General features: G+C 50.7%; 62 protein-coding genes and 1 riboswitch (1 of these 63 running past the window's edge). Of the genes, 41 read left to right on the forward strand and 21 right to left on the reverse strand.

Annotated elements, in window-relative coordinates:
- Positions 1-590 precede the first annotated feature (590 nt).
- The gene (locus EXW96_RS01205; RefSeq protein ID WP_174349658.1) at positions 591-1,391 is read right to left on the reverse strand and encodes a Cof-type HAD-IIB family hydrolase; all 801 of its coding nucleotides are present in this window, start codon (positions 1,389-1,391) and stop codon (positions 591-593) included.
- Positions 1,392-1,626: 235 nt separating this feature from the next.
- Between EXW96_RS01205 and EXW96_RS01210 the strand changes: the two genes are divergently transcribed.
- From EXW96_RS01210 to EXW96_RS01240, 7 genes are all read left to right on the forward strand, one after another.
- Positions 1,627-2,091, forward strand: coding sequence for a MarR family winged helix-turn-helix transcriptional regulator (locus EXW96_RS01210; RefSeq protein ID WP_062409730.1), 465 nt, complete (start codon positions 1,627-1,629; stop codon positions 2,089-2,091).
- A 51-nt stretch (positions 2,092-2,142) separates the two neighbouring features.
- Entirely contained in the window at positions 2,143-3,093 is a 951-nt protein-coding gene (locus EXW96_RS01215) for a ring-cleaving dioxygenase (protein ID WP_174349659.1), read from the forward strand.
- Complete coding sequence (locus tag EXW96_RS01220) at positions 3,090-3,704, forward strand: alpha/beta hydrolase (RefSeq protein ID WP_062409728.1); 615 nt, start codon at positions 3,090-3,092, stop codon at positions 3,702-3,704. Before EXW96_RS01215 ends, EXW96_RS01220 begins: the two co-directional genes overlap by 4 nt.
- A gap of 34 nt (positions 3,705-3,738) precedes the next feature.
- Entirely contained in the window at positions 3,739-4,350 is a 612-nt protein-coding gene (locus EXW96_RS01225; protein WP_062409727.1) for a flavin reductase family protein, read from the forward strand.
- Positions 4,351-4,670: 320 nt separating this feature from the next.
- Positions 4,671-5,261 (forward strand): BsuPI-related putative proteinase inhibitor, encoded by a 591-nt coding sequence (locus EXW96_RS01230; RefSeq protein ID WP_074728738.1) that lies wholly within the window; start codon positions 4,671-4,673, stop codon positions 5,259-5,261.
- Positions 5,262-5,360: 99 nt separating this feature from the next.
- On the forward strand, positions 5,361-5,792 hold the full coding sequence (locus EXW96_RS01235) for an Rrf2 family transcriptional regulator (RefSeq protein ID WP_054818476.1): 432 nt from the start codon (positions 5,361-5,363) through the stop codon (positions 5,790-5,792).
- Positions 5,793-5,960: 168 nt separating this feature from the next.
- Positions 5,961-6,824, forward strand: coding sequence for an SDR family oxidoreductase (locus tag EXW96_RS01240; protein WP_174349660.1), 864 nt, complete (start codon positions 5,961-5,963; stop codon positions 6,822-6,824).
- A gap of 75 nt (positions 6,825-6,899) precedes the next feature.
- Here the strand turns inward: EXW96_RS01240 and EXW96_RS01245 are convergent, their stop codons facing one another.
- Positions 6,900-7,112, reverse strand: coding sequence for a hypothetical protein (locus EXW96_RS01245; protein ID WP_062409724.1), 213 nt, complete (start codon positions 7,110-7,112; stop codon positions 6,900-6,902).
- Positions 7,113-7,349: 237 nt separating this feature from the next.
- On the opposite strand from EXW96_RS01245, the gene EXW96_RS01250 reads away from it, so the two are divergent.
- Positions 7,350-8,543, forward strand: a complete 1,194-nt coding sequence (locus EXW96_RS01250) for an MFS transporter (RefSeq protein ID WP_174349661.1) — start codon at positions 7,350-7,352, stop codon at positions 8,541-8,543.
- Between the two features lie 343 nt (positions 8,544-8,886).
- Positions 8,887-9,825 carry a glutarate dioxygenase GlaH gene (gene glaH / locus EXW96_RS01255; RefSeq protein ID WP_062409722.1) on the forward strand — a complete coding sequence of 313 codons (939 nt, stop codon included), beginning with the start codon at positions 8,887-8,889 and terminating at the stop codon, positions 9,823-9,825.
- A gap of 82 nt (positions 9,826-9,907) precedes the next feature.
- Here the strand turns inward: glaH and EXW96_RS01260 are convergent, their stop codons facing one another.
- From EXW96_RS01260 to EXW96_RS01280, 5 genes are all read right to left on the reverse strand, one after another.
- Positions 9,908-10,231 carry a DUF3870 domain-containing protein gene (locus EXW96_RS01260; RefSeq protein WP_171005908.1) on the reverse strand — a complete coding sequence of 108 codons (324 nt, stop codon included), beginning with the start codon at positions 10,229-10,231 and terminating at the stop codon, positions 9,908-9,910.
- A gap of 18 nt (positions 10,232-10,249) precedes the next feature.
- Complete coding sequence (locus tag EXW96_RS01265) at positions 10,250-11,047, reverse strand: ABC transporter permease (RefSeq protein ID WP_062409721.1); 798 nt, start codon at positions 11,045-11,047, stop codon at positions 10,250-10,252.
- Positions 11,047-11,874, reverse strand: coding sequence for an ABC transporter permease (locus tag EXW96_RS01270; protein WP_235594361.1), 828 nt, complete (start codon positions 11,872-11,874; stop codon positions 11,047-11,049). The genes EXW96_RS01265 and EXW96_RS01270 overlap by 1 nt, the downstream gene beginning before the upstream one ends.
- 80 nt (positions 11,875-11,954) lie before the next feature.
- The gene (locus EXW96_RS01275; protein ID WP_054818479.1) at positions 11,955-13,049 is read right to left on the reverse strand and encodes an ABC transporter ATP-binding protein; all 1,095 of its coding nucleotides are present in this window, start codon (positions 13,047-13,049) and stop codon (positions 11,955-11,957) included.
- A 19-nt stretch (positions 13,050-13,068) separates the two neighbouring features.
- Positions 13,069-14,187 carry an ABC transporter substrate-binding protein gene (locus EXW96_RS01280; protein WP_174349662.1) on the reverse strand — a complete coding sequence of 373 codons (1,119 nt, stop codon included), beginning with the start codon at positions 14,185-14,187 and terminating at the stop codon, positions 13,069-13,071.
- Positions 14,188-14,540: 353 nt separating this feature from the next.
- Between EXW96_RS01280 and EXW96_RS01285 the strand changes: the two genes are divergently transcribed.
- The 11 genes from EXW96_RS01285 (at position 14,541) to EXW96_RS01335 (ending at position 25,947) form a co-directional block, all read left to right on the forward strand.
- Positions 14,541-16,154 (forward strand): transporter substrate-binding domain-containing protein, encoded by a 1,614-nt coding sequence (locus tag EXW96_RS01285; RefSeq protein WP_174349663.1) that lies wholly within the window; start codon positions 14,541-14,543, stop codon positions 16,152-16,154.
- Positions 16,151-16,468, forward strand: a complete 318-nt coding sequence (locus tag EXW96_RS01290; protein WP_174349664.1) for a sensor histidine kinase — start codon at positions 16,151-16,153, stop codon at positions 16,466-16,468. The genes EXW96_RS01285 and EXW96_RS01290 overlap by 4 nt, the downstream gene beginning before the upstream one ends.
- Positions 16,468-17,841, forward strand: coding sequence for a sigma-54-dependent transcriptional regulator (locus tag EXW96_RS01295; protein WP_137670345.1), 1,374 nt, complete (start codon positions 16,468-16,470; stop codon positions 17,839-17,841). The genes EXW96_RS01290 and EXW96_RS01295 overlap by 1 nt, the downstream gene beginning before the upstream one ends.
- Before the next feature lie 23 nt (positions 17,842-17,864).
- Positions 17,865-18,866, forward strand: a complete 1,002-nt coding sequence (locus EXW96_RS01300; protein ID WP_137670344.1) for a TAXI family TRAP transporter solute-binding subunit — start codon at positions 17,865-17,867, stop codon at positions 18,864-18,866.
- A 74-nt stretch (positions 18,867-18,940) separates the two neighbouring features.
- Positions 18,941-19,729 (forward strand): SDR family oxidoreductase, encoded by a 789-nt coding sequence (locus EXW96_RS01305; RefSeq protein ID WP_174349665.1) that lies wholly within the window; start codon positions 18,941-18,943, stop codon positions 19,727-19,729.
- 416 nt (positions 19,730-20,145) lie between these two features.
- Positions 20,146-20,892 carry an NtaA/DmoA family FMN-dependent monooxygenase gene (locus tag EXW96_RS01310; protein WP_309224980.1) on the forward strand — a complete coding sequence of 249 codons (747 nt, stop codon included), beginning with the start codon at positions 20,146-20,148 and terminating at the stop codon, positions 20,890-20,892.
- A gap of 189 nt (positions 20,893-21,081) precedes the next feature.
- Positions 21,082-22,107 (forward strand): tripartite tricarboxylate transporter substrate binding protein, encoded by a 1,026-nt coding sequence (locus EXW96_RS01315; RefSeq protein ID WP_062409713.1) that lies wholly within the window; start codon positions 21,082-21,084, stop codon positions 22,105-22,107.
- 24 nt (positions 22,108-22,131) lie between these two features.
- Complete coding sequence (locus EXW96_RS01320) at positions 22,132-22,947, forward strand: MmgE/PrpD family protein (RefSeq protein WP_174349667.1); 816 nt, start codon at positions 22,132-22,134, stop codon at positions 22,945-22,947.
- Positions 22,948-23,001: 54 nt separating this feature from the next.
- Positions 23,002-23,316: a hypothetical protein gene (locus tag EXW96_RS01325; RefSeq protein ID WP_309224981.1), complete on the forward strand. Its 315-nt coding sequence runs from the start codon at positions 23,002-23,004 to the stop codon at positions 23,314-23,316.
- Between the two features lie 44 nt (positions 23,317-23,360).
- Positions 23,361-24,470 (forward strand): AbrB family transcriptional regulator, encoded by a 1,110-nt coding sequence (locus tag EXW96_RS01330; protein WP_174349669.1) that lies wholly within the window; start codon positions 23,361-23,363, stop codon positions 24,468-24,470.
- Positions 24,471-24,678: 208 nt separating this feature from the next.
- Positions 24,679-25,947, forward strand: coding sequence for an MFS transporter (locus tag EXW96_RS01335; protein WP_174349670.1), 1,269 nt, complete (start codon positions 24,679-24,681; stop codon positions 25,945-25,947).
- Here EXW96_RS01335 and EXW96_RS01340 read toward each other — a convergent pair.
- Complete coding sequence (locus EXW96_RS01340; RefSeq protein ID WP_174349671.1) at positions 25,919-26,806, reverse strand: LysR family transcriptional regulator; 888 nt, start codon at positions 26,804-26,806, stop codon at positions 25,919-25,921. The two genes, EXW96_RS01335 and EXW96_RS01340, sit on opposite strands and share 29 nt — an antisense overlap.
- Before the next feature lie 575 nt (positions 26,807-27,381).
- On the opposite strand from EXW96_RS01340, the gene thyA reads away from it, so the two are divergent.
- The 4 genes from thyA (at position 27,382) to EXW96_RS01360 (ending at position 30,497) form a co-directional block, all read left to right on the forward strand.
- Positions 27,382-28,176, forward strand: a complete 795-nt coding sequence (thyA, locus tag EXW96_RS01345; protein WP_174349672.1) for a thymidylate synthase — start codon at positions 27,382-27,384, stop codon at positions 28,174-28,176.
- A 59-nt stretch (positions 28,177-28,235) separates the two neighbouring features.
- The gene (locus tag EXW96_RS01350) at positions 28,236-28,772 is read left to right on the forward strand and encodes a dihydrofolate reductase (RefSeq protein WP_174349673.1); all 537 of its coding nucleotides are present in this window, start codon (positions 28,236-28,238) and stop codon (positions 28,770-28,772) included.
- A 74-nt stretch (positions 28,773-28,846) separates the two neighbouring features.
- Positions 28,847-29,164, forward strand: a complete 318-nt coding sequence (locus tag EXW96_RS01355) for a hypothetical protein (protein WP_054818494.1) — start codon at positions 28,847-28,849, stop codon at positions 29,162-29,164.
- Positions 29,165-29,270: 106 nt separating this feature from the next.
- Entirely contained in the window at positions 29,271-30,497 is a 1,227-nt protein-coding gene (locus tag EXW96_RS01360) for an MFS transporter (RefSeq protein ID WP_254611172.1), read from the forward strand.
- A gap of 76 nt (positions 30,498-30,573) precedes the next feature.
- Here EXW96_RS01360 and EXW96_RS01365 read toward each other — a convergent pair whose 3' ends face one another.
- The gene (locus EXW96_RS01365; protein WP_171005907.1) at positions 30,574-30,717 is read right to left on the reverse strand and encodes a hypothetical protein; all 144 of its coding nucleotides are present in this window, start codon (positions 30,715-30,717) and stop codon (positions 30,574-30,576) included.
- Positions 30,718-30,742: 25 nt separating this feature from the next.
- Positions 30,743-32,011 (reverse strand): glycosyltransferase family 2 protein, encoded by a 1,269-nt coding sequence (locus EXW96_RS01370; protein WP_174349674.1) that lies wholly within the window; start codon positions 32,009-32,011, stop codon positions 30,743-30,745.
- A 316-nt stretch (positions 32,012-32,327) separates the two neighbouring features.
- On the opposite strand from EXW96_RS01370, the gene yyaC reads away from it, so the two are divergent.
- Positions 32,328-32,783, forward strand: a complete 456-nt coding sequence (yyaC, locus tag EXW96_RS01375) for a spore protease YyaC (RefSeq protein WP_254611173.1) — start codon at positions 32,328-32,330, stop codon at positions 32,781-32,783.
- 110 nt (positions 32,784-32,893) lie between these two features.
- Here yyaC and sugE read toward each other — a convergent pair whose 3' ends face one another.
- Both sugE and EXW96_RS01385 read right to left on the reverse strand, forming a co-directional pair.
- Positions 32,894-33,208, reverse strand: coding sequence for a quaternary ammonium compound efflux SMR transporter SugE (gene sugE / locus EXW96_RS01380; RefSeq protein WP_054818497.1), 315 nt, complete (start codon positions 33,206-33,208; stop codon positions 32,894-32,896).
- A 32-nt stretch (positions 33,209-33,240) separates the two neighbouring features.
- A complete protein-coding gene (locus tag EXW96_RS01385) occupies positions 33,241-33,822 on the reverse strand; it encodes a TetR/AcrR family transcriptional regulator (protein WP_054818498.1) in 582 nt (193 codons plus the stop codon).
- Between the two features lie 205 nt (positions 33,823-34,027).
- Here EXW96_RS01385 and EXW96_RS01390 point away from each other — a divergent pair, with 205 nt between their 5' ends.
- Entirely contained in the window at positions 34,028-34,318 is a 291-nt protein-coding gene (locus EXW96_RS01390; RefSeq protein WP_054818499.1) for a hypothetical protein, read from the forward strand.
- A 168-nt stretch (positions 34,319-34,486) separates the two neighbouring features.
- Positions 34,487-35,137, forward strand: coding sequence for a DUF3298 and DUF4163 domain-containing protein (locus EXW96_RS01395; RefSeq protein ID WP_174349675.1), 651 nt, complete (start codon positions 34,487-34,489; stop codon positions 35,135-35,137).
- A 297-nt stretch (positions 35,138-35,434) separates the two neighbouring features.
- Here EXW96_RS01395 and EXW96_RS01400 read toward each other — a convergent pair whose 3' ends face one another.
- Positions 35,435-36,772: an IS1380 family transposase gene (locus EXW96_RS01400; RefSeq protein ID WP_027093557.1), complete on the reverse strand. Its 1,338-nt coding sequence runs from the start codon at positions 36,770-36,772 to the stop codon at positions 35,435-35,437.
- Positions 36,773-37,196: 424 nt separating this feature from the next.
- Here EXW96_RS01400 and EXW96_RS01405 point away from each other — a divergent pair, with 424 nt between their 5' ends.
- Both EXW96_RS01405 and EXW96_RS01410 read left to right on the forward strand, forming a co-directional pair.
- Positions 37,197-37,502, forward strand: coding sequence for a hypothetical protein (locus EXW96_RS01405; RefSeq protein ID WP_174349676.1), 306 nt, complete (start codon positions 37,197-37,199; stop codon positions 37,500-37,502).
- A gap of 191 nt (positions 37,503-37,693) precedes the next feature.
- A complete protein-coding gene (locus EXW96_RS01410; RefSeq protein WP_174349677.1) occupies positions 37,694-38,341 on the forward strand; it encodes an NAD(P)H-binding protein in 648 nt (215 codons plus the stop codon).
- Positions 38,342-38,465: 124 nt separating this feature from the next.
- Here the strand turns inward: EXW96_RS01410 and EXW96_RS01415 are convergent, their stop codons facing one another.
- Positions 38,466-39,719 carry an ISL3 family transposase gene (locus EXW96_RS01415; protein WP_309224977.1) on the reverse strand — a complete coding sequence of 418 codons (1,254 nt, stop codon included), beginning with the start codon at positions 39,717-39,719 and terminating at the stop codon, positions 38,466-38,468.
- A gap of 270 nt (positions 39,720-39,989) precedes the next feature.
- Here EXW96_RS01415 and EXW96_RS01420 point away from each other — a divergent pair, with 270 nt between their 5' ends.
- Positions 39,990-40,580: a DedA family protein gene (locus EXW96_RS01420; protein WP_174349678.1), complete on the forward strand. Its 591-nt coding sequence runs from the start codon at positions 39,990-39,992 to the stop codon at positions 40,578-40,580.
- Positions 40,581-40,722: 142 nt separating this feature from the next.
- Here the strand turns inward: EXW96_RS01420 and EXW96_RS01425 are convergent, their stop codons facing one another.
- On the reverse strand, positions 40,723-42,039 hold the full coding sequence (locus EXW96_RS01425; protein WP_174349679.1) for a hemolysin family protein: 1,317 nt from the start codon (positions 42,037-42,039) through the stop codon (positions 40,723-40,725).
- 220 nt (positions 42,040-42,259) lie between these two features.
- The gene (locus tag EXW96_RS27990) at positions 42,260-42,391 is read right to left on the reverse strand and encodes a hypothetical protein (RefSeq protein ID WP_302621089.1); all 132 of its coding nucleotides are present in this window, start codon (positions 42,389-42,391) and stop codon (positions 42,260-42,262) included.
- Between the two features lie 146 nt (positions 42,392-42,537).
- Between EXW96_RS27990 and EXW96_RS01430 the strand changes: the two genes are divergently transcribed.
- The 3 genes from EXW96_RS01430 to EXW96_RS01440 all read left to right on the forward strand — a co-directional run bounded on the left by EXW96_RS01430 (position 42,538) and on the right by EXW96_RS01440 (position 44,993).
- Positions 42,538-43,335: a TerC family protein gene (locus EXW96_RS01430; RefSeq protein WP_174349680.1), complete on the forward strand. Its 798-nt coding sequence runs from the start codon at positions 42,538-42,540 to the stop codon at positions 43,333-43,335.
- Between the two features lie 123 nt (positions 43,336-43,458).
- Positions 43,459-43,830: a Na-translocating system protein MpsC family protein gene (locus tag EXW96_RS01435; protein WP_174349681.1), complete on the forward strand. Its 372-nt coding sequence runs from the start codon at positions 43,459-43,461 to the stop codon at positions 43,828-43,830.
- Positions 43,831-43,976: 146 nt separating this feature from the next.
- Positions 43,977-44,993 carry a sodium-dependent bicarbonate transport family permease gene (locus EXW96_RS01440; RefSeq protein WP_174349682.1) on the forward strand — a complete coding sequence of 339 codons (1,017 nt, stop codon included), beginning with the start codon at positions 43,977-43,979 and terminating at the stop codon, positions 44,991-44,993.
- Between the two features lie 67 nt (positions 44,994-45,060).
- Here EXW96_RS01440 and EXW96_RS01445 read toward each other — a convergent pair whose 3' ends face one another.
- Both EXW96_RS01445 and EXW96_RS01450 read right to left on the reverse strand, forming a co-directional pair.
- Complete coding sequence (locus EXW96_RS01445; protein ID WP_174349683.1) at positions 45,061-45,375, reverse strand: dehydrogenase; 315 nt, start codon at positions 45,373-45,375, stop codon at positions 45,061-45,063.
- Positions 45,376-45,463: 88 nt separating this feature from the next.
- Complete coding sequence (locus EXW96_RS01450) at positions 45,464-45,922, reverse strand: cupredoxin domain-containing protein (protein ID WP_174349684.1); 459 nt, start codon at positions 45,920-45,922, stop codon at positions 45,464-45,466.
- A gap of 202 nt (positions 45,923-46,124) precedes the next feature.
- Between EXW96_RS01450 and uptA the strand changes: the two genes are divergently transcribed.
- From uptA to EXW96_RS01490, 8 genes are all read left to right on the forward strand, one after another.
- Positions 46,125-46,742, forward strand: coding sequence for an undecaprenyl phosphate transporter UptA (gene uptA, locus EXW96_RS01455; RefSeq protein ID WP_174349706.1), 618 nt, complete (start codon positions 46,125-46,127; stop codon positions 46,740-46,742).
- 101 nt (positions 46,743-46,843) lie between these two features.
- A complete protein-coding gene (locus EXW96_RS01460; RefSeq protein WP_054818517.1) occupies positions 46,844-47,410 on the forward strand; it encodes a thioredoxin family protein in 567 nt (188 codons plus the stop codon).
- 10 nt (positions 47,411-47,420) lie between these two features.
- Complete coding sequence (locus EXW96_RS01465; protein ID WP_174349685.1) at positions 47,421-48,056, forward strand: MBL fold metallo-hydrolase; 636 nt, start codon at positions 47,421-47,423, stop codon at positions 48,054-48,056.
- Positions 48,057-48,311: 255 nt separating this feature from the next.
- On the forward strand, positions 48,312-48,623 hold the full coding sequence (locus tag EXW96_RS01470; RefSeq protein ID WP_174349686.1) for a YjcZ family sporulation protein: 312 nt from the start codon (positions 48,312-48,314) through the stop codon (positions 48,621-48,623).
- A 299-nt stretch (positions 48,624-48,922) separates the two neighbouring features.
- On the forward strand, positions 48,923-50,104 hold the full coding sequence (locus EXW96_RS01475) for a YhgE/Pip domain-containing protein (RefSeq protein WP_174349687.1): 1,182 nt from the start codon (positions 48,923-48,925) through the stop codon (positions 50,102-50,104).
- Positions 50,105-50,208: 104 nt separating this feature from the next.
- Positions 50,209-50,808, forward strand: a complete 600-nt coding sequence (locus EXW96_RS01480) for a TetR family transcriptional regulator (RefSeq protein WP_054818519.1) — start codon at positions 50,209-50,211, stop codon at positions 50,806-50,808.
- A gap of 67 nt (positions 50,809-50,875) precedes the next feature.
- The gene (locus EXW96_RS01485; RefSeq protein WP_054818520.1) at positions 50,876-51,148 is read left to right on the forward strand and encodes a hypothetical protein; all 273 of its coding nucleotides are present in this window, start codon (positions 50,876-50,878) and stop codon (positions 51,146-51,148) included.
- A 187-nt stretch (positions 51,149-51,335) separates the two neighbouring features.
- A riboswitch (purine riboswitch) is annotated at positions 51,336-51,436 on the forward strand.
- Positions 51,437-51,497: 61 nt separating this feature from the next.
- Positions 51,498-52,931, forward strand: coding sequence for an NAD(P)/FAD-dependent oxidoreductase (locus EXW96_RS01490; RefSeq protein WP_174349688.1), 1,434 nt, complete (start codon positions 51,498-51,500; stop codon positions 52,929-52,931).
- A gap of 57 nt (positions 52,932-52,988) precedes the next feature.
- Here the strand turns inward: EXW96_RS01490 and EXW96_RS01495 are convergent, their stop codons facing one another.
- The 3 genes from EXW96_RS01495 to EXW96_RS01505 form a co-directional block, all read right to left on the reverse strand.
- A complete protein-coding gene (locus tag EXW96_RS01495; RefSeq protein ID WP_174349707.1) occupies positions 52,989-54,323 on the reverse strand; it encodes an ABC transporter substrate-binding protein in 1,335 nt (444 codons plus the stop codon).
- Between the two features lie 130 nt (positions 54,324-54,453).
- Positions 54,454-55,275, reverse strand: a complete 822-nt coding sequence (locus EXW96_RS01500; RefSeq protein ID WP_062409680.1) for a carbohydrate ABC transporter permease — start codon at positions 55,273-55,275, stop codon at positions 54,454-54,456.
- Positions 55,272-55,841 carry the 3' portion of a carbohydrate ABC transporter permease gene (locus EXW96_RS01505; protein WP_174349689.1) on the reverse strand. Its footprint extends 399 nt past the window's final position, so the window shows 570 of its 969 coding nt (coding positions 400-969); the start codon falls outside the window, past its right edge; the stop codon is at positions 55,272-55,274. The genes EXW96_RS01500 and EXW96_RS01505 overlap by 4 nt, the downstream gene beginning before the upstream one ends.

Here is a 55,841-nt window from a genome sequence, read left to right on the forward strand (position 1 = left end):
AAAAGGGAGATGCTTGCACCTTTTTATCCGCTCGGGCCTATACCGGGAGGCTCCCGTGTTGTAGGAGGCGCAGGATGGACTTAGCTGCGGCCGTCATAACGGCAGTTCCGGTACAACCGGCTTCAGGCTGCGCCTGGATTACTTGAACGGACGGATACCGCGAATTTCGGCGTACGGGATCAGAGTCCGCGGGATCAGCGTGTCACCGCCAACTTGGATCGCTGCAATTTGCCCGAGCGCGTCCAGCGTGACAGTACCGCTGCCGGACGCGGGAGAGCAGGGTAGAGATGGCTCTGGCCATTACATGAAATGGTTCGGTTCGGTTTCAAACAACCCTAAATACAAAAAAAGCAGATTGCCGCAATGACAACTGCTTCTTGTTTTTAAATACGGGCCTTCCTTGTTTATGCCCCTAAAAGCCAAAGCCATATGCAGGAAGCACATGCGCTTATTGAACATGCGGCCGATGATGGCACGGTGATTTCTGCAGGCTGGGGGAAGCGTGTGATGGGATAGGCGTTCCGCCTCCATAAGAGCTTCGTCTCGTTTTGCGGCGGTATGGCAATCTATATGGATACCCTGTTTATCCTTTACGCGGTTTGCAGGATGAACTTCTCCACAACATGCTTGATTCCGTCATCATTATTGCTCAATGTGACGTAATCGGCAATTTCCTTCAGAGCATCGACGGCATTCCCCATCGCTACGCCGAGCCCGGCTACCTCCAGCATCTCGCGGTCGTTCCAGCTGTCCCCGATCGCGATGACCTGGGATAGCTCCAGGCCGAAATACTGCGCCAAATGAGATAACGCGTGCCCCTTGGTCCCTTCGGCATGGACGATTTCCAGAAAATGCGGCTTTGACTTCGTCATGTGCACGCTGCCGCCTGCAAGCTCGCGCAATGAAGGGGCAATCCGGTCCAGTACCTCCGAGTCGTCGATAATCAGAAGTTTGGCCGACGGCATGAGGACAAGCTTTTCGAAATCAGGGTATACCGTATACGGAATTTTCGATAGTGCCGCGTACGCCTCGGCTTTCTCGTTGCTTTCTTGCACGTATAACACATCATCCACATAAGTTTGCAGGTGCAGGCCGCGGTCACGGCAGAACTCAAAGATGGCCCGGGCGGCGTCCAAAGGCACGGTACGTTCGTACAATACCTGGCCGTCGAGCGCGTTCTTGACCAACGATCCCATATAGGTAATCAGCGGCACATTCAGCGAGAGCTCAGCTGCCAGCTGCTTGGCGGAAGCATACATGCGGCCGGTGGCCAGCGTGACGATCACCCCTTGGGATACAGCGGCGGACAGCGCTTGTTTGGTTCCCTCCGTAATTTGTTTCTTATCATTAATCAGCGTATCGTCGATATCAATGGCAAGCATTTTGTACATGGATTCTCCACCCCTGTTTTCTCTAATTCCCTCATTATATCCTAAGCCGGGAAGGATGAAAATGGTCCGAAAGAGGTTTACAGCCTATGTTCACATGATCCCTTGCCATGAACAACCTCCGCTGTGAGGCAATGCTGTCGTTTTTAATCCATGCATGTTGACAATACTTTAAATGAAGCGTATATTTATCTTAAATTAAAGATTTTTAAATTTAATATTTTGAGGATGAAGAAAGATGACAAATGGGAACGAGTCCAAACCGGCGAATAACCGGGAGCTTTCGCTAAAATTGCTGGTTGTGCTTTCCAAAGCTTATAAAGTGATTATGGATCGCGCAATGAGAGATATGAAAAAATACGGTCTCTCCGCGACGGAATTTACCGTGCTGGAACTGCTGTATCACAAGGGGAAAATCCCGCTTCAGCAGATCGGTGATAAAATTTTGGTGACCAGCGGAAGCATTACCTACAATATCGATAAGCTGGAAAAGAAAGGATACCTGAAAAGGGTTCCTTGTTCCGAGGATCGCAGAGTGACGTATGCCGTTATCACCGATGCGGGAACCGATTTTATTCGTGCGATTTTTCCGGACCATGCCGACGTGATCGAGTCCATCATGGGGGGACTCACACCGGAGGAAAAAGCAGACGCCATTGTGCTGTTAAAAAAACTGGGGTTGGAAGCCCAGAAGATAGAATAGCCGTTTTTGTTTTACAGAGTCACCATTAACCAAACAGGAGGGTGAAATCACATGCTTCAACAAACCATGGGGATCCATCACATTACCGCTTTTGTTACAGACGCACAGGACAACGTTGACTTTTATGCCGGGGTGCTTGGCCTTAGGCTCGTCAAAAAGACGATCAACTTTGACGCACCGGAAGTATATCATTTGTATTTCGGCAACGAGGTAGGCAGCCCGGGCACCGCGATCACGTTCTTCCCGTGGGCTGGTGCACGGCGCGGGAGGATTGGAGGAGGTCAGGTCGGATTCACCACGTTTGTCGTGCCGCAGGGCGCGCTCGCCTTCTGGGAAGAGCGACTGCAGCAATTCAACATCCCGTTTACCCGGACAGAGAGGTTTTCTGAAGAGTACCTCCAATTTAAGGATAAAGACGGCCTGCAACTGGAGATCGTCGAGCGGGAGGAGGGTCCCCGGAGTCAGTGGGCGTTCGGAGGCGTAACGCCGGACAAAGCCATCAAAGGCTTCGGAGGCGCCGTGCTTTACAGTAACGCGCCTGATAAAACCATGAATGTGCTGCAGCAGGTGATGGGCCTTGAAAAGATAGGTCAAGAAAACGGCTTTGTCCGCTTTAAAGCCATAGGCGATCTGGGCAACGTGATCGACATCAATGCTGCGCCCGTAGGTTCAGGTATTGGCGGGGCCGGTACCGTTCATCATATTGCATGGCGTGCGAAGGATGATGAGGACCACCAATTGTGGAGAACCCGGCTTCTTCAGAACGGGTTTCAGCCGACTCCTGTCGTAGACCGGCAGTATTTCAATGCGATTTATTTCCGCGAAGAAGGGGGAATTCTCTTTGAAATCGCTACGGATCCGCCGGGGTTTGCGCTGGATGAGCCGGTTGACGCCTTAGGCGAAAAGCTGATGCTTCCCGAATGGTATGAACCGCATCGCGCTGCCATCGAACAGGGGCTGCCGCCTATTCAAATTCGTGTTTTGGGGGAGGATAAACCATGAAGCATATTTTTCAAAAAGGAACGGACCCCTCATTGCCGACGCTTGTCCTTTTACACGGAACGGGCGGAACCGAAAACGATTTGCTGCCGCTGGCTCAGATCATTGCACCGGCTGCATCCGTACTGAGCGTAAGAGGCAATGTGCTTGAAAACGGCATGCCGAGGTTTTTCAGACGACTTGCGGAGGGCGTATTTGACGAGGAGGATCTGTTGTTCAGGACGAAGGAGCTGAATGATTTTCTGGACCAGGCTGCGGATGAATACGGGCTGGATCGCCACAATATGGTGGCCGTCGGATATTCCAATGGGGCCAATATCGCGGGAAGCCTCTTGTTTCATCACAAGGATTCCTTAAAAGGAGCCGTTCTGCATCATCCGATGGTGCCGCGCCGCGGCGCAGAGCTGCCGGATCTGACGGGCACACCGGTCTTTATCGGGGCAGGCAGGAACGATCCGATCTGTGCTCCGCAGGAAACCGAAGAGCTGCAGCACTTGTTGGAAGGAGCCGGTGCAAGCGTTACCGTACATTGGGAAAACCGGGGCCATCAGCTGACGGGCTCGGAAGTGCAAGCGGCCGCGGATTGGTTCAGTCCATATTTAGTAAAGCAATAATGAACGGGACCATGATGCCGAAAGGAGAATGAACGTGATATCGATCGATCCGCTCAGCCAGAGCGATAGGGATAACTATAAGTTAATGATCGGGAGCATTATACCCAGACCCGTTGCGTTTGTGACCACCCTTTCCAAGAAGGGGGTGTTGAACGCTGCCCCGTTCAGTTATTTTAATATCGTTACATCGAATCCTCCGATGGTATCCGTATCGGTGCAGCGCAATCAGGGTCTGCTTAAAGATACGGCCAGGAATGCGCAGGATACGGGCGCTTTTGTCGTTCATATCAGCGACGAATCCTATATCGAAAAAATTAATCAAACCGCCGCCAGTTTGGGGCCGGAGGAGAGTGAAGTTCAATTAGCCGGGCTTTCACCTGTCCCAAGCGAGAAAATAGCGGTGCCTGGTGTAGCTGAAGCGAAAATCCGCATGGAGTGCGTGCTTGAACGGTCCATTCCTCTCGGCGGATCCGAAGAGAGGCCCGCCTGCGATTTGTTGATTGGCCGCGTCGTATTTTTTCACATTGCCGATGAGCTGGTTCGGAACGGGCAGATCGATCCGGAAGGGCTTAAGCCGGTAAGCCGGCTTGCCGGCAGCAGCTACAGCAAGCTGGGAGACATTTTTTCGCTTGAACGGCCTGTATAAACGGAGGTAAGAATTTAAAAGAGATTGTCTCGGACAACAAGATGCTGGTGGAGAAAAGCCGGTGGAATATGGGAAGCTGGGCATAACAAAGGGATCAAGCACAGCGGATCACCGGGGTCAAAAAAAGAGACCCGCAAGCTACGGGCCACGGGTCTAAGGGTTATATATAAAAAAAGGGGGGTCACTAATAAGTATAGGCTACTTATATTAAAGAATCATGATAATAAGATTTCAATTCGATTACAATTTCAACCCGTTCGATTCCGCCCATTGCAACAATTATAAATCTCATTACGTCTAAACATGGAGGTGATCGGTTTATGCGAAAAGGCAGAATGAAATCTGTACTGTGTTTCATCGTCATACCGGCCGTACTTATGGCTTGTTCCCATGATGGGCAGCAAAACAACTTTTCCGCTGAATCCAGTCCCTCCAAAACGGCAGAGGTGCATCCGGGAGGAACGGAGGAGTTGGAAAAAGAGGAAAAACACGAAAAAGAACCTGCCAAGTCCGTTACAGGCTATTTTGATACGACACTGGAAGCAAAACAGGAAGGCGATCGCATGAAGTTCAGCTTTTCTGTCCGCAACACCTCCGGCAAGGACCTGCAAATATCTTACAGCTCCGGCCAAAAGTATGATATTTATGTATATAACGAGGCCAATGAGGAAATATACAGATGGTCCGTCAATAAAGCCTTCACTCAAGCGCTGATCGTCAGTTCATTGAAGAAAGCCGATACGCTCTCATTCACAGAAGTATGGGATCTCAAAGACAACCAAGGGAAACGTGTTCCCAAAGGACGCTATACCATCCAGGTTAGAGTCATGCTGAACCTTGAAGACCGGCATGCTCCATTAAGCATAAATCCCGATGATTTATCGGACAAAATGGAAATGGAATTAAACTAAGAGCGGCGTAAAATGTAGAACACAAGCAAGCGCAGGGTGTAGGCTGTTGACATTCTTTTGCGCTGGAACTATAATGGTTACAACAAGAGGGTGAAACATATGAAAAAAATCAGCAGCCGCTTTTCGATCGCGGTCCACATCTTGTCGCTCGTATCGCTGAGCTCATCGCCGTGCACGTCGGATTTCATCGCCGCAAGCGTAAATACGAATCCGGTCATTATCCGAAGAATCATCGGACAGCTCAAGAATGCCGGCTTGGTTTACGTAAAGGCCGGAACCGGCGGAACTTATCTGCGCAAAGAGCTGGATGAAATCACTTTACTTGATGTCTATAAAGCGGTTGAAGTCGCCGAGAAGGGCGGTCTGTTCAATTTCCACGAGCATCCTAACCCGGTTTGTCCGGTTGGAGCCAATATCGAATCGGTTCTGCGAAAGAATATGATAGAGGCCCAGAATGCCATGGAACAGCGATTGGCTCAAGTGACGTTAAAGCAGCTGGTGACGGAACTTAGCGAGAAAAAAGGCTTTTGACAAGTTCAACTGCCGCCGTTAACGGTCTGTCTGAAAGGACTCGATGTGAGGGTTTTTAATATGTGCTGTAACCGATCTTGTTCTCTATTTTTTTGCATTCGTTGTAACCAAATTGGTTATAATAAATTCACCCTTAAACTATAATCCAAAGAAGGGAAGGAATGTCTCATGTCTATTTTTATTACCGGCGCTACAGGTGAGCTTGGAGGTCAGGTGATTCAGCACCTGCTCAAAAAGGTACCCGCCAATCAAATCGTTGCTGTTGTCCGTAATGTGGAGAAAGCCTCCGCTCTCGCCAATCTGGGAGTAGAAGTTCGCCATGGGGATTATTCGCAACCGGAATCTCTTCAAAAAGCGTTTGCCGGCGCCGATAAGCTGCTCTTTATTTCCAGCCCCGATTCGGATGACACGCTGCGCATCGTTCAGCATGCGAATGTCGTAAAAGCGGCCAGAGATGCAGGCGTAAAATATATCGCCTATACCGGTTTTGCTTTTGCCGAGGAATCCAATATCCCTCTGGCTCATGTACACCTGGCTACAGAGTATATGATTCGTACGACGAAAATTCCTTATACATTCCTGCGCAACTCTTTATATACGGAAGTGTTCGTGAACCCGGGCTTGAGCGCATCCCTGGAGCAAGGGGCCATCGTTACGAATACGGGAAGCGGAAGACTGAATACGGTAACCCGCGGTGATTTGGCCCTGGCTGCGGCGGAGGTTCTTGCAGGGGAAGGTCATGAGAACAAAACGTATAATCTGGTGTCGAATCAAACGTGGAGCTATGATGAGCTGGCTCAAATCGTCTCCGAAGTGGCCGGTAAGAAAATCGTGCATCAGTCCGTATCCTTTGAGGAGGAGAAAAATATACTCCAGGGCGCCGGTTTTCCTGAACCCGTTGCCGCACTGTTTGCCGGTATCTATCATGCGGTTTCCCAGGGCGAAACGTCCAGAACGTCTGACGATCTCCGGAAGCTGATCGGATCGGAGACTCCTCTGAAAGAAACCGTGAAACAAGCTTTGCAAGGATAATCATTAAAACAAATTACAAAAGATTGCAACAAAAACAGGTCACCGTTCGTCTGACATGGGTGACCTGCTTTTTATTTACCGCTTTTTCATCTCAAAAAATTCACATGCATTCCGCTGATGATAGGTTACATCGCTGACGCCGGACTGGGTCACAATGGACGTATCGGTAAAACGAATGATGATTCCGCCCGAATCTACAATATGGTCATTCTGAAAAACACGTACAGCGACCTGCCGATCCATCGCCTCCTGGAAGTCTTGATCGGTCAGTAATCTTCGTTGAGCCATGAGTTGTATCTCCTTTATTATCAGTATAAAGAATGCCGGACCTTGCGCCGCATGAAATTTTCTATATCATAGATGGAGCTTTGCCGGACTGTCAAGGCAGCTTCATGCGGCGAAGTGTTCAGGAGATGTTTAATCTTACAAATTGACTTTTAGTTAATCCGTCAATTATTCTGTAGGATGGGATGGAATTCGTACCTGCTGTTACAGATATTTGGATAGGTAGTAAGGAGAGTAAAAATGAAACAAAATAATAACGCAGCTTTGAGCATGCTGATGATCAACATGTTTATCGCTATGCTTGGGATAGGATTAATCATTCCCGTATTGCCGGATTTTTTGAAGGCCTTTGACGCCGGAGGCAAGGCGGCGGGCTATCTGGTTGCCGCCATGGGATTGACCCAGTTTTTGTTTTCACCCATTGCGGGGGAATGGTCGGATAAGTATGGCAGAAAGCTGATGATTGTGTCGGGACTCGCGCTTTTCAGTTTTTCCAATTTTTTATTCGCTGTTGCTCACGAGATGTGGCAGCTGTACGTTTCGCGTTTGATCGGAGGCATTGGGGCCGCGGCCATGATTCCCGCTATGCTGGCGTATGTAGCCGACATTACCAGCGAAGAGGGCCGGGGCAAAGGTCTTGGGATGCTGGGCGCCGCGATGTCGCTGGGCTTTGTCATCGGTCCCGGGATCGGCGGTTTTCTTGCCGAGCTTGGCATTCGCGCACCATTCTATGTATCTGCGGCGGTAGGCGGCTTCGCGATGCTGCTTTCCTTGAGCCTGCTTAAGGAGACCCGGTCGGTCGAGCAGCGGCAGGCGGCCAGACTCTCGACGGAAAGGAAAGAGAACATCTGGCGGCAGTTCGGCAAATCGTTCAAAGCGCCGTATTTGATCCTGCTGGTGCTTATTTTCACGCTGACGTTCGGCCTTGCCAATTTTGAAGCGGTCTTCCCGCTGTTCGTGGATCATAAGTACAGCTACACCTCCCGCGATATCGCGGTACTCATTACCGTAGGAGCCTTGATCGGCGCAGTGGTGCAGGCGGTGCTCATCGGAAGGCTGATTAACCGTTTCGGCGAAAAGACATTGATCAACTTGACGTTCTTTTTGTCCGCGTTGACTATGGTGCTGATGCTGCTGTCCGGGAACTTCTGGTACATCCTTGTGCTTACGACTTTGTTTTTTTCCTTCACGTCCATCCTGCGTCCCGCGATCAATACGCTGCTTTCCAAAATGGCGGGGGACGAACAGGGATATGTTGCGGGCATGAACAATGCGTATATGAGCATCGGCAATATTTTCGGTCCGGCCGTGGCCGGCATCCTGTTTGATGTTCATGTCAATTTCCCTTATTTGTTCGGGGCAGTCATTTTGATCATCAGCTTGGCCATGTCTTTAAGCTGGGGAAGAAGAAAAATGAGCGCTGCGGTCAGGTAAAAGAGGGAATTCCACAGCCCTCATGCTTGCGGCGGCATCTATTTTGAATCCAGGAATTGACACGGGAAGCCATTGTAGCATATGATGAATATAATCACATGTGATCATTCGCGTCTTGCTTGCCAGCCCTTGCAAGATCCGTGAATGAAAAGCGGCAGCACCACCCTTATCATGGAATAGAAACGCTGAGAAACTTGTTGAACTCTGATCCACAGAGAATGGAAGCAGGTTTAAGCCAGCACGATCATTCGTCGTTGAATGATCTGCTGGCTTTTTGCGTTTTTTAGCACATCGATAAGGCGGTGCCCGCATCATATCAAACCTACAGGAGGGATTTGGTTTTATGAGTATGTGGGTAAGCCATCGGGACAGGACTTTTGTACAGAAACATCCGGGGTTTGAAATCGTACCCCATCCGGATCATTCGCGGCTGTATCATATTGAATTGGATAACGGACTTTTGCAAACGTTTTTCTCCTCGTTTCGGGATGTGGGCACGCAAGCGCTGGAGTACGTGCCGTATAAGCGGTTTATATTGGCCGCAAGGCTGGAGGAATTGTTCGGCGCATCGCTCGGGCAGGCTATACGCCATATTCTGCATGACCGCCAGTCCGGCGGGTTCACCATCGGCGTTCAGGGGCAAACCGTCGATCCGGAAGATTATGTTAAATTCGGCACCGCCGTCAGCCACTTGGTTGGAACCCCCAATTTCGACGCCATGACCGGCACCTATTACGCCCGGTTCACCGTCAAGGATACGGACAACAGCGATTCATATTTGCGTCAGGCTTACCGTCTATTCACTCTTCATACTGACGGGACGTTTGTGGAAGAAGCCACCGATTGGCTGCTGATGATGAAATTTGAGGAGCGCAATGCGGTGGGAGGAGAATCCAGAATTCTGCACCTGGACGATTGGGAAGAGCTGGAGAAGTTCAGCAGCCATCCGCTGGGGTCTTATCCTTTCACTTATAAATCGCCGCCAAGCAAAAATACCAGTATAACGGTGAAGCGAAAAACCTTCTTCAAACAAAACAACGGCATTTGTGTCTGCTTTATCGATCAATTCGTTTATCCCGAAACGATTGATCAAGCCGTCTATCTGCAGGAGTTTTCCGACTCTTTGGAGAATAGTCCCGCTACCATTGCCATGCCTCTGCCTGTAGGACAGCTCATTATGCTGAACAATGGATTTTGGATGCATGGAAGGGCGCCTTTCGAGAAGCATCCTGAGCTGTACCGGGAGCTGATGCGTCAGCGCGGAATTTTCTCGGAAGTATAATTCTTAAAAAGAAGCCCTTTTTCCAATGGGTAATTCCTACTTCACCATTGGAGAAAGGGCTTTGGGTTGGACACGAAGCATGCTAGGTTTTTCCCTTGAGATGTTCGTACTGCAAATGCAGGTCTTTCAAGGCGGCGGCCAGAGCGTTGGCGGCCCTGCCGCGATAATGATGCTGAAGGACTCTGATCGGTTCTTCTATGCCGTCTTGAAGACTGAAGCCTCTTAACAGGCTACTGACATAATCTCGTCCATGCTCTGTGGCCAACGTGCAGGAGGCTTCCAGAATAACGCCGTATTTTTTGTCGATCTCCGCTGTGATGGTGAGCGAGTCATATACATTTTTGGCGGCCATGCCTGTGGGCAGCTTGGCGTGTCCTGCGATAAACAAAGTGTTTATCGGAATCATGAATGAGTCCCCTCCGCCTCATGAATGGGATTTTCCGATCATTCTCCCTACTCCGTGGATTTTCTCCAGGACGAGGATCAGCGCTGCCGAGATAAAAATAACAATACCGGACACGGATGCGATAAGCGGGCTGTAAGCATCCTGCATCTGGGAGAAGACTTCCAGCGGAAGTGTTCGCATACCCGGCGATACCATAAACAGGGATACTGTAACATTATCAAAAGAAGTGAGAAAAGAAAATAGCGCTCCCGATAAAATGGCCGGCCGAATCAAAGGCAGGGTGACCTTCCAGAATACGGTGATGGGTTTGGCGCCCAGGATCATGGCCGCTCTTTCCAGTGTATAGTCGAATCCGCTCAGCCCGGTGATGACGAAGCGGACGACATAAGGCACGCAAATAATGATGTGTGCGATCAAAAAGCCGGTTGACGTACCCGCGAGAAGCATCGGGGTAAAATAAATTAACAACGCGACGCCTAAAACAAGCTGCGGGACCGTCAGAGGAGCCGTCAGCAGCGATACCAGATACGTTTTGCCGGGCATATCATACTTCGCCAATGCGAGAGCGGCCAGCGTACCGAGCATGACCGAGATCAGCGAGGCCAAGAGCGCGAACTTGGTGCTGTTCAGGAACGCCTCAATAAATTCGGGCCGGTCGAGCAGCATCACGTACCACTGGAATGAAAATCCTTGCGGCGGAAAGCTTGGGAAGCTTGCGCGGGTGAAGGAGGCCGGAATGATGACCAGAAGCGGGAGAAGGATATAGACGATGACCAGCACAGTAATCAGCATACGGACTTTTCCGGTTATTTTCATCAACGGAACGCCTCCCTGAATCGTCCTTTTTCAAACATCCGCGTAAACACGGTCACCATGATCAGCGTGATGCCAAGCAGCACGTAGGAGATGGCTGATCCGTAAGTCCAGCGCAGCAAATGTAGAATCTGATCATAGACCACCACAGGCATCATCGGCACGTTGGGCCCCCCCATGAGGGCCGGCGTCACATAAGAGCTCATAGACATGCTGAATACAAGCGCTACTCCGGAAACGATGCCCGGGAGGCTGAGCGGCAGCGTGACCGACAGAAAGGTGCGAAATGGATTGGCGCCCAGAATGGAGCTCGCTTTTTCCAGCGACGGATCGATATTGTACAAGCTGGTCGCAATGGCCAGAATCATGAACGGCAAATAGGCGTTGGACATCCCGATGACGACCCCAATCTCTGAAAACAACAGCTTCAGAGGGGAATCAACGATACGCAGGGAGGTCAGGATTTGGTTTATCGTTCCGTTAGGCATAAGCAGCAAAAACCAGCCGAAATTTCTCACCACAATACTGACTAGCAGCGGCGAGGCTACGAGCAAAGCCAGCAATCCTCTTACGCCCGGCGAGCATTTGGACATCGTTAAGGCTACCGGATAACCGAGAACAAGCGAGACGATCACCGTGTATACGCTGACTTTGATCGTAAGCCAAAGCGAATTCATATAATACGGGTCGGTGAAAAATTTAATATAGTTTTGAATGCCGTACGCTGCATGACCTGACGCTTCGTCCACCTCAATAAAACTTAAATAAAAGATATAAAGCATAGGTACGACGAAAAATCCAATGATGAAGAGCAAGAGCGGAGCCAGCATCAGCCATCCGGACACCAGTCTTGCATGTCTTCTGCGTCTTTTCGGCAGATCGGGCGGGGAAGAAGGCTGAGCGCCGGCGTCTACTGCTTGATTAGCATGACGTCCGATGGTTTCCATCCGATCTTCACCTCGCTTCCAATCGTCCAGGCGGGATCAATATCGCTGCATTGCACCTGTAAAGAATCTCCTTGAAATGATGTGAATATTTCCCAGGAAGACCCCAAATAATTCATTTGCGTGATACGCACGGTATGCAGATCGTAATCCGCATCGGAGACCGGACCGATGGCTACTTTCTCCGGCCGGATATAGAGCTTGACTTGATCCCCGATGGAGCATAAGCGGTCTGCTCCCATCACATTCCCGGCTTCCACAAGCATTTGTTCTCCATTTTCCCGCTGTACCGTAATGTTATTCGCATCGATATGGACAATAGAACCGTGCATACTATTGGATTTACCAATAAAATTGAACACGAATTCGCTTCTGGGGTTCGCGTAAATTTCAGTGGGCGTTCCCACCTGTTCGACTTTTCCCCGATCCATGATGACGATCCGGTCCGACATCGACAAGGCTTCTTCCTGATCGTGCGTGACGAAAATCGTTGTTACGCCTACCTCTTTCTGCAGACGCTTGATTTCCATCCGCAGCTCCTGGCGTAATTTCGCGTCCAGATTGCTTAACGGCTCGTCAAGCAGCAGCAGCTTAGGCTGGACAACCAGCGCCCGCGCGATCGCTACGCGCTGCCGCTGGCCTCCGGACAGCTCCCTCGGATAACGCTGCTCGAGTCCCGTCATTTTCACAATCTCCAGTGCGTTCTTAATGCGGCTGCCGCTTTCCGTTTTGTCTACTTTATGCAGCTTCAGACCAAACTCCAAATTTTCGTAAACCGTCATATGCGGAAACAGGGAGTACCCCTGGAACACCATGCCCAGGTCACGCTTATAAGGCGGAACGCCGTTCATCCGCTTTCCTTTAATATACAGTTCGCCCTGATCGGCATCGATGAAGCCGGCGATCAAATTGAGCGTTGTTGTTTTGCCGCAGCCCGAGGGGCCAAGCAGGGTGAGCAATTCACCCTGCTTGACATCGAGATCGACGCCGCCCAACACCACATTGGTGCCGAATTTTTTATAGGCACCGCGAATTTCAACGTCGTTCATCACTTGCTGCATAGTTTACCTCCGTTATTGCTTATTTTTTTACGCTTTTCCCGAGCTCGGGAGCGACTTCCTTCGTCCATCTGTCCATCCAGGCAGCGCGGATTTCGGAAAGCTTTTTGACATCCGGACGATACACTTTGTCCGTGCCTTTGATGCCGATCGATGCCTGGAATTTTTCAGGAATCTCCATTCCTTGCAATACCGGGTAAAAGCCGCTTTCGGAAATAAGCTTTTGCGATTCTTCGGATATCAGATAATTCAAAAATTGAATGGCTTCCGCCTTGTGCGGCGCGTTTTTGACAACCGTCGCGTTAAATGCCTGAAGAGGCGCCCCCTCTTTAGGAATGACCATTTTTAACGGCACGCCGGATTCGGCTAGATCAGCAATGGCATAGCTGCCCATCACGGTGACATCGGCAGCCCCCTGCTGCATGGCAGGCATCATCTGCGTCGAGTTTTTATAGAATGTATCCGAATAGCGAGCCAGTTCTTTCGCCTTTTCCAGTCCCGGCTCCATATTATCCAGGCTGCCGCCGTTGGCGAAGGCCAGATTATACAGTGTGGTGAAGCTCCAATCGTTGGCGATATCGGAATAAGCGGTTTTTCCCTTGTATTCGGCGCGTATTAAATCGTTCCAGGAGGTGATCGGAGCAATGCCGTTTTGCTCGAACGTCTTCGTATTGTATGCGGGCGCAATCACCAGGCCGAAAGCCGGGACGCCCTTGTTGTCTACCGCGACGAACCGGGAATCGAGCAGCTTCATGTTGGGAACGGTCGCTTCGTCAAGCGGCTCGACCAAATCTTTCTCTACGGCACGCTGCACGTCAAGGGGGACATACACCGCCACATCCAATTGCGGCGCATTTTTTTGCAGCTCCACTTTGGACAGAATCTCGCCCGACAAGGCGGAGAGGAAATTGACTTTAATACCGGTCTCTTCTCTGAATTTCGGTGCAATGACGTCGCGGATCGCTTTTTCAATTTTTCCTCCGTTGGCCGCAACCGTAATTTCTTTATTGGAAGATGGTGCAGGAGCCGCTGATGGCGGATTTGCCTGGTTTGCATCTTTTGAGGAGTTCGGAGTAGGAACACCACATCCTGCAAGCGCTGTCAAAACAAAAATGAGTCCAATACCAAGCCATTTTTTCATAACACGTTCCTCCCGGTTTTTCAATTTGGGTACATGACTTTCTGGATTTGACACTTGTAAAAGCGCTTTCGTAAAACTTGACCGACCCTCCTTACAAAGCTTTATAAAAAATTTTTTTCTCCTTTCAGTAAGGTAAATGAGCAAATTTCATGCCAATGATTTTTCTGTTGAATTCACCGTTTACCCACAGGAGGGGCGGCATTTTTTGCCGTATTTCCTATCGAGAAGCGGCAGTTTCTGCCTATAATGGAGTGAAGCCTCTGATTTGAAGGGAAAAGATGGCTCTTTTCCGCGCCTTTTTAAAATGCTATCTTTTTATATAAGAGTCGTATTCTTGGAAAAGGTGTCCGAAAATGAGAAAGATTATACTTTGTACACTGATTCTGGTATGGTTTCCTGTAATTTCAGGATGGGCGGCGCAAACGGATCTGCCTTTCCAGCAACATGTATTGAGGGTCGGATTCGAGCGTGATCATCCGCCGTTCTCCTACCTGGACGAGAATGGAAGGCCTTCCGGATTTAGTGTTGAGCTACTAGGGACAATTGCTAGGCATGCGGGCCTGGGACTGAGATATGTCGCCATCGAAACGAGCAATCCCGAACCGCTCGATCAGGGAAACATCGATCTGGTATTGGGCATGAAATACAGCGCCGCTCATAACGAGTTAGTCGATTTTTCAGAATCCTACCTTTCGTTATCCGACGCGCTGGTCGTGCCCAAAGAAAATAAGGAAATCTACAATTTGTCGGGACTCAAAGGGAAAACGGTTGCCGTCCAGCGCGGGAGCAGCGCCTATGACATATTGGAGGACATCCGCAACGTCAGAATGAATATCGCCTCCAGTCAAACGAAAGCGCTGGAAATTTTAAAACATCAAAGGGCCGATGCGTTTGTCGGAAATTATGAAGTGATTCGGCATTATTTTACCAAGCATGACCTCTATTCGGATTATGATGTGAGAGTCAATTCGATTCATTCTTATGAATACGCTTTCGCCGTACGCAAAGGAAATTACGAGCTGGTCCGCCGGTTAAATGAAGGAATCAAGCTGGTGCAGCAAAACGGGGAATACCGCCGGATGTATAATCATTGGTTTCCGCCCTTATTCCCGCAGGATACCCTTTGGAGACAAATCGCCTGGCTCCTGGGATCGGTTTCGATTGCGGTATCCATGTTCATGTTGTTTATTTATATGATGAACAAAAGGTTAAAAAGGGAAATTGGACGACATACCAAAAGGCTCAGAAACTATTTGACCTTTCAACAGCAAATTCTCGATACCATCGATAACGGCATTTTCTCCATCAATAAGGATAAAATCATCCGGCTGGCCAACAAGCGTGCGATGGAAATATGGAATTTGAAGACCGATCCTGTGAATACCTGCATTTCCGGTTCTTCTTTATTCAGGGAAATCGAGCGGATTCTCGATCTGCCTCTGGACGAAAAGGGCCATGAGGGGGAATTCGTGTTGATTCAGGAGGGTTCGGAGGAGAAGCTGGTCCATTATTACGCGGCCGTGCTCCGCAACGATTTGGACGGAGAGCTTGGATGGATCATCAGCATGCAGGATCGAACGCAGGAAAAAAACCTGCAAAATAAACTGGTCCTTCAGGAAAAGCTCCGGTCTTTAGGTCAACTTGTTGCCGGAATCGCTCACGAGCTGCGAAATCCTTTGACGTCCATGAAGGTGTTTATTGAGCTGCTTCCTTATAAAATCGATGATCTTCGCTACAGGCAGGAGTTTATGAAGCATGTACCGGCCGAACTCCGCCGATTGAACCATGTGGTGGAGGATCTGCTGGATTATACGCGAAGTAAGGTTCCCGTGAAAGAGCGGGTGGATTTGCATGAGTTTCTGTCCTCCGTTATGAAGCCGTTTGAAATTCAATACGCCTCTCAGCCGATTCAATGGATCAACGCGGTGGTTCCGGGCATTTCGCTTATTTTGATAAGCAGCAGATGAAGCAAGTGTTCATTAATCTGATTACGAATGCCATCGACGCCATATCGGAGAGCAATGTGAAAGCGATTACGTTCGAAGCCGAAACGGAGGATAGCTGTACGAGCATTCGGATTATCGATACGGGAGCGGGGATCCCGGACGATGAAATGTCCAGGCTGTTCCAGCCCTTTCATACAACCAAAAGGAACGGAGTAGGTCTGGGTTTATATATTTGCTACAATATCCTGTCCGAGCATGGCGGTGATATCGATGTTCAATCCGTTCCCGGCAAGGGGACGACCTTTACATTAAAATTTCCCGGGGGTGAATTTTAATGAATTCCGTCTTGATCATTGATGATGAACCAGCCATTTGTACCTCCCTGATGTTTGCGTTGGAAGACCAGTATCAAGTGTTTACGACGACTTCACCCGATGAAGGCCTGGTTATGATAGGAAAAGAAAATATCGATGTCGTGCTGCTCGATATGCGGATCGAAGGGGTTGACGGCTTGTCGCTGATTCCTAAGCTGCTCGAAATTTCCCCGAAAACTTCCATTATTGTCATGACGGCGTTCGGAACGATCGAAACGTCGGTGAAAGCGATGAAGCTGGGGGCTTACCATTATTTGACCAAGCCGATTAATTTGGATGAGGTCCGCATTTTAATTGAAAAATCGCTGCACATCAACGATTTGAAACAAGAAGTTAGGCGCCTTCGCGAGGTATTGCGGCCGGAATACAGCTATTGCGGCATTATCGGCAAAAGTTCCGCAATGAGAAGCTTGTTTCAACTCATCGCTAAAGTGAAAAACATTGACTCGAACCTGCTGATCACAGGAGAAAGCGGGACGGGCAAAGAGATGGTGGCCAAAGTATGCCATTCAGAAGGAGCGCGGCATAAATATCCTTTCTCCGCTTTGAACTGCGCGGCTATACCGGAAACCCTGCTCGAAAGCGAACTGTTCGGGCATGAGAAGGGAGCCTTCACAGGGGCGTTTCAACGAAAGGAGGGGGTGTTCGAGCAAACGCATGGCGGTACGATTTTTCTCGATGAAATCGGAGAGCTGCCCCTTCACCTGCAGGCCAAGTTGCTCAGAGTCATTCAGGAGCGGGAAGTCGTCCCGATCGGTTCCCACCGGCGCAAGCCCGTTGATGTCCGAATCATTGCGGCGACCAATCGGAACTTGGCCGAGGAGGTCAGCAAAGGCGCCTTCCGCGAGGACTTGTATTACCGTTTGAATGTCATCCCTGTCCATGTGCCGCCGCTGCGCGAAAGAATGGAAGATTTGCCGCTGCTGATCCATCATTTTCTTCAAATCTACGGTGTGAAAATGGGCAAAACCGATGTCCGCTTTCATTCCTCGGCCATGGATGTGCTGTACCGCCATTCTTTTCCGGGAAATGTGAGGGAACTGTCCAATATCATTGAATATGCAGTCGCCTTGGCCAATGACAGCTTGCTTAAAATTCACGATCTTCCTGTTTATTTGCAGGAGAAGGCTTATGAGAGAAAAGACGGCGGCCGGCAGGGAGGGGATGGGATCTTCATTCCCTCAAGACTGACGTTAGAGCAGGCCGAACGGGAGTTTATTTTGCATAAGCTGCAAATTTGCAACGGGCATCGCAAAAAAACGGCTGAATCTTTGGATATCAGCGAAAGAGGGCTCAGGGATAAATTATCCAAGTTTTTGCCCTCCAAGGATTAGCCGGAGAAAGCGGGGAATTCATTATGCGGCAAAGATTTTTATGGGTTCTTGCGCTTATGGTTACGGGGCTTTCCCTATTTGTCTATCATACGATTCAGTCTTCGGGCAATCAACCGGACCGGAGCCATTCTGACGAAACCATCGTGACCATTGCGACAGGCAATGCTTCCGGCCCTTACTTTACGATTGGGAGCGCTTTAGCCAAAAGGTATGAAGAGAAGCTCGGGATCAATGCGTCTGTCATAACGACGGGCGGCTCGGTGGAGAACATGGGACTGATGGAAACGGGAAAGGCGGATATGGCTTTTGCCATGTCGGACGCGGTTACTTACGTTTACAGCGGAACCGGGGGAATCAAAGAAATGAAAGATTTACAGGCCATGGCAGGGCTGTATTTGAATTGTGTGCAAATTATTACGCTGCATGGCAGTCCCATTCATACCGTCTCCGATTTAAAAGGCAAACGGGTCGGCGTGGGCGCTCCCGAGAGCGGGGTGGAGGTGAATGCGCGCATGCTGCTTGAGGCCCTCGGCATTACGTATCAGGATATTCAGCCCGAATATTTGTCCTATACCGAAGCGGTGGAGCAATTAAAAAATCAAACCATTGATGCCGCCTTCTTTACTTCCGGGCTGCCTAATCCGTCGGTCACCGAGCTGGCCAAATCGAAACCGGTCACGATCGTTCCTATCCCGATGGAGGAAGTAAGGAAACTGAAGGAAACGTACCCGTTCTTTCAGATGACGGAAATTCCTGCGGGCACATACCGGAACGACGTCTCCATTCCTACGGCGGCCACGCTGAATGTGATGCTCGTAAGAAAAGAGCTGGATGAAGAGCTCGTGTATAAGCTGACCAGAGAGTTGTTTGAAAGCTTGACTTATTTACAAAGGGCTCATCAGGCGGCCCATTCCATTGATATTGGGAAGGCGAGGCAAAACCTCCCGATTCCGGTTCACCCCGGCGCGGAGAAATATTATAAAGAAGCTCAGCTGTCGGGCACATTTTCGGAATCGGGGAGGTGACATGCAGCCGGATTGCACCAAGAGGATGCAGGTTTTATCATCGGTTAAAACGAAGAGGAGAGGACGTTGATCTTATGGATCTCGGATTAAAAGGAAAATCGGTTTTGGTAACAGCGGCGAGCAAGGGGCTTGGCAGAGCGAGTGCATTAGCATTCGCAAACGAGGGAGCGGCGGTCACGATAGCAAGCCGCAACCTGGAAGAGTTGAAACGGGCGGCTTCCGATATCGAAGCCTCCTCGGGGCAAAAAGTAGCCGTCGTTCAGATGGACGTAACCCGTGAGGAGGACATCGCTCATGCCGTTCAGACCGCCGTAGAAGCCGGGGGCGGCCTGGATGTATTGGTGACCAACGCCGGCGGTCCTCCTGCGGGTTCGTTTGCTCAATTTGACGACCACGCATGGATTAAAGCCTTTGAACTTAATTTATTGAGTGCGATACGTCTGGTTCGTGCGAGCCAGCCTCATCTGCGGGCCCAAGGGGGAGGAAGAATCGTGATGATTACCTCCTCGACGGTGAAGCAGCCGCTTCCAAATATGATTCTGTCCAATACGATTCGTGCAGGGGTCCATGCTCTTGCCAAAAGCTTGGCCACAGAGCTTGCCGGGGATGGGATCTTAGTCAATACGGTGGCTCCCGGACGCATTATGACGGATCGAACAGCCGAGCTGGATCGGATAAAAGCGGAGAAGCTCGGCGTCCCCCTTGAGACGATTCAAGCTGATTTAACGGCTCAGATTCCCCTTGGCCGATATGGTCAACCTGACGAGTTCGGCAGGGCGGTTGCATTTCTGGGTTCCTTCGCCAATACCTATATTTCCGGACAAACGCTGCTGGTAGACGGAGGCATGATTAAATCTTTATAGACCGTTAATTACTCCTTTGATGTGAGAAAAACACTTGGGATCTTCAAGTTCTCAAGTGTTTTTTTTAATTTAAAAGAAGCCCTTTTTGCATTTTTTTAATGGGTATTTCATACTTCACCCTTGGAAAAAGGGCTTTGGGTTGGACACGAAGCATGTTCCTACCATTCCCATTAATCCAACTTCACACATTGGATTAATGAGTTTAATATATATTTTCAGAATGCTGACTCGACAACGGGAAGCTCATTGATCCATTTTTTCTTCCCAAAACAACGAAAGATATGGCAACAACTAAAGAGGTGGAAAATTGATGAAGAAAAGTGACAAAACGTTGCATTTGGGAGCGTTTTTGTATGCGGTAGGCCATCATGCCGGAGGATGGCGGTACCCTGATAACGAAATTAGCAGTCTGCTGGATTTGTAAACATAAAGGGGAATTTTTCCAGGTAAAAGGTCCGTTGAATGTGCCTCGCGCTCCGCAAGGCCGTCCGGTTTTGGTGCAGGCCGGTTCTTCCGAACGCGGCAGGGATTTTGCCGCCCGCTGGGCCGAAGTTATCTTTACGGCGCAGCCTGCGCTGGAAGGAGCGCGCGAATTTTATAAAGACATTAACGGGAGGCTGGCCAAATTCAACCGGGAGCCGGGATCGGTTAAAATCATGCCGGGCGTTATGCCGATCATAGGTGAAACCGAGGCGGAAGCGAAAAGAAAAGAAGAGCTGCTGAGAGAATTGGTTCATCCGCTTGCCGGGCTTTCCCTGCTTTCCGACAGTATGAATCAGGACTTGTCGCAATTTGATTTGGACAAGCCGCTTCCGGAACTGGATACGATGCGGGGTAACCAAAGCCGCCAGAAAATCGTTGCGCAGCTGGCAAAAGAAGAAGGGCTGACGCTGGCGCAGCTGGGTAAACGCTTCGGAGCAAGCCGCTCACACCGTGTGCTCGTCGGAACGCCTGCACAAATCGCCGACAACTTTGAAGAATGGTTGGAAAAAGAAGCGTGCGACGGGTTTAACATCATGTGCCCCTATTTGCCGGGCGGTTTAAACGAGTTTGTTGAATTGGTCGTGCCGGAACTGCAAAGAAGAGGTATCTTCCGTAAGGAGTATACCGGCGCCACCCTGCGGGATCACTTCGGCCTTGAGCGCCCCGATCCGGCCGTTTAGTATTTGACTGCCTGGGACGCAGCGGATGACCTACAGCATGCAGCCCTTTTCAACGGCATTCCATTTATCCCTCCGCTCATCGGACTGTTCGCCGTATCGGAGGTTTTTGGACTGCTCGGTAATCACAGCATACGGACGATGGAAAAACCCCAAAAATACTCACTTTTCGACGGAAGGAGTTACTATACTATGAAAACAAAGTGGTTAAAATGGTCATTCATTTTTGTAATCATTGCGCTGTTTACGGCGGCTTGCGCCGGCGGCGGTAATAACACAAGTGATGCGGGAAGCAGTAATACAACTCAGGGGGGAGCCGCAGGCGCCGGTGAAAAAGCGGATAAATGGCCGGAAAAGCCGATTTCGATTATCGTCTGGTCCAAAGCCGGTTCCGGCGTGGATGTGATGGGGCGTCAGGCCGCCAAATTCCTGGGAAATCAACTGGGAAAATCGGTTGTCGTCGAGAATATCACGGGCGGCGACGGAGCTTCCGCCATGCAGACCATCCTATCCAAACCGGCTGACGGATATACGATCGGCGTCAACACGCGGAGCCAAATGATCAGTTTGAACACCGACTTGAAAAACGATTTTAACCTGAATGACTTCCACTTCATTTCCATAAACCAAGGGGATCCTTACGCCTTGGTCGTCCGTCCGGGTACCGGTCTCGACACGTTTGAAAATTTCGTCCAATCCGCTAAAAACAGCGAAAAATTCGCCATTGGCGGATTCGGCGCCAACTCGGCCCACCAGATTTTTGCCTCGGATCTGGCGAAAGCCGCAGGCTACTCCTTTGAATGGATACCTTATGCCGGAGGTTCTGAAGCGGTGACACAGCTTCTCGGCGGACATATCCAGGCAGCCCTTACGAATGTCGGCCAAGTACTCGAATATGTAAAAGCCGGCCAATTGAAGATTATCGCTGTTTCTAGCGCTGAAAAGATGGATGAAATTCCGGACACGCCTACGTTCACCGAATTAGGATTTCCCGAACTGGAATCGTCTCATTGGCGCGGCTTCTATGTGAAAAAGGGCACGCCGAAAGAGATCATTGCCAAATATGATGAATTGTTCAAGGCCTTATCGCAAGATAAAGAGTGGGTGAATTACCTCGATGCCAACGGATTGACCAACGATTTTCGGCCCAGCAGCGAAAGTCATCCGTTCGTGGAAAAAGAATTTGCCGAGATCGGCAAAAAACTGGCGGGGAACTAGGCCTGTGACCGGAGGGATTTTTACATGAACCATCCCACTGGACGACTGGCTGCGTTCGTCGGGAATACCCGTTATGAAGAACTTCCCGACGATGTGGTCAAGAAGGTAAAAGAATGTTTTCTGGATACGCTCGGCTGTATTCTGGAGGGAAGCAAGGGCGAAGAATTCCAAAAGGCTTTTACGGCCATGAACCTGCTTGGCGAAGGCAGCTCCAGGATTTTCGGAACAGATGAGCGGACTTCCCTGCAGAACAGTGTGCTGCTGCACGCCCTGATGGCTCATGCCACGGAATTTGACGATTCGCACAAGCAGTCCAAAACCCACCCCGGAGCAGTGATTATTCCTGCTGCTCTTGGGGCCGCATGGCTTCACGGAAAAATCAGCGGAAAACAGCTTATCGCTTCCATTGCGGCCGGGTATGAGGTTACCCTTCGGCTGGGGAAAGCGCTCGGGGCGGGCGAGCACAGGCTTAAGGGATGGCATGCGACAGCCACATGCGGCATCTTTGGCGCCGCAGCGGCGGCAGCCTCGATACTGGGTCTGGATGCGGAACGGACCATGAGCGCCCTCGGTTCGGCGGGAACCCAAGCTGCCGGAATATGGGCATTCACATCGGACGGGTCGATGAGCAAACCGCTCCATGCCGGAAAAGCCGCGCAGGGAGGGCTCATTTCCGCTGTATTGGCGCAAACCGGCTTTACCGGCTCGCGCTACATTCTGGAGGCGGAGGACGGCGGATTTTTCAAAGCTTTTGCTCCTTACAAAACGTCAGATTGGCAGCAAGAACTTCTGCACGGTTTGGAATCTCCCGATGCTTATGAAATCCTGAACGTTGCCTAAAAGCCGTACCCATGCTGCCGCACGACACATGGAGCGATTGAAGCCGCGCTTCATATTCAACAGAAACAGAATGTCCCTGTTGAGCGGTCTGAAGAAATGGACTCGCTGTTTCCAAAATTGTGGCCTTGCGAGGTAGAGGTGGAAACCGCAGCGGGCGAAATCTACAAGCATCGCGTCGATATTGCCAAAGGAGATCCTCTGTCTCCGCTCAGTGATGTTGAGCGGGTCGGCAAATTCAGAGGCTGCGCGGACGGCGTTCTGCCGCCATCGCAAATTGACGGCATCGTCGCCGCGGTTAACCATTTGGAGGACATTGACGATCTTCGGCCGATCACGGAATTGTTGATTTCTGCCAAAAAGATTACCTGATCAACTACTAATAGACTAAACTGCTAAGGCGAAAGGGTACTGCGATGAGAAAGATGCAAAAGGGCCTTATATCTGTCTTGGAAACCGGACTGATTGGCGCCATTGGCGCGGTATTGTTTTCTTTGCTGCATATGCCTCTGCCTTGGATGCTCGGTGCACTTACGTCTGTGATGGTTTCGCGGCTTGGAATTCGCCGGACTTTGGCCTGGCCTTCATCCTTTCGCCACATTGCGCTCGCCATACTCGGTTTTATGCTGGGATCTTCATTTTACAGTGTGAATTTGCGCCAAATGGCGGCCCAACTCCCTTATATGGCCGCTTCAACGGTATTCATCTTATCGGTTGCTTTTGTGACAGGCTATTTACTCTACCGCAAGTTGAATTTAAGCCCGATGAACGCGGTATTTGGCTGCATGCCCGGCGGATTGAACCATATTATCGCCCTCAGCGGCGAATCCAAGCAAATCGACCTGACCACTGTTGTGCTGATGCAGACGATCCGTGTTCTTACCGTAACGTTTATTGTGCCGTTTATTGCGCTGCATACGTTGACCGGCTCAGGCGGATCCGGAAACCATTACAGTTTTCCCGGTGAGGGATCGGCTTCTCTTTTTTCGTTTTTATTATTTGCCGTGGTGGCGGCCGCAGGTTTCTTTGTCGGCAAGAGGATCAGGCTCCCGGGAAGCTCATTGACCGGGCCCTTGCTCGCCACCTCCATTGTTGTGCTGTGCGGCGCCACGCCTCCCCGGGTGCCGGATACGGCGGTGCTGCTTACCCAGCTCAGCATCGGCATCCACCTTGGGCTGCAGATGAAGCCGGACTTTCTAAAAGACATGCGCCGGCTGGGCATATATACGGCGGCCAGTAATGTGATCGTCGTTTTATGCTGTTTGGGCTGCGCTTTGCTGCTGTGGTGGGTCACTCCCATCGATCTGACGACAGCCTTTCTAAGCACATCTCCCGGGGGAATCGCGGAAATGGGAGTCACCGCGGCTGTCGCGCGAGCCGATTTGTCAGTCGTCAGCGCATATCAGCTGTTCCGCTTGTTCTTTATCTTTTTTGTGGTGATTCCCGCGGTGCAGTGGTATTTCACCCGTCAGGATCAAAAAAAGGGCATGTCAGCGAATAAGGTCAGAGGCACTGACCCCCAATAACAAAATAAATGTCAATTTAAGCAGCCAGTCGTCGAAATGGAATCGGCGACTGGCTGCTTTGTTTTGAATGTGAAATGTGTTTTTTTAATTACATATATGCATTAAAACATTGCAAAAGATCAATTTTACACATCAATTATTCGGGTGTATTCTAAATAGAAAAAATGAATCTGGAAGGATATGAACTCAAGTGGGGATGACATCAAAGATGCAAGCCGATGTTGGTTTAGAACATCGTGCAGGGATATTGGACACGAGGAGCCGGGAATACCTGAAGCGCGGAAGCAAGGAGTATCAGCGGGGCAGTCTGGCTTTATTCGCTGCGGGGGTGGCCACTTATGCGGTGTTGTACTGTGTTCAACCGTTGTTTCCGGTTTACTCCAGGGAATTCGGTTTATCGCCGGCGGCTGTCAGCTTGTCTTTATCCGTCAGTACGGTGCTGCTTGCCGTCTCGCTGCCGTTGGCAGGCTTTTTGTCCGATCGTATCGGGAGAAAATCACTTATGGCGGCTTCACTCTTTGTGTCTTCGCTTTGCTGCTTGTGCACGGCTTTCGTGCCCAATTTTACAAGCCTGCTTATCGTCCGCGCGATTCAGGGGATTGCCCTTGCCGGTCTTCCTGCCGTGGCGATGACTTATCTGGCCGAGGAAATGGAGGCCAAAAGCCTCGGGTTCGCTATGGGATTATATATCAGCGGGAATACGATAGGCGGACTGTTCGGGCGGGTCGCAGTCAGCATGGTAACCGATGTATATACATGGAGAATGGGCATAGGTGTGTTGGCGGTCATCAGTCTGTTGGCGAGTCTGTATTTTTGGCGCAACCTGCCGCCTTCCCGGCACTTTAAACCGCAGCGGACAGAACCCAAAGCCAACCTCCGTCTTTTTGCCGTACAGTTCCGCGACCCCGCACTGATCCTTCTTTTTGTGTTAGGCGCGATTTTGATGGGGAGCTTTGTCACGCTGTACAATTACTTGGGGTTCCGGCTGCTCGAACCGCCTTTTCGTTTGTCGCAAACGCTGGTCGGATGGATCTTCCTTCTATACCTGGTGGGGACATTCAGTTCTTCGTGGATGGGAAGGGCCAGCGACCGCATTGGGCTGCGCATTGTTTTGTGGATTAATGTCCTATTGATGCTGACGGGAATCCTGCTGACACTCTCGGCGCATTTGGCTGTGCTGATCATCGGCGTGGCCGTGTTCACCTTCGGATTTTTTGGCGCGCACTCCACAGCCAGCTCCTGGGTCGGAAGCAGGGCTTCCATAGGAAAAGCGCAGGCCTCTTCTTTGTACCTGCTGTTTTATTATGTAGGGTCGAGTCTGGGCGGATCCATCGGCGGTTTGTTCTGGAGCCGGTTTGAATGGGCGGGGATTGTCGGCATGATTACCGTTATGATTGGCTGCGCCATGCTGGTTTCCTTTGTATTAACCGCTGTTTTGCCCGAGAATTCTAATCTGCATTCTCAAAGTAATGCATGACAAATTGCAGAAACCGTTCGGCCGGGGGAGACAGATACCGCTCCTTCATCCAGGCTGCGCCGATGATCCGGTAGCATTCGGGCGAGCTTACGCTTAACTTGACCAGTTTCCGGTCGGTCAATCCTTTCACATCAGGAATAAGGGCTACACCCAGTCCGGCGGCAACCAGGCCCGCCACGGTGGGAACCTCTTCTCCCTCAAAAGCGATTTTGGGGGCGAAGCCGGCTTCTATGCACAGACGGTCAATGACGTTCCGGAGTCCGTAGCCTTTCTTAAAGGAAACCATTGGCTCGTCGGAAATTTCTTCCAATGAGACGGCTCCGCGGTTTGCCAGCGGGTGATGGGCGGGGACGAAAATAAACAGCTCCTCGCTCCATAATTTTTTCCATTCCACCGAAGGATTGGCTTCATCCGGAGAAGAAAGCAGACAAAGGTCGATCGAGCCTTGAATGAGCTGCTGTAGCAAGGAAGCGGTATTGCTTTGATTCAGCTGAAAGCGAATATTCGGGTAGCTGGCGCGAAACGTAACGATGAGGTCGGGAATGAGATGGGATCCGAGCGTATGGAGAAATCCCAGCATGACTTCCCCGGCTTCTTCATCCAGCATGTTCCGAATTTCATGCTTTCCTTCCTCGTATTCTTTCATGATGCGGTGAACCCGCCTTAAAAACAGCTCTCCGTAGCGGTTCAGCTTGATGGAACGGCCCACCCGGTCAAACAGCGGAACGCCCAGTTCTTCCTCCATCCGGGAGATGGAGCGGCTAAGTGCGGATTGCGAGACGGACAGGAATTGGGCTGCGCGCGTCATATGCTCCATTCGGGCTACGGTTTGAAAATATTCAAGCTGCTGCCACTCCAATCGGATCACCTGGCCTTGATCGTTTATTCCCCATGATTATATCACAGCGCGCAGAAAAGAATGTATCCGTCCTTCTTGGGATTTGTGCTGCTGCCGCCGGGTTTGGACGAAGGCGGCAAAACAGCTCCCAAAGTAGTATCCCCGATGGAACACTTCTGCTAAGCTTTAGGGTTAGAAAACGATATCGTATCGGTAATTCATTGGCGATTGTTTATGTAGGACGAATTGTTCCAAGGAAGGGGATACCTGTACTGATAAAAGCGACGAATATGGTTCGGCAGACGCTTGTCAACATATACTGCAATTTCTTAAGTCGTGATCAAAAGGGGGACTTATATTTCGTTCGAGCGGATTCCATGGTTCATAATAACATATGACAATGCGTACATTTCTTTCCTCGAAGAACACATAGATCATCTTGGCCGGCGGGTTGTCTATCATGCTTCCGCATATCATGAGGAATTTCAGGATTCATGTATGGTAATGAAAATATAGTTAAAAACCTCAACTCGTTATATAATGAGATGTATTCATTCCTCGCGGCCGGCGAAGAAAGTATCTTAAGAGGTGAAGCAATGAGAGCGTATTTGGACCTGCTAAGTGATATACTGGAACAAGGTGTCCGTAAGGATGATCGAACCGGCACAGGCACCATTTCCGTTTTTGGAAGACAAATGAGAATCAATTTAGCTGAAGGATTTCCGCTGCTGACAACCAAAAAACTGCATATTAAATCCATCGTTCATGAACTCCTGTGGTTCTTAAGCGGCAGTACGAATGTCAATTATCTGCGTGAGAATGGTGTCACGATCTGGGATGAATGGGCCGATGAGGAGGGCAATCTTGGTCGTGTCTACGGTGCGCAGTGGCGTACGTGGCCGGCGCCGGGAGGGCAGACGATTGATCAAATTACCAAAGTGATTGAACAGATTCGGCATAATCCGGATTCCAGAAGACATCTGGTGAGTGCATGGAATGTGGCAGAAATCGATCAGATGGCTTTGCCGCCGTGTCATTATGCATTTCAATTTTATGTTGCCGATGGCAAACTGTCGTGCATGTTTCAGATGAGATCCGTGGATACCTTCCTGGGACTGCCGTTTAATCTGGCGTCTTATGCTCTGTTAACCCACATGGTGGCTCAGCAATGCGATCTGGAAGTCGGCGATTTGGTGTGGACAGGCGGCGACGTTCATATTTACCTGAATCACCTGGAACAAGTAAAGCTCCAATTAACCAGGGAGCCGCGTCCGCTGCCGACGCTGAACATCCTGCGCAAGCCGGAGTCCATTTTTGATTACCGATTTGAAGACTTTGAGTTTATCGACTATCACCCGCATCCCGGGATTAAAGCGCCCATAGCGGTCTAATCGCTTGATCAGCCCCGATTTGTCGGGATTTGTGGTGTGGTATCAGGAGGAAGGTTCGAATGACGATATCGTTAATATTTGCGATGGATGAAGCCCGCGGAATCGGCATAGACAATAAACTGCCATGGAGGCTGCCGGCGGATCTGGCGTTCTTCAAGAAAACGACCTTGGGGCATACGATACTGATGGGCCGCAAAACGTATGATTCGATCGGCAAGCCTTTACCGGGACGCCGTAACGTGATTCTGACGAGGGACCCTGAATTTAAGGCCGAGGGCTGTGAAGTCGTGCATTCGGCGGAGGAAGCCGTTAAACCTTATGGCCGCGGAGGGGACAAGGTGTCCGAAGAGCTTTTTGTCATCGGAGGCGCGGAGCTGTTCGGCCTGCTGCTGCCGCATGCGGACCGGATGTATATTACCGAAATTGCCCATCGCTTTGAAGCGGACACGTTTTTTCCCGAGATTGACCGTACGCAGTGGCGGGTCGTGTCGCGGGAAAAAGGCATACGGGATGAGAAAAACCCGTATGATTATGAATTTGTCCTCTATGAACGGGTTAGCGGACAAGCCGATACGGAACTCCAACAAGTGGAATGAAGCGGGCCGTTTATGCGCATCTTAAAGGGTGAATCATGTGCACATCCAGTTTACCCGAGAGGAAGATGCCGAACATGACACAGGTCAACCAACATCAAATGCCGATCCGCCACGTCATCGACAATGCGGAGAAAGCCATGCAGAATGCCAAAGACGCTGAGATGGCTGTGCGCCACGCCCAACTGCAATCCGATCCGCATAAGCTGTCCTTCGCCATTGGAGAGATGAAAGCGGCTCAGCATCTTTTGGAGCAAGCGCAAAGCCAGATCGATGCGCAGGATCATGGACACCATCATCAGGAGCTCGCGCAGGTTCAGCATCAGTTGGAGCAAGCGCTGCAAAGCCTGGACGAGGTCGCTTCGAACACGGAGCAGCCAAGACAGATACGCTGAAGAGGTTGGGGAAGGAAAAGGGCGGGACGTCTCTTTCGGATGCCTATCCTTGGGATTGTATTTCCCGTTTCCGAAATAAACAGGAAGTTTGGGAGAGAAGGATGTTATGAATGTGTTGCTAAACCCATCCCGTTCCGCATTTCGGAACGGGATGTTTCGTGTGTTTATCGGCGGCAGCACGCTGTATCGCACCGGAGACTGGATGGATTTTGTCGCGATCAACTGGATTGCGCTGCAGGCCGGCGGGTCGGGGACTTTCCTCGGACTGGTCAATCTTTGCAGGCTGCTGCCGATTTTTCTTGTCAGCCTGCCGGCAGGAACGCTGGCGGACCGGTACGACAGGCGGATGCTGCTGATCTATGCCCAAGCCGGCAGTCTTGTTCTGACCTTGGGGCTTAGCCTGTGGATGGCGATGGACGGGCCGCTCTGGTTGTTTTTGGCCCTGATTGCGGCGCGCTCTGTGTTTTCAGCGATGGAGACGCCGGTGACGCATGCCCTGCTGCCCAATCTGGTGCGGGAACAGGAGCGGGGGAGCGCGATCGCCTGGAACAGCGCGGTGCTGAATTTGTCGCGCATCATCGGTCCGGCGGTTGCCGGCGTGATGCTGACGACGATGGCGCCGTCGATCATTCTCTGGATCAATGCCGCGAGCACGCTGGCCATGATCCTTGTCGTGACGGCGGTGAAGCCGCTCCCTTCTGCAGAGGAGCCGGGCAGGGCCGCCATCGTGCAGGATTCAGGCCAGCATGGCACCCGTGAAGCATGGCGCTATATCCGCTCGGAGCCGGCAGTGCAATCGCTCCTGCTGCTCGCGGTTGCGCCGATGGTTTTCGGCTTCCCTTATACATCCATGCTGCCGCTCTTCACGCAGGAGCTGCTAGGCTTCGGTACGGACAAGCTGGGCCAGCTGCTGTCCGTATCCGGAGCAGGGTCGCTTCTCTGCTCGCTTTGGCTCTCGCTCGGCCGTGAAGCCCGCCGGCCCGGCCGCTGGCTGGTCTTGTCCCTGCTCGGCTTCGGCGTCTCGCTCTGCGGATTCATGGCGGCTCCCGCCTTCGGGTGGGCGGCCGCGGCCATGTTTGCGGCAGGCTTGTTCGGACAAGCCTACCGCACGATGAGCCGCATCGCCATGCAGCAGCAGGTGCCTGACCGGCTGCGCGGGCGCATCATGAGCATCGCGCTCATGGACCGCGGCTTCATCCCGCTGGGCGCACTGCTGATCGGCTTGGTCGCCGATATGGCCGGAGTCCTGACCGCAGGCCTTCTGATGGGAACCGGCTGCGTCGCGATCACCGTGGGCGTGCTGGCTTGGCGCCGTGAGCTTTGGCGGATGTAGCGGCCGATAAATAAAAAGGCGGACACGCCGCCGTGTCCGCCCAATCTGTGGAACCTGTCGTTTTACAGCTTGTTCATCAATACTGCTGCACGTGCTGATAAAGCACAATCAGCGCGAACGTGAGCAGTACGCTGACCAGGGCATACTTCCATTGCTTCAACGAGGAGTTCGCGATGTTTTGTTTGTTGTCCCGTACTGATCTGGTTCGATTGAAATTCATAATTGACCCCCCCGAATGCTCATGATTATGAATTTGGATCCTTCATCTGTCGGAGTTCCTTCAGTGAATAAAATGTGCCCCTCCAATAAATGCCGCCCTGCCGCAGCGTCAGCCATACCGAACGGCTCACGACATAACAAAGCAAACTGACGGTGACGGGAAGCGCAAGCACCTCGATCCCGCCTTCGCCTACGATCGACCGGATCAGCAAAAAGTACACGGTGAGCATCAGAAAGACGGATAAAGCAAACGCTGCAGCTGCCCAGCCGGATGCCAACACGATACCTGCAATCGGAAATAAAAACAACGCCAGCTGCCCGATGACCCCAAGCACTGCGAAGCTGATCCGATAGCCGAAGCCGGAAAATATATTTTTCTCCAGCCCGCGAACAGCCTCGCTCAAGCCGGGGTACCACTCCACCGAGATGTGGCGAACGCCGGAGGCAAGCCTTTGGCGCAGTCGGGCCCGTTTCACCTGCCGCCCGAGCTGGAGGTCATCGTCCGGCCGCATCGCGATCGCCTCGTGCGTACCGATTCTTTCATATGCCCTTCTTGTAATCAGGTTGAAGGCGCCGACGCCCATACCGTGCCTGTGCTGTAAATCATCGTTCACCCGCCACGGACGAATAAATAAAGACAAGGCAAAAAAGAAATAGTGTACAAACGCCTTGAGCCAAAACCCGCGTGCGAGCATCCGCGGGGCGAGCGTTAAGTGATCCGCATGCTGCTCCTGCATATAACGTACCGCATCCGCAACGGTATGCGGATCGAACTGCACGTCCGCATCGGTAAACAGCAGGTACTTGCCCCGGGCCTGCAAATAGCCCTGGTATAAAGCGTGATTTTTGCCCAGCCATCCGGACGGCAGCGAGGTGATATGGATGACCCGCAGCGGGACGGTGATGCCTTCCCGGCTTTCGGACCAGCGGCGAAGCTCGTCCAACCGGCGGCCGGTTGCATCCCGGGAGCGATCGTTGACGGCGATGATTTCAAGCTTCGGATACGTTTGGCCGAGCAGATGCCTGACCGTATCCGCGATAGAGGCTTCCTCCTCTTTGGCAGCGATAATGACGGAAACCAGCGGTGTATCCGGCACAGAAGGCCGGGAGCCCATCAGCCCGGGAGCAGCCGAGATTTTCCTGTTTTCACGCCCGTTCGATTTCTCTAAGTTAAACCCGGCATCCCCAGCGGAACGGGGAAGGCTGAACATCCATTTTCGGGATCGAACCGTATCCCACAGCATGAACAACCAGTAACCCAGCGCAACCAGCGCCCAGACTTCCATGATCCGCATCGACCAACCACCTGCGCTTTCTGCCGAATCTGGATCAAAACACAACAGTTATTTCAAATTATACCACGTGCTTCAGACGGACAACATATCTTCTGATCTTGAAACGGATTCTTGAACGGACGATAGCCATACGGTATGCTACAAGTGTATCGTACCATCAGCTTGGCGCTTATCTCAACGATCATGATGCAAACGGAAGGGGAAAAAGGATGACTAGTGATCAGGCCGGGCCGATTTATCGCAAAAAACTGAAAGCGGCTGAGCTTCCTAATTTTTGGATCGCATCCGCGGCGAGGGAGTAGGGGTACACAATTTATTGTTACTGTGTATCGGCACGGATCGCTCGACCGGAGATGCGCTTGGTCCGCTGGTCGGGACCATGCTGCAGGAAGCGGGCTATCCGCATGTGGTCGGAACGCTGGCGTTTCCGTTCGATGCGAGCAATATGCGTGAACGGCTGCGGGAAATACCTCCCGGCCTCAAAATTATCGCCATCGATGCCTGTCTGGGCCAGACGGTGTCATTAGGGTGGTATCAGGTGTCCAATCGTCCGATCGAGCCGGGCAAATCGGTGGGCAAACAGCTGCCCCGTGTCGGCGATTATTCCATTGCGGCTATTGTTAATGTGGATCAAGGGCAAAAATATGCCGTATTACAAAGTACTTCATTATATAGGGTGATGACGATGGCGAGGGAAATTGTATCGGCCATTTGCAGCGTATTTCCGCTGGATCCCGAAACAGCAAGAGCAGAGAAAGAAGGCAGCGAATGAGGGATGGCGTAAGACGTCCTGGTGATGCCAAATCCGCAGCGCCTGCGGCAGCAGGCGGCGTTCATTACTCTAAGCGTGCTATGGGCTTGACGCCGGCGGCGGCCGGCACATTAAGCCGTAGCCTTCAAACCGACAATGCCGACGACGATTGCAAGAACGAATCCAAGCCGAAGCAAGTCGCGGGGCTCCCCGAGAAACAGCATGCCGAAGACTACGGTGCCCACTGCGCCGATTCCTGTCCATACCGCGTAAGCCGTTCCGATCGGCAGGGTCTTGAGAGCCATCGACAGAAAGTAAAAGCTTACGATCATGGCAGTGACGGTTATGACGCTGGGCCAAAGCCTCGTCCATCCGTTAGTTGATTTTAGTCCCATTGCCCATACGATCTCCATTAATCCGGCGATAAACAAATAAATCCATGCCATGGTCTATCCTGTCCTTTCTTTGAGTGAATAAGCTATGAAGTGGTAATGCCCTTCCAATAGATTCTCCAAACCGTATCGAGCCGATGCTCCCAATCCTCGCTTTTGTAATAAAACTGTTGAATGAACGAACCGTCAAGCAAGCAGTAATAGGAGGCGATTAAATCCTCGGGACGTTCACGCCGCAGCAGGCCGGAATCCATGCCTTCATTAAAAAGAGCCGTCAATAATCCGTTGAGCTGATCTTCTGAAGCAGAAAACCGCTCGCGCAGGGTTTCCTGCAAAGCTGCCGGCGGGAACAGCATCACTCTTTTGAGGAAGGTCATGTGCTCTTCGCTCAGCAAATACGACCGGCAAGCGTCATGGATGACTCTATACAGCTGTTCTTCTATGGTTCGCCCCTTCAGGCTCTCGATTAGAGCCGCCATTCGGGCGGTGTGTTCAGCCAGACAATCCTCGAATACGGCAAGGAATAAATCTTCTTTGCTTCTGAAATGAGCATAGAGCGACGGCGTTTTGATTCCGACTTCCTTGGCGATTTCCGACAAGGGAACGGCATCGTACCCATTCCTGGCAAAAAGACGAAGGGCGGCCGATTTGATTTTTTGCACTGACATGCTTTCTTCCCTCCTTTTCCTAACTAACGATAATTAGGCACTGCTGATTATAAATTCTTTTGCCTGAAAAAGCAAGCCGCCGCTTGAAAGCCGCTCCTTGAAAAAGTTCACATAAACGGGTTCGTCCGCATATATAATGGGTATTACTCTTTAATTCAGCTTGTTGTGCGAATAGCCCAACGCACATGGAAAGGAGCGCATGCTTATGCGTCAAATCAGACATATCAACTTGGCCGATGAGAACAGCCGCGTCTACTGCTGCTTGCGCAATAAAATCGTTAAGCTCGATGAAGAGCAAAAGAAAGGGTTTTGCGCAAGCTGCCGAATGTATGCGGGAGATGCGGGAGGACAGGGTGTGGAATGCGTCTGGGGGGACATGCGCCCCGTGAGCGATCCATACGTGGTGAATAATCCGGGAGCGGAGCTGCTCAGCAACCAAAAGAAGCAAATCGGGAATACCGATTACCTGTCCACATGCGCCGCTTTTGCCGGATAAAAACGCCTATATTGGTGTCCTTTCAAAGATGCCAGACCTTTAATGGACCTCTGTCAATAGATTGGACACATAAAAAGACAGTTCTATTTGTACCGGGCTCTTCACACCACCGGGTATTCGTCCGCATATACTGGGCATAATCTTACGATACGCCGGGAGTGTGAGACGATGGAACAAATCGATACGGAGAAGCGTGAAGGAAGAGAAAGGATTATTACCAGAAGTCTGATAAAACCGCGGCTGAACGTTCATTATCCTCAGGTGGTGGGGCTGAAGAACGGGTTGGTGCGCCGCATGATCAACAACTCGATTTTGGATGCGGTGTACGATCTCATCCGGCTGCAGGGCTACGTAAAGGACCCGACGAAGACGCTTACCGGCGATTATCATGTCAAGCTGTTCAAGAACGGGCTGCTCAGCCTCCTCTATGAAAATTACGGTTATGCGCAGCATGCGGCTCACGGCATCACGTATCAAAGCTCGCAGACATTTAATTTGGAAGACGGCAGCGAATACCGGCTAGAGGATTTGTTTAAGCCCGGAAGCAATTACGTCGACCGTTTGTCTGATATCATCAGGCGCGAGTTTAAGTCCCGTGACATCCCGATGCTTACGGAGTTTAAGGCCATAGACAGGAATCAGTCCTTTTATTTGACCGATCAGGCGGTCGTGATTTATTTTCAATTGTACGAATATACCCCTTATGTCTACGGCTTTCCTACGTTCGAAATCCCTTTTCATGACATAATGGACATCATAGATCCGAACAGACCGATCGGCAGATTATTAAATGCGCAAACGGAACCGGCCCCTGCATAGGGAGCCGGGTTTTGTTGTTTTTGCGGGCAGCCGACTCGCGGCAAGTTTATCGATGTTTTGAAAAATATGGTCATTTGAACCTGAATCCGTGACAAACTTAAGTCCACTCCGCCAGAGAGGGCAGTATATGGAAAAAAGTAATCGGAAATCCCCCCATCAGCTAAAGATTCGTGATGAAAACAAATCTACAAATGACAGAATCCATCAAGCAAGGCATGCTCAATAAGCCTTGCTGTTTACGGTAAGGCCGGAACAGGGAAGAGCAGTTTGGGTTGGTCTGGATGGCGAAAAATGGATTCAGGCAAACGCTTGGTACACTCGTCGTACGGTCTGAAACCAGGGACTGTATCGCCCAAAATTGAAAATCGTTTGACGAGCGTGTCGGCTGACTCTAGCCGCGATGTACACGATGTTTTGAATCACGGTGCGGATGCGGCGACGTTGTACGCCTCCCCGAATCGGAGCATCGTCTTGGCGCAAGCTTTCCTGCCCCATGATGCGGAGCAGGTTGTAAGCGAACACCCCCGCGTGCAAAACCAGATCGTTGGTATCGAATTTGCCGGCGGGCAGTCGCTCCAAATCCAGATCCGTCTTCAGCTCACTATGAAATTGTTCGCTCGTGCCGTGATCGCGATACAACTCGATGACACGCCACGGCGAGCAGGTAAGAGAAGTCCAATAGACGTTCACTTCAATTTCCGGGAACAGGAGCATCTGACCTTCACGGTCGATCGTCCGTACGATCACTTGAAACACTTGACGAAGGGCTTGATCGAAGCCTTTTTCGGGAAAGGCGATCACGCCCATGTATTCCGTCTTGCCGGGGCGCTGCTCACAGGCCATGCCCTTGTCTTCGGCGATCCGTAGCCAACTTTCCTTGGATGTATTGCGCAGATTGACCTTGATGATATAATCGACCTCTGGCTCAGCATGACACACCTGCAGATTTTCCAGACTGTCGTGAGCGGAATCCATCCGCACGAGAAGGCGCTCTTTCGTGATGCGCCGGGCATACTGGATGCTTTCGCGCAGAAAATCAGCGCCATCCTTCTGACTGTGCGTGCTGCCTTCCCGAAGCTGCACATTCACGCTATACCCCTCCTGTCCGAGGTAGGCGAAAATGGGGGCGTAGCCGAACGTGCCTTTGTAGGTCAACGAAACACCCTCTTTTTTCGTACCGGAGTTATCGAACGGAGAGACATCGATATCCAGCGGAATCACCGTATGCTCGCCTGCTGTCAGTCCGGTTACAGGTGCTTTTACGTTTCGAATCAGATCGGCGGATTCTTGAAGCAGGATCTCGTTCCAGTTGGCATTCATCGTTTGAGCTGCGGCATCCAGACGCTGACGGAGCGTCGGGCTTGACGGCACCTTGCGGACACCGAGGCAGGTTTGGAATACGGGATCTTTTCGGAAAGGTTCGATGTGGTCGAAGTCGCTTTTGCCTTGGCAAAGCAAGCCAAGATAGCTGGTCATGACATCGCCATGACTGTGAATCGGGTTCTCCATTCCTTTCACGGTGGAGCGATTGAGACGCTGCGGCAATCGGGTATGGGAAAGCAAGGCGCCGACGGTGGCCAGGCCAGCATGCGTAGTCAACAGAATTTCCTTAGATTGGGTGAATTGGATTCTCATATGTAGCACCTCGCAGGTGAAAGTGGATCATTCATGGTTCCTTTAAAATTCACCATCGGAGATGCGATTTCCTTTCTTTTTCTTCTTTTTCACAGAAGAACTATCACGGATTCAGGTTGAATAGAAATTTACTGTTTGTGGAAAAGTAAACATACAAATCAAATTTAACTAAAAAGAAGGAGATCTAAGGTGCTTACTTTTTTACTTATAGCCGCGCTTATCGTTTGTGTAGTGGCCCTCATCTGGTCATTGATAGCCATACGCAATCAACAACATAAAGAATTAGACAAAGGCATGAATGAAACGACGATCAAACATCCGATTCTGGCAAACCCGATATTAATTGCGAATATATTATTTCCAATCATACTTGCATTGGGAGCAATATTAGTCATGTATTTAACTCGGTAAATGGAGGATAGGTATGGACAAAAACAAGTATTATGTATCGGTGCAGGCGGGGACAATCATGGCCAACCAAGGCGATGCGGCTTACGAATTCGAAATAGAAGCCACACCGGAGGAAATTGTCAAACTTCAAGAACTGTTCGAGGATCAATATTACATAGAAAATGACAATTTTCTTCGGACCCATGCGGCCGGTGTTCCTTATCATCACGATGCATCGAATGATGCGTATGACATGGGCTTGCACGATATTTATTCATTGATCTATGAATTAGGTACCCCCGAAACCAAGAAGCATATCGAAAGCATGCAAATATTATAATAAAGACAGCCGAATATAGAATGGAAAAGCACCGGTGAGAAGCTTCTTCCATTTACACGCGCAGGCCCTAGACGATAAACTGTAGAGGGCTTTTTGTGGTTTATCTGCTAAAGGTTGAGTTTATAATGGCGTCCCATTACTATAAATATAACGAGGGCAGCTGTACATAAAAAAGAGATAACGGGGAGGCCGTGATGAAAAACACAGCGATAGTAGCCGGAGCGACGGGATTGGTCGGCCGCGAGCTGGTCAGACTTCTTTTGTCGGACCTTGAGTATGACAAGGTCATCGCTTTGGTCAGACGTCCGATCGAGCTGAATCATGAAAAGCTGATCCAGCGAATGACCGATTGGGAAGAGGGGCCGCTTGAGCAGGCTATAAAGGATGATCTGAACGGTTCTCATGTATTTTGCGCTTTGGGCACAACCATACGGAAGGCCAAAACCAAAGAGCAATTCCGTAAAGTAGATTTCGATTATCCTGTACGGCTTGGACGACTGGCCAAAAAGTACGGTGCTTCGTCGTTTTTGATCGTCTCCGCCATGGGAGCCTCCAAGGATTCCCTGTTCTTCTACAGCCAGGTGAAGGGAGAAGTGGAAGAAAGCCTCAAGGACCTGGATTTACCTTCATTACATATCTTCAGACCCTCGCTTTTGCTGGGGCAGCGAGATGAGTTTCGATTCGGTGAAAAAATGGCGGAGATCCTCGGCGGCTTGTTTTCATTCCTAATGATCGGAGGCTTGCGACAATATAAACCTATTACCGGGACCGCGGTGGCACAAGGAATGATACAAGCGGCTAAGAAGGGAAGTGGCTCTTCGCTCTACTGGGTGGGGTAGAGGCGCAAATATTAGTTTTATAACCCTTCCGCCTCTAAGAGAATTTCAGAGATTGAAACAGCCCTCAAGAAGAGCACTTGACCGCTGTTTCAATCTCTGAAGCGTGGTATTAAGGCGGTAAGGGTTATTGTGCTCGGCGTGCTCCGAGCGTTGGAAGTCGGAGCTTATTCGCGGTCATGTAGACCATGGCGATCAGATTTTCTACGTTGCGGTAACCTCTGGCTCGCCGTTTGGCTGCTTGCACCAGACCATTAATACCTTCGAGCAAACCGTTCGTCATCTTGCTGTGGAACCAGCGTAATATGCCTTCCTCATGTTGCTTGATCGTCTTGGCTAAGCTAATCATGGGCGAGAGCTTTGATCGAGTGGCCCAGCCGATCCATTCCCGCAAATACATATCCGCCAAAATATGCGGGGTAGTCCAGAGATCCTGTAAGGCCAGCTTAAGACGGTAAGCCCGCCCAGTCTGCAGGTTGCTGTCCTTTAGGCGCAGTAAGGTTTCTTTCTGCTCCGCTTTGAGGTTTGCTTCGTTCTTCAACCAGATGTATTTCGTTCGCTTCAGTTCTGGCATTTGCTTCTGCTCTTGAATTCGAACCTCATCCAGGGCTTCGCCCACCAGCTTCATCACATGAAATTTGTCAAAGGTGATCTCGGCATCAGGAAAATATTCCTCAATGCCTCGGATAAAGGCGGGTGACATATCGCAGCATACTTCTTCAATCTGCTGCGCGGCAGCACCTTTTGTTGTCAGATACGACTTAAAGCGCTCCAACGTATCCATTCCTTTGCCTTCAGTTGCAAACAGCACGGTTTTGCGATCAACATCAACAAACAGGGTAATGTAGCGGTGCCCTCGCCTAGATGACGTCTCGTCAATCGCAATCCGTTTCACCTTGGATATATCAAGCTCTGCCATCGCTTTATCGACGTAGTGATGGAAGATGCGCCACATCCGTGTGTCATGTTCTCTCAGCTCACGGGCTGCCGCATTGACGGGCATTTCCGCCATTAATCGCATCGCCCATGCTTCAAAGAGCAAAGTGAAATGAGAAAGCGGTCTGGCCCACTTCACCGATACTTGCGTTATCTTGTTACACGCCTTGCATTTTACTCGTGGCATTCTGGCGTGCATATATGTTTTCCAATTCCAGAAGTCCAAGTGTCGCCAGGTCTTCTTCTCGGAGTCATATGCTTTACAAGCGATCCCGCATAAGGGACAAGCGAAGGTTGCTCCTCGTGCAAAGTCGATAAACAGGTGCCAAGCTTGATCCATATCGTCAAACTCAACATGCGTCAATTTCCATGGTTCTTCCAACTGTAACGCCACTTTGAACATCTCTGAAATCATATTGTCACTACTGCTTAATGTAGTCCACACTAGTCATCCCGCCCTATTAATCATCTTACAGAGCAGTATTGACTAAATTTCTATTAAGCAGACATTAGCCATGAACTATAGCGAGGAAGCAGGGAAGTAAAGGAACGCGAATCTATCGTTCCGATCAAATTAAAATCTTGTAATGTTAGAATCAACACAGGGATCGGCCGCGGCGGGTCCCTGGTTGGATTCCGGGATCACTTGAAACAGGCGGATACTATTTTCTATAATAAGTAGGATAGATTTCCAATTTATATAAAGGAGTTTTCAATGGAACGGTTAATCCTTGAATTCATTCATTTCCTGAAGAGGCTGTCCTATTCCGGTCTCGTTATCGCCCTTACCTTTGAGTTTGTTCCCGCAGAGCTCGTACTTCCGTTAGCAGGCTACTGGGTCTTTCAGGGGGACTTCCAGCTGATTCCGACCATCCTTGCCGGAACGATCGGCGGTACAACCGGCCCTCTTACTTTGTACCTGCTGGGCAGATACGGCGGCAGACCTTTTATCGAAAAGTATGGAAAATATTTTTTCATTCGCTCCCACCAGCTGGTCGCATCGGATCGTTTTTTTGAGAAATATGGCGGCGGAGTAGCCTTTTTCGGAAGATTTTTGCCTGGTGTAAGGACGTTAATTTCAATCCCCTGCGGCATAGCCAAGATGAATGTCATCAAGTTTTCAGTGTATACCTTTTTGGCCATGCTGCCTATTACATCCCTATATGTTTATTTGGGATATAAACTAGGCCCTCAATGGGAACATGTAGCTCCTTTGGCCAAGCAATATATGATGCCGATTTCCCTTGTGATCGTGGTAGGAATACTTGTCTACGTTGTAATCAAACGCAAACTGAGGCCTGCTTAAGAATACTTGTCTCCTTGTTAGAAAATATATCGCTTATACCGAAACGAGCATTCAGGAATCCATAGCATTGACAGCAAATCATCCCGCACTTATCAAGTACGGGATGGTTTTTTTGATAAATTATTGGTGAATGTGCGTTTTGTTATTCCTCTTCAACCGTCGCGACCGGAGCAGGGGCAGGGGCTTTGAAAATCTCCACTTTGCGAATGCGGTGACGGTCTCTTTCCTTGACGACAAAAGTCAACCCATTGAATTCCCACTTGCCGCCTTTCTTAAGAGTGGGATTTTGATTGTATAACCAGCCGCCGATCGTATCAAAATCATCATCTTCAAATGAGGCCTGGAACAGTTCACCAACCGCGGTCAAAGGAACTTTACCGTCAACGATGATATGCTCGTCATTGATTTTTTCGACATCGGGTTTTTCTTCGGTATCAAATTCGTCCTGAATTTCACCGACAATTTCTTCAAGAATATCTTCTATAGTGATAAGGCCTGATGTACCGCCGTATTCGTCAAGCAGGATTACCATGTGCACCTGCTGCTTTTGCATCAGCTTCAACAGCTTTTGAATTGGCGTGGCTTCCGAAACCGAGAGAACGGGCTGCAGCAGGGTCGTCAGTTCAATATCAGGCTGAGTGCTGCGTTTTAGGAACAGCTGTTTGGTATTGATGAAGCCGATGACATTGTCCTTCTCCGTATCAATGACTGGAAAACGGGTAAATTGTTCTTCCTTGATAATCGCCATGTTTTGTTCATGGGTATTCTGCACATCCAGACATACCATGTCCGTACGCGGCACCATAATTTCACGGGCAAGCATTTCGTCGAACTCAAAAATCCGATTGACATATCCATACTCGGATTGATTAATGTTTCCGCTCTTGTAGCTTTCGGATAAAATGATGCGCAGCTCCTCTTCCGTATGCGCTTCCTCATGCTCTTTAGCCGGTCTTAATCCGAACAGCCGGATCAATTTGTTTGCCGACCCGTTCAGGAGCCAAATAAAAGGATACATGACTTTATAGAAGAAAATCATCGGAGGAGCACAAATGCTGCTGACCATTTCAGCTTTTTGAATCGCGAGCGATTTTGGCGCAAGCTCACCAACAACCACATGTAAAAAGGTAATCAAGGAAAAAGCTACGATAAAGGATAAGAGGGAAACCATTTCAGCCGGCAGAAAACCGGAAAATACAGGATACAGCAGTTTCTCGACGGTTGGCTTTCCGAGCCAGCCAAGTCCAAGGGCTGTAACGGTAATACCCAATTGGCAGGCGGACAAGTATCCGTCAAGGTTACTTGTGACTTTTTGAACGGCCAGCGCGTTTCTTCTGCCCTCCATGACCATCTGGTTCACTCGGCTGGGTCTTAGCTTTACGATAGCGAACTCGGTGGCTACAAATAAAGCGGTAGCGAGGATAAGCACAACGATGAGTACTAAATTAAGGGTAATCATACCAATCTCCTTTTTGGTTCATCTCATACTACAAGATCATTAATAAGTTCTTATGAACTCATATTATAAAAGTTCATTAAAACTTTCAAACTCGATTTTTGCTGAAAACATGCTGAATTTAACCGAAAATCACTCGGAATTCGGTTTAATAGGGTATAAATCTTTGTTTATATAGAATTTTGGCCCTCTTTATTTTTTTCGGAATTAGGCAAAAAATAAATTATTCCAAAATGAAACCTTTCTTCAGAAGCCCCGTAATATCATACAAAGCCGCATGAGATAAAGACTCCGATTCGGTATCCTTCATGCAGGCGGACTCCAAAGGGGAGTAGCTGTACAATAAAGTCGTCATTTCGAGAACCTTCTCCGGCTTTATTGGCAACGATTCGTTGTTAGCGAGACCTTTGCCTGGTATAGGTAAAGGTCTCTTTTTGTGACCTTTACCTTCCGGGTAAAGGTTTTTTTAATTCTTAACTTAAACATGAGGGAGTGGGTCAGATGGAATTTTCAGTATTGTTGGAGTATGGATGGGTATTATTGATTCTAATCGGGATTGAAGGGCTTTTGGCAGCGGATAATGCATTGGTCATGGCGATCATGGTGAAGCATCTGCCGGAAAAGGAAAGAAAAAGAGCACTCTTTTATGGATTGGCCGGAGCCTTCGTGTTCCGATTCGCTTCCCTTTTCGCCATTTCCTTTCTGGTGGGCGTGTGGCAGGTTCAAGCGATCGGAGCATTATACCTTCTCTTCATCGCTTTAAACCATATCTTTAGAAAGCTTGTCATGAAAAAAGCTAACGAGCGTGCGGCAGTAGAGCCTGGGTTGAAGACGGAAAAGAAAGGCTCCGGGTTTTGGACAACGGTCATCAAGGTAGAGCTTGCGGATATCGCGTTTGCGGTAGATTCGATTTTGGCGGCCGTCGCACTCGCTGTCGCTCTTCCCAAAACCAACCTTCCACAAGTCGGGGGCATGGATGGCGGACACTTCTGGGTGATTTTCACAGGTGGATTTATCGGCTTGCTCATTATGCGTTTCGCGGCCTCCTTCTTCGTTAATCTGCTCCACCGCAAGCCGGGACTGGAGATCGCAGCCTTCTTCATTGTAGGCTGGGTAGGGGTGAAGCTGTCCGTGTATACCCTCTCTCATCCGGCATTGGCCATTCTGCCACAAGGCTTCGCAAGCTCGACGGCTTGGAAAATCACTTTTTATTCGGTCTTGGTATTCATCGCGGTCAGCGGCTGGTTCTTGTCTAAAGAAAAGAACGAGGAAGCAAAATCTGCAGAAGCTGCACATTAATCGGCCATCCTCACATACTTGAAGGGCACTCCGGTGCCCTTCGCTGTTTTTACGGCTGCGGATTGACAAGCGGTGCGATTCGGTTATAATAAGAAGCATAAGATTTGGACAAGGGAGAATGCTATGAAGACTAAAGGTATGATCGAGGCCGAGGTCAGCAGAGCATTAACCCAGTGGGAAAAGGATTTTTTGGGACGCGGTTCCGTCGAGGTCAGGACAGACATCATTCGCAATATGATTGTGGTCATGCTAAAGGGAGTGCTGACTCCCGCCGAGAAGCTGCTGGCAGAGCAAAAGGACGGTATGCTTTCGGTCAAAAAGATTCGGTCCGATTTGGTGGAAGCGGGAGTGAACCAGCTCGAATCGCTGATTTATGAGATCACCGGCTGTCGAGTCGTTTCGTTTCACACCGATATTTCGACGCGTACAGGCGAACGGATCATGGTGTTTATGTTAGATGAGAGCCTGGGCGAAGGCTGGCCAGCCAAACGATAATCAGCCAGGAGATCAACAAGGCGCCGCATAACGGCGAGTTGAAGATAACCGGCAAATATCTGATTCATGCAAGAAAGCTTGCGTGGAATCGGACATTTGCCGGTTTTTTGTTTTTAATCTACAAGAAATGGGTGGAGGAAATACTAATGTTTGATATTTTTATCGCGAATATGACATCGCCGGCCGTTCTGTTTTTTGCTCTGGGGCTGATAGCTTCCCAATTAAAGTCTGATTTGAAAATTCCAAAAGGATTAAGCGAGACACTAAGCATTTATCTCTTGGTAGCTATCGGTTTAAAAGGGGGGATCGAACTCTCAAAATATCCGTTGTCCGTGCTGGTTAACCCGATCGCGGGAGGTCTTTTGCTCGGTATGGTGATTCCGCTATTGACGGTATTCGTATTGCGGATGCTCAAGCTGGACATCTATAATGCCGTGGCCTTGGCTGCGACTTACGGCTCGGTGAGCATCGTGACCTTTGGCGCCGCGGTAGATTTTTTGGAGAAAACAGGTACTGCCTATGAGACCTATATGAGTGCGGTAGTGGCGATTATGGAGCTGCCTGCGCTCGTGATTTCACTCATCCTGCTAAACATGTTCAAAAACGCTGCCACGTCGAGCTCTGTTGCTCCTGCGAAATTATATTCCAGCATCCTGCCGGTCTTTCGCAAGGGGATTAATTTCCATATTATTAAGGAATGCCTTTCCGGCAAAAGTGTTCTGTTGCTGCTTGGAAGCTTAATGATCGGCCTACTGTCCGGCCAAGACGCGCTGCCGATCGTTCAACCGCTTTTTATAGATCTTTACCGCGGGTTCCTGCTGCTGTTCTTGCTGAGCATGGGAATCGTATGCGGCGCTCAAATCAGCGGGCTGAAACAGAACGGCTACCTGCTTATCGGATTTGCTTTAGCCGCGCCGCTGCTGTATGGAACGTTAGGAATAGCGATCGGAAAAGCAGTGGGCCTATCGATCGGCAGCAGCATGCTCATGGGAACTTTGGCCGCCAGCGCCTCCTATATTGCTGCCCCCGCCGCGTTAAAGTCCTCCGTTCCGGAGGCCAATCCTTCGATTTACTTGGGTTTAGCGTTAGGCGTGACCTTTCCTTTGAATCTGGCTGTCGGCATTCCTTTCTACCTATGGCTTGCACAAGCGCTGTATTCATAAATCACGCTTTGCCGCTGCCATCCCCGGAATGAACTGAAGATAAAAAAGAGCTGACGCGCTGTTCGCGTCAGCCCCCGAAGGACTCCCGGAATGCTCTGCCGAGCACATCGGGCTCTACGTTCCATATAACGGCGATTTCTCCGCATACGTTATCATCGAACCAATCCGCGAGCACCTTGCGGTTGCTGCCGTGCTCGGCGATAAAAGGGAGGTTCAGCATCACCTTTTTATAATACAATTCGTCAGCCTGCTTGATCAGCTCGGGAGCAAAATAGCCCCCCATCCTTTTCCGTGCCCGGTACAGCTCGCGGCTGCAGGTGCGGCGGATTTGCCGCGCGGACGGCAGGGGCTGGTTATGCTTCAACTTGTTGTCAGGGTTCATGAGTCGGCACACTCCTTCCTTGCTTTATGCTATGCGCAAGGAGGGGGAGCGGGTACTCATGAATGCTCCGGCCGTTCCCGTTTGCGGGCTATTCGTCCACGACCAAATAGCCGATCATGGGGCCGTTATGAGCGATATCGGGGTGCGTCAGACATACGATCCGGTAAATGCCGGGCTTGTCGGCACGGAAGGAAACGACGGTTTCCTGCCCTTTTTTTACCTCGCCTTTAATATTCATTCCGTCAATGATAAAAGGATGGCTGGCCCCGTTCACACCGTATATGCTCAGGCGGATGCGTTCCCCCTTTTTCACATAAACGGTACCGGGATCCCACCGGTAAGCTTCAATCGTTTTGCCGTCCGGCCCGGTCGTCTTGAATTCGCCTGTCACCAGGTTGATGGTACGTTCAGGCGCGTTGGAGCTCATGACGGTGCGGATATCGTCCTGCTCCCAGAAAAGCAGGGCGGCAGCGGCCAACAGTACGGAGGCGGCTCCGATCTTCAATGCTTTCATTTTCTTCCTGCTTACCACGAATACTTTGGTCATGGATATCACCTATAGGGATAAGGATAGTTTGTACCAATGTATGCGGGGACTTGTCTGATCATGACATCGATTCCGGCGGGATCGACCCGGCACCGCATTTGCAGGAGCACGGGAGGATGCGGTATGAATAAGCGTGTGCTAGAATAAAATAGGTTGCATAGACAAGAACAACAATCTGCGAAAAAAAGAAAGAGGCTGGAGAATCATGGGTGAGCTGCTGCATGGCTTGGTGCTTTCGGCATTGGCGTTTGTGGAGGGACTAGGCGTTTGGGGTATTCTGATCGGCTTGATGCTGGAGGTTATTCCAAGTGAAATTGTGCTTGCGTATGCCGGTTATTTGATCTCACGCGGGGAGATTTCGCTGTTGGGGGCCATCATTTTCGGACTCCTCGGCTGTTTGATCCAGCAGGTGATCTTGTATTGGATCGGACGCTATGGCGGTCGGCCGGCATTGGACAAATTCGGTAAATTTTTGCATCTGAAAAAAAAGCACCTGGACATCGCGGAAGGCTGGTTCAATCGCTATGGTCCGGTCATGGTGTTTCTGGCCCGTTTCATCCCGGTGCTGAGGCAGGCGATTTCCATCCCTGCGGGCATGGCGCGTATGCCGTTGGCCAAGTTTATGTTCTATACTACGCTCGGGACGATCCCATGGGTCATCATTTTTGTTTATCTCGGACGCTCTCTGGGGGATAATTGGGAGCAGATCAATCAGGTGGCTGGCCCGTATGTGAAGCCCTTGATTTTTGCAGCTATCGTTGTGGCGGCGGTGTATATTATCATCAAATGGATAAAGCGCAGCAAAGCTGTGCCAAGATAAGGAAATGATCATGCTTGTTTGGTCCCCGTTCCGGTTGGAGGGGGGACTTTTTTTTGGTACAATAATCCATAGCAGCACATTTGAAGGAGGAATGGATTCCGATGAGCAAAAACTTAAGCAGCAAGCTTCGCAAAGGGCTGTCCCCGCAGCAGTTTATCGACGGGATGACCAAGAATCAGGATAAATTCAAAGAGTGGTACGATCTGTTCAAGTGGGAGGATGAAGAGGATAAGGCGTTTTTTGAATCGCTGAACAACCGCGATGACCTCCGCTGCCTTATTCTGGCTGCTGATTGGTGCGGCGATGTGGTGCGCAATGTGCCGGTCGTATTCCGCGCTTTGGAGATTTCCGGCATCCCGACGGAAGTTCTGATCAAAGAGGAGCATCCCGATGTGATGGAGCAATTTCTGACCATGGGCGGAGAGGCGATTCCGATCGTCATTTTCACGGATTTCAGCGGATTTGTGCTGGGACAGTGGGGACCGCGTCCGAAGCATGTGCAGGAGGTTATGATCAAATTCAAACAAGAGAATCCGGACCGTGAAGCTGCGGATTATCAAGATAAAATCAAAATTGCGCGTGAGGAAATGGGCCGTCAGTACGGTGAGGGGACCGGTTACCAGACCGTCATCGTAAAAGAACTGCGCGAGCTGCTGTCCTCCTTCTGAGCCGATGACGATGGAAACAAAGGAACTTGTCATTGAGTCGTTCTCTCTGGGTCCTCTGCAGACGAATGCGTATTTGATCTCGCTCCCCGGCGAGAACAAAGCGGTTGTCATCGATCCCGGCATGAATCCCAATCCGCTGCTCAAACGCGTGGCCGACATGGAGATTGAAGCGATTCTGCTTACACATGCCCATTTTGATCATATAGGCGGGGTAGAAGAGCTGCGCCGTTTAAAGGGCTGCCCTGTCTATTTGCATGACGACGAGGCGGATTGGCTGGCGGATCCGAAGAAAAACGGATCGGCCAGGTGGCCTGATGTTACCGGACCGATCACTACCGCTCCTGCCGAGTACTCGCTGGCCGACGGGCAAAATTTATCGGTACTGGGCCTCAGCTTCAAGGTGTTCCATACCCCAGGCCATTCCCCGGGAAGCGTCAGCTTCCTCTACGGCAAGCATTTGTTCGGCGGTGACGTCTTGTTCAAGCTGTCCGTGGGACGTACGGACTTGCCGGGCGGGAGTCATCAGGAGCTGCTGGATTCGATCCACGGCAAGCTGTTCGAACTGCCGGACGATACCATTGTATACCCGGGCCACGGCCCGAGGACCAGCATTGGCTATGAACGGGAGCATAATCCGTATGTCTAATCCAAGGCGTCTTTCATTCTGCCGGAAACAGCAGAATGGGACGCTTTTTTCCTGCCTTGACCGATGGCGGTAAATGTCTATTTTTCTCCCGGGCATAGGTGAACACCGTGCTCCCGTTGGGTATCTCTCCATAGACTAATGGTGTGTTCAAGTAAGGCAAGTAACGAGTTCCCGGGAACGCTTGAATGCGCAAAAACACAAGAAATGAAGCTGGCTTCTTGTGCTTTCGTCAAATCTTATGGAGGTGTTCGCATTATGGAAAAGTATCAACCTACCGCTGTACCAAAAACGCATGTCGGTCCGACGGCCTATGCTCCGCTATCGAATGTAGGCCCGAACATAGGTCCGATGCCGACGTACGTATCGCCCGTATCGCTGCCGCAGCCTGTATATCCCGCGCCGATCAACGTGCATGCCAGCTACGAGGAGATCAACATCTATACACCGAAAAAACATCACCATCATCATTGGCATGGACACGGCTATACTTCAGCGGCTCTCATTTTGGTGCTCTTCATCCTGCTGGTCATTATTCTGCGCAGCAAGCACAGGGGGCATTGTCATTGACGCTTCTTAAGCGCAGGCGGTAACGCGCGGTAACGAATACCGGCTCCACCGCCACTGCGTCAAGGCTCCCTGCGGCAGCGAAAAAGTCAATACAGTTTATGTCGGTGTTGACTCCGCGGCTACTATAAATGGCATTCGGTCATTTACAGGAGAACAGGGAGCCTTGCGAGGGTGGATCGGATACCCGAACAAATCCCTGTAGTAAGGTATTGACAATAGGGAAGATATTTCACATGATTCAAACAAACGTTTAATTAAAATAAGCATTTAACATATATACATAAGAGGAGAGAAAGACCATGCTTCAAGCTTTACAAGCGTATTTGAAAAAGCCGGCTACGAAGATAGGAATCATGACGGCGATGATGTTTCAAATTATATTCAGCCTGATTTGGATGACCGGATATGAGGGCGTGAACGATAATACGAAGCAGCTGAAAATCGCCGTCGTGAACGATGACCCCGGTTTCGGACGAAAAGTGGAAGAGCAGTTGACAAAATCACTGCCCTTTCAATTGATCAGCGAACGCTCTGCGGACAAAGCCAAGGAAATGCTGAACGGGCGTGAGGTACAGATGGTGCTGCATATTCCTGCGGAATTTACCAAGCAGCTGCAGACCCCTGGTCAGCAAGCGAAGATCAACTATACCATCAACGAGTCCAATCCGGCCCTGATCAAGAGCATGATGCAGAGTGTTGCCGGCGGCGTGACGGCCTCGGTGGGCAAAGAAGCGGCGATAGCGGGCGCTCAAGCTATTCTGGTACAAGCCCATATTCCTGCGCAAGAAGCAGCGGCTATGGCCCGGGGATTGACCGATAAGGTGGCCGCGAATCTCGAATTTACAAATCCGGTTCAGGGGATGCACAACCAAATGATCCCGATGATGATGGTGCTTGCTTCATTCGTCGGCGCAATGATTATGGGTATGAATCTGCAGCAAGCAACGGGGATGCTCGGAGCGGGTTATTCCAAATGGAGCAAATTCGGTGCCCGCGTCTTCATCAATGCGGTGTCCGCCGTCTTGATTGCACTGGTCGGTTCCTCGCTGGTGGTTGCTTTGGGTGGACAAATGGGTTCCGGTTTCCTGGCCTTCTGGCTGTTCCAGGCCTTGTTCCTGATGACATTCATGTTTTTCTCGCAAATGTTTTTGATCGTTTTCGGCATGGCGGGTATGCTCTTTAATATCTCCATGCTATCGATTCAACTGGTGTCTTCCGGCGCTATGGTTCCGCGTGAGCTCCTGGGCGGCTTTTACTTTACCATCAGCCAATACCTGCCAGCTACTTATGCGGTAGAGGGTGCTATGAACCTGTTATTCGGAGGTCCGGGAACGGCGCGTGATATCGGTGCACTGGCTCTCATCATGACCGTCTGCGCGGCGGTCGGGCTTCTGGCAACAGGCCTGCGTAAGGAAACCGGAACGATTCCGGACGCAGCGGAACATTCGAAGACAGCGAATACCGCAGCAACGGGGGCTTGAAATATGACGGGGCCGGCAGGCAGTCATCCTGCCGGCCTTTGGCTTGCACTCTATGGGGGAAAGTTACATAATGAAATTAAAAGAATCCGGTAAGGAGATGCATTATGATACAGACCGAGTCCGATATGAAGATCCGCATACTGCTTTCGGCCAAGAAGCTATTTGCACAACAAGGCTTTGACGGTACCAGTGTACGGCAAATCTGTGAGGAAGCGGGCGCTAATGTTGCTCTCATCTCCTATTATTTCGGGGGCAAAGAAAAGGTGTTTCGGGCGATTTTCGAATCCTTCTTTCCCGGTCACCGGTTGGCCCAGTTTGAGGGCGTTTTCAAAGACCCGGTGGAGGGGCTGAAGCTGCTCGTTCATGAGATCATCCACTTCAGCATGACGGACATGGAGCTCAGCACCATTGTACAGCAGGAAATTATGATGAATTCTCCGCGCAAGCCGATCGTTACCTCGTTTACTTATCCCGTTTGGTTCAAGGTTCGGGAGCTGTTGGAAAAAGGGCGGGAGGAAGGTCGGTTTCAATTTGATTCGCTTGATCATGCCCTCATGACGGTCATCGGAATGATTCTGGTTCACAAGAAATATGATTCGTTTCAACCGCTTCTTTCAAATACACACCACGATCCGTGTTCGACTGCAAAGCAGAGCTGGGAATTTATTTTGCGGGCCCTCGGGGCATCCGGGTCATCCGCCTAAACCGTCCGGGCTTATTGCTGCATACAATAAATTGAGATTCGGAGGAACGATTAGAGGGTGATTGAATATGTTGAACAGGTTCCCTGCGGTCATCCGCAACGTGAACGAAGGTCTCGATGAAGTCATCAGCGCGCTGGATAAAATGAGTTCTATCTACCAGTCGGCGGAGCAAATGTCTCCGGTCTTAAAAAAAATAGCCCGGCTGATTAACGAATCACAAGCGGCAGCCGGAAAGCCGCTGAAGCTGAACGGTACGAGAAACGGGAGAAGCTCTGTCTCCGCAGGAAGGAAAAGAAAGCGCCAAACAAGCCGCAGACCGAAAACGAAAAGGTGGATGTAAACGGGAAGGAAAGTGACGACAGATCACTTTCCTTCTTTCGTGTGATGACAAAAACATTCGGCTTTCGGGTTAAATGTTATATCGGCAAATGGAATCGATCCGAATAATGCAAGATGAACACGAACATTTTTGCGATATGCCATTGACAATATTCAAGAATTGACTTATGATTCTGTTGTGTTCAAAACCTAATATTTACTCTACCGATCGTATATCCTTGACAATATGGGTCAAGGGTTTCTACCAAGGAACCGCAAATTCCTGGCTACGAACAGGGCGCTTTGCCGCACCCTTTCGAAGCCGGGATTTTTTGGTTTGCGTTCATTATGCTAAGGAGGCACACTCACTCATGAACAAACGATACGATGTTATTATTGTCGGAGCCGGACCGGCCGGAATTTTCGCAGCGTACGAGCTGACATTGAAAGCGCCTCAGCTCAAGGTGCTGCTGATTGATAAAGGGCACGATATTGACAGCAGAAGATGTCCCATCCTAGAGGAGAAGATTCAGCTGTGTCCGCCGCCTGCAGGCAAAAAGGAGTACGCCGGCTGTTTACCGGCCTGTTCGATTACCGCCGGTTTCGGCGGAGCCGGGGCGTACAGCGACGGCAAGTTCAACATTACGACCGAATTCGGCGGCTGGCTGACGGATTATCTCCCTCCATCGCGTGTGCTCGATTTGATCCGCTATGTGGACGCCATCAATCTCAAACACGGGGCGACGGAGAACGTAACCGATCCGACCACTCCAGTGGTCCGCTCCATAGAACAGCGGGGTTATGCGGCCGGGCTGAAGCTGCTGAGGGCTCAGGTAAGGCATCTGGGCACCGAGCAAAACCTGGAAATCCTGCGCTCCATCAACGCCTACTTGAAAACCAAAATCGATATGCAGTTCAAGACGGAGGTAGCCGATCTGCTGACGACAAAGACGGAGGACGGGCACCGTATCCAAGGTATCGTCCTCAAAAACGGCGAAGAAGTTGAAGCCGACAAGGTGCTGGTCGCTCCCGGCCGGGACGGATCGGCCTGGCTCACCGAGGTGCTGCGCAAGCGCCGTCTCAAAATGTATAACAATCAGGTGGACGTAGGTGTGCGTGTGGAAACGTCCGATGTGGTGATGCATGAAATCAACGAGCATTTATACGAAGGAAAATTCATCTTCAATACGTCGGTCGGTACGCGCGTACGCACCTTCTGCAGCAATCCGTCCGGCCATGTGGTCGTTGAAAATCATTCCGGCGTGATGGCCGCTAACGGCCATGCCTATAAAGACCCTGCGCTCGGCTCAACCAATACGAACTTCGCACTGCTGGTGTCGCACCGGTTTACGGAGCCGTTCGATAAGCCGAATGAGTATGCGCGGGAAATATGCAAGCGGGCCAACGATTTATCCGGCGGCGGGGTCATCGTACAGAAATACGGCGATATTATCCGGGGCAGACGTTCCACGGAAACGAGAATCAAGGAGGGCTTTTTGGAGCCGACGCTCAAAGAAGCGGTGCCGGGCGATCTGGGTTTGGTGCTTCCTTACAATACGATGAAGAGCCTGATTGAGATGGTGGAGGCGCTGGACAAGGTGACTCCGGGCATTGCGTCCGAGCATACATTGTTCTACGGTGTAGAAGCCAAGTTTTACTCGGCAAGGCCCAAGCTTACCGAGCGCCTGGAGACGGAGATCGAGGGCTTGTACTGCGGAGGGGACGGCGCAGGCGTGACTCGGGGGCTGGCGCAAGCGGGCGCGGCAGGCGTATGGGTCGCCCGCAGCATGATCGAAAAAATATAGAAGCCAAACAAAGCCGAGGGCGGTGCAATTCCCCTCGGCTTTGTCGTATGCTTTTGCTTACTTGCTTACGGTTTTGTTGTACTGTTGGATTCGGGCGGAAATTTCCTTTGCTGCGCCGTCGAGAGCTTCTTTCGGCGATTTTTTGCCGTTCAGAATTTCCTCGATCGCCCCTTCGGTGAGCTGACGCGCTTCAGGGAAAACGCCCATGACTGCGCCCTGCGTCGCTTTGTTTGCTTTGGTTTGGTGCAGCTGGTCTACCGCCGTTTTAAACTGCGGATATTTCGCCATATTATCCTTAACAAGCTGTTCGTCGTATGCTTTTTTCGTAATCGGGAAGTATCCCGTGTTGACGGACCAGAAGGCCTGCTGCTTCGGTTCGGTCAGGAATTTGATGAATTCCCAGGCGCCCTTCTGCTCGGCTTCGGATCGGTTGTTCAGGATATATAAGCTCGCGCCGCCAACGATAACGCCGCCGTCTTGAGCGTCCTTGGGCTTCGGCAGAAAGGCGGTGCCGACTTCGAATTTGCCTTCCGCTGCGTTCACGATGCCGCGCAAAGCTGCCGTGGAATCCAGCGTCATGGCGATTTGTCCGGCGGCGAACGCTTTTTTCGTATCGTCCGTTTTACGTCCGAGGTTGAGCATCGTTTTGTCCTCGATCATTTGCTTCCACCAAGTCATCGTTTTGACGCCCGCCTCGCTTCCCAGCAGCGAGTCCGTTGCGGGACTTGTACGCCCGTTGCCGTTATTGACGAGCTCGGCGCCCTGGTTAGCGAAGAACTGCTCCATGAACCAGCCGTAAATGGCGAAGGAGGCGCCCGTTTGTCCGTCCTTGGTCAGCTTCTTGGCGGCTTCGGCTACTTCTTCATACGTGGCCGGCGGCTTTTCCGGGTCGAGGCCGGCCGCTTTAAACATATCCTTGTTGTAGTACAGGATCGGGTTGGACGTGTTAAAAGGCATCGAATACAGCTTGCCGTCGAAGGTGTAATAGTTCAAAATATTTTCTTCCAATGCGGATATATCGAATTTCTCCTCATCGATAAACTGCTGTATCGGGGTGATCGCTTTGGAATCGATCATGAAGCGGCTGCCGATTTCATATACCTGGATCAGCGCCGGGCCACTCTTGGAATCCATGGACGCCTTCATTTTGTTCAGGCTCTCATCATAGGTGCCTTGAAATACGGCCTCCACCACGACATTCTTTTGCGAGGCGTTAAAGTCGGCTACCAGCTTGTCCGCCGCTTTGCCGAGCTCTCCGCTCATCGAGTGCCACCACACGACTTTGACCGGCTCGGAGGCCTTCGGCGCTTCCGTTCCATTGGCTTCGCCTGCCTCAGGCTTGCTGTCGCCCCCGCCGGCAGTCGTTCCCCCGCATGCCGCCAAAACCAGCATGACAAAAGCAAGCAGGAGCGTTAAAGAGGATTTTTGGTTCAGCTTGAGTGGTTTTATCACGGTTGATCTCTCCTTTGGAATAGATTTATATCGGGCGCCGGACCCGTTAGAAGGCCCATGGCGCGGTTGGTTACCCTTTGACCGCTCCGGCGGTCATCCCCTGCACCAGCTGCTTAAGACCGAGCGCGAGGAGGACAAGCGTGGGAAGCATGACCATGACGACGCCGGCGAGCACCAGGTTCCACGAGGTCATTTCTTCAAACTGAAGCATGCTGATGCCGATTTGCACCGTACGCATCGCTTCACCGTTGGTGATGAGCAGCGGCCACAGGTACATGTTCCAATGCGTCAGAAACGAATACACGCCGAGCGTGGCCAGTGCAGGTCTGGACAATGGCAGCACAAGCCGGAAGAAACTTCGCAGATGGCCGCAGCCGTCGATTTTGGCGGCTTCGAACAGCTCCCCCGGAAGCTGCAGGAAAAACTGGCGGAGCAGGAACGTTCCGAACGCCGTAGCGAGGAACGGAACGATCAAGCCCTGATATGTATCGAGCCAGCCCCAGCTTTTGACGGTCAAGTAATTGGGAATGATCGTAACTTCCCACGGAATCATCATCGTGGACATAAAGAGGGCAAACCATGCCGATTTGCCCTTAAACCGCAGGAAGGCGAAGGCATATGCGGCCATGCTGGCCGTAATGAGCTGTCCGATCATAATGACGCCGGAAACGAAAAAGCTGTTCGCAATGAACCGCCCGACCGGAATCAGCTGCAGCACGGACAAATAGTTTTCAAAATTCAGACTTCCGGGAAGCAGCCTGGGCGGATAGGTGGCCGACTCGGCATTCGTCATCATGGCGGCCGACAGCGTGTAAGCGATCGGATAGAGCATGATGACGGCGGCGATCGTCAGAACGGCATAGATCAGCGTATTCTGCAGACGGGACGTCATTGGTAATGCACCTTCTTTTCCAGAAAGCGGAACTGCACCGCCGTCAGAATCAGAATGATCGCAAACAGAACAAGCGCCTGCGCGCTGCCGATGCCAAAGCGGAAATTGACGAACGCATCCTGATAGATGTTAAATACGATGACGTCGGTGCTGTTCATCGGTCCTCCCTTAGTCAAGATGTGAATTTGCCCGAACGATTGAAAAGCCCCGATCACCGAAACGATTCCCACAAAAAAGAGGGTGGGGGAAACGAGCGGGAGGGTGATGCGGGCAAAGGTGCGCAGCGGCCCGGAGCCGTCGATCCTGGCGCTGTCGTAGATGTCCTCCGGCACGCCTTGGAGCCCGCTGAGCAGGACGATATAGTTGAAGCCGAGATTCATCCAAATCGTCATGATGGCGACCGAAACCAGGGCCCAGGCCGGATCGGTCAGCCAATTTACGGGATTCAAGCCCATCAGGGTAAGAAAGTAATTGAGCGTCCCGAGGCTCGGATGGTACAGCATCATCCAGATGACGGAGCCGGTTCCGACGGAAATGGCTACGGGAAGCGAGAAGACGAACCGGAA

The organism is Paenibacillus sp. JMULE4 (genome assembly GCF_013337105.1).
Lineage (GTDB): Bacteria > Bacillota > Bacilli > Paenibacillales > NBRC-103111 > Paenibacillus_G > Paenibacillus_G naphthalenovorans.

What these genes read in the sequence shown, in the direction of transcription:
- EXW96_RS01280 (WP_174349662.1), bottom strand. Translation starts at nt 14,187, where the DNA reads ATGAAAAAATGGCTTGGTATTGGACTCATTTTTGTTTTGACAGCGCTT.
- EXW96_RS01295 (WP_137670345.1), top strand. Translation starts at nt 16,468, where the DNA reads ATGAATTCCGTCTTGATCATTGATGATGAACCAGCCATTTGTACCTCC.
- EXW96_RS01500 (WP_062409680.1), bottom strand. Translation starts at nt 55,275, where the DNA reads ATGACGTCCCGTCTGCAGAATACGCTGATCTATGCCGTTCTGACGATC.
- glaH (WP_062409722.1), top strand. Translation starts at nt 8,887, where the DNA reads ATGAGTATGTGGGTAAGCCATCGGGACAGGACTTTTGTACAGAAACAT.
- EXW96_RS01490 (WP_174349688.1), top strand. Translation starts at nt 51,498, where the DNA reads ATGAACAAACGATACGATGTTATTATTGTCGGAGCCGGACCGGCCGGA.
- EXW96_RS01400 (WP_027093557.1), bottom strand. Translation starts at nt 36,772, where the DNA reads ATGAGAATCCAATTCACCCAATCTAAGGAAATTCTGTTGACTACGCAT.
- EXW96_RS01245 (WP_062409724.1), bottom strand. Translation starts at nt 7,112, where the DNA reads ATGGCTCAACGAAGATTACTGACCGATCAAGACTTCCAGGAGGCGATG.
- EXW96_RS01260 (WP_171005908.1), bottom strand. Translation starts at nt 10,231, where the DNA reads ATGATTCCGATAAACACTTTGTTTATCGCAGGACACGCCAAGCTGCCC.
- EXW96_RS01370 (WP_174349674.1), bottom strand. Translation starts at nt 32,011, where the DNA reads ATGCGGATCATGGAAGTCTGGGCGCTGGTTGCGCTGGGTTACTGGTTG.
- EXW96_RS01275 (WP_054818479.1), bottom strand. Translation starts at nt 13,049, where the DNA reads ATGCAGCAAGTGATGAACGACGTTGAAATTCGCGGTGCCTATAAAAAA.
- EXW96_RS01425 (WP_174349679.1), bottom strand. Translation starts at nt 42,039, where the DNA reads ATGATTACCCTTAATTTAGTACTCATCGTTGTGCTTATCCTCGCTACC.
- EXW96_RS01270 (WP_235594361.1), bottom strand. Translation starts at nt 11,874, where the DNA reads ATGCTGGCTCCGCTCTTGCTCTTCATCATTGGATTTTTCGTCGTACCT.
- EXW96_RS01250 (WP_174349661.1), top strand. Translation starts at nt 7,350, where the DNA reads ATGAAACAAAATAATAACGCAGCTTTGAGCATGCTGATGATCAACATG.
- EXW96_RS01290 (WP_174349664.1), top strand. Translation starts at nt 16,151, where the DNA reads ATGAAGCAAGTGTTCATTAATCTGATTACGAATGCCATCGACGCCATA.
- EXW96_RS01355 (WP_054818494.1), top strand. Translation starts at nt 28,847, where the DNA reads ATGACACAGGTCAACCAACATCAAATGCCGATCCGCCACGTCATCGAC.
- EXW96_RS01240 (WP_174349660.1), top strand. Translation starts at nt 5,961, where the DNA reads ATGTCTATTTTTATTACCGGCGCTACAGGTGAGCTTGGAGGTCAGGTG.
- EXW96_RS01320 (WP_174349667.1), top strand. Translation starts at nt 22,132, where the DNA reads ATGAACCATCCCACTGGACGACTGGCTGCGTTCGTCGGGAATACCCGT.
- EXW96_RS01350 (WP_174349673.1), top strand. Translation starts at nt 28,236, where the DNA reads ATGACGATATCGTTAATATTTGCGATGGATGAAGCCCGCGGAATCGGC.
- EXW96_RS01205 (WP_174349658.1), bottom strand. Translation starts at nt 1,391, where the DNA reads ATGTACAAAATGCTTGCCATTGATATCGACGATACGCTGATTAATGAT.
- EXW96_RS01445 (WP_174349683.1), bottom strand. Translation starts at nt 45,375, where the DNA reads ATGAACCCTGACAACAAGTTGAAGCATAACCAGCCCCTGCCGTCCGCG.
- EXW96_RS01230 (WP_074728738.1), top strand. Translation starts at nt 4,671, where the DNA reads ATGCGAAAAGGCAGAATGAAATCTGTACTGTGTTTCATCGTCATACCG.
- EXW96_RS01285 (WP_174349663.1), top strand. Translation starts at nt 14,541, where the DNA reads ATGAGAAAGATTATACTTTGTACACTGATTCTGGTATGGTTTCCTGTA.
- EXW96_RS27990 (WP_302621089.1), bottom strand. Translation starts at nt 42,391, where the DNA reads ATGACGACTTTATTGTACAGCTACTCCCCTTTGGAGTCCGCCTGCATG.
- EXW96_RS01470 (WP_174349686.1), top strand. Translation starts at nt 48,312, where the DNA reads ATGGAAAAGTATCAACCTACCGCTGTACCAAAAACGCATGTCGGTCCG.
- EXW96_RS01420 (WP_174349678.1), top strand. Translation starts at nt 39,990, where the DNA reads ATGGAACGGTTAATCCTTGAATTCATTCATTTCCTGAAGAGGCTGTCC.
- sugE (WP_054818497.1), bottom strand. Translation starts at nt 33,208, where the DNA reads ATGGCATGGATTTATTTGTTTATCGCCGGATTAATGGAGATCGTATGG.
- EXW96_RS01430 (WP_174349680.1), top strand. Translation starts at nt 42,538, where the DNA reads ATGGAATTTTCAGTATTGTTGGAGTATGGATGGGTATTATTGATTCTA.
- EXW96_RS01495 (WP_174349707.1), bottom strand. Translation starts at nt 54,323, where the DNA reads ATGCTGGTTTTGGCGGCATGCGGGGGAACGACTGCCGGCGGGGGCGAC.
- EXW96_RS01385 (WP_054818498.1), bottom strand. Translation starts at nt 33,822, where the DNA reads ATGTCAGTGCAAAAAATCAAATCGGCCGCCCTTCGTCTTTTTGCCAGG.
- EXW96_RS01365 (WP_171005907.1), bottom strand. Translation starts at nt 30,717, where the DNA reads ATGAATTTCAATCGAACCAGATCAGTACGGGACAACAAACAAAACATC.
- EXW96_RS01390 (WP_054818499.1), top strand. Translation starts at nt 34,028, where the DNA reads ATGCGTCAAATCAGACATATCAACTTGGCCGATGAGAACAGCCGCGTC.
- EXW96_RS01265 (WP_062409721.1), bottom strand. Translation starts at nt 11,047, where the DNA reads ATGAAAATAACCGGAAAAGTCCGTATGCTGATTACTGTGCTGGTCATC.
- EXW96_RS01235 (WP_054818476.1), top strand. Translation starts at nt 5,361, where the DNA reads ATGAAAAAAATCAGCAGCCGCTTTTCGATCGCGGTCCACATCTTGTCG.
- EXW96_RS01300 (WP_137670344.1), top strand. Translation starts at nt 17,865, where the DNA reads ATGCGGCAAAGATTTTTATGGGTTCTTGCGCTTATGGTTACGGGGCTT.
- EXW96_RS01460 (WP_054818517.1), top strand. Translation starts at nt 46,844, where the DNA reads ATGAGCAAAAACTTAAGCAGCAAGCTTCGCAAAGGGCTGTCCCCGCAG.
- EXW96_RS01220 (WP_062409728.1), top strand. Translation starts at nt 3,090, where the DNA reads ATGAAGCATATTTTTCAAAAAGGAACGGACCCCTCATTGCCGACGCTT.
- EXW96_RS01305 (WP_174349665.1), top strand. Translation starts at nt 18,941, where the DNA reads ATGGATCTCGGATTAAAAGGAAAATCGGTTTTGGTAACAGCGGCGAGC.
- EXW96_RS01475 (WP_174349687.1), top strand. Translation starts at nt 48,923, where the DNA reads ATGCTTCAAGCTTTACAAGCGTATTTGAAAAAGCCGGCTACGAAGATA.
- EXW96_RS01330 (WP_174349669.1), top strand. Translation starts at nt 23,361, where the DNA reads ATGAGAAAGATGCAAAAGGGCCTTATATCTGTCTTGGAAACCGGACTG.
- EXW96_RS01215 (WP_174349659.1), top strand. Translation starts at nt 2,143, where the DNA reads ATGCTTCAACAAACCATGGGGATCCATCACATTACCGCTTTTGTTACA.
- EXW96_RS01480 (WP_054818519.1), top strand. Translation starts at nt 50,209, where the DNA reads ATGATACAGACCGAGTCCGATATGAAGATCCGCATACTGCTTTCGGCC.
- EXW96_RS01360 (WP_254611172.1), top strand. Translation starts at nt 29,271, where the DNA reads ATGAATGTGTTGCTAAACCCATCCCGTTCCGCATTTCGGAACGGGATG.
- EXW96_RS01485 (WP_054818520.1), top strand. Translation starts at nt 50,876, where the DNA reads ATGTTGAACAGGTTCCCTGCGGTCATCCGCAACGTGAACGAAGGTCTC.
- EXW96_RS01335 (WP_174349670.1), top strand. Translation starts at nt 24,679, where the DNA reads ATGCAAGCCGATGTTGGTTTAGAACATCGTGCAGGGATATTGGACACG.
- EXW96_RS01210 (WP_062409730.1), top strand. Translation starts at nt 1,627, where the DNA reads ATGACAAATGGGAACGAGTCCAAACCGGCGAATAACCGGGAGCTTTCG.
- EXW96_RS01315 (WP_062409713.1), top strand. Translation starts at nt 21,082, where the DNA reads ATGAAAACAAAGTGGTTAAAATGGTCATTCATTTTTGTAATCATTGCG.
- EXW96_RS01465 (WP_174349685.1), top strand. Translation starts at nt 47,421, where the DNA reads ATGGAAACAAAGGAACTTGTCATTGAGTCGTTCTCTCTGGGTCCTCTG.
- thyA (WP_174349672.1), top strand. Translation starts at nt 27,382, where the DNA reads ATGAGAGCGTATTTGGACCTGCTAAGTGATATACTGGAACAAGGTGTC.
- EXW96_RS01450 (WP_174349684.1), bottom strand. Translation starts at nt 45,922, where the DNA reads ATGACCAAAGTATTCGTGGTAAGCAGGAAGAAAATGAAAGCATTGAAG.
- EXW96_RS01435 (WP_174349681.1), top strand. Translation starts at nt 43,459, where the DNA reads ATGAAGACTAAAGGTATGATCGAGGCCGAGGTCAGCAGAGCATTAACC.
- EXW96_RS01405 (WP_174349676.1), top strand. Translation starts at nt 37,197, where the DNA reads ATGGACAAAAACAAGTATTATGTATCGGTGCAGGCGGGGACAATCATG.
- EXW96_RS01395 (WP_174349675.1), top strand. Translation starts at nt 34,487, where the DNA reads ATGGAACAAATCGATACGGAGAAGCGTGAAGGAAGAGAAAGGATTATT.
- EXW96_RS01440 (WP_174349682.1), top strand. Translation starts at nt 43,977, where the DNA reads ATGTTTGATATTTTTATCGCGAATATGACATCGCCGGCCGTTCTGTTT.